The following is a 54,677-nucleotide window of genomic DNA, read 5'->3' on the forward strand; positions in this document are numbered from 1 at the left end:
GCGGAGCCGCTCCATCTCCTTGCCGATCTCCCAGAGGCGGCATGGCCACACGGGAGCGACCGTGGTTGGGAGGCGGCAGCCTCGGCAGTGTCCAGTGGCGTCCGGACTGTGCTCGGCAAGGATGTGGCGCACCGCCGATGACGTGAACGTGGCTGCGAGGACCTCGGCGATGCTGTGGATCTGGTCGCTCGGCTCCCTGGCCACAGGAGGCGACCCCATCACACGAGCCGGGGGCCGCACTGGCCTGCCGGCCGCGCCGCGTATCCGCCTGGCCGAGCTGCTCGCGAGCTCCCCCTCGCTGTTCCCCGCAACACCGCTGCTCCTCTCGCCGGTTAACGCTCCGTGCTCACCCGTGCCGCCGATCGCCCCAGGCCGGTTGCGGGCCCTGGAGCGACGAGCCCGGAGCGCTCGTCAGGCGACTCGTGCCGCCCGTTCCCCTGAGGCGTGCCGGGCTTCGCTGCGTGAGGCTCCGGACACACAGAGCAGTGTGCCGGTCACGGGCTGCAAATGCAACCCGCTCCTGCACGTGCACGAATGCACGTGCACCTGCACGGTGCACTCGCAACGTGCGCGCCCACGGTCGATGATCGATCGACTCGCTGCGGGAAGCCGGCGAGCACGGAGCGCAGCGTGGAAGCCCTGATCAGGGGCCCCCGTTCGGATGAAATCCGCAGGCATCTGCCAACTGCAGGTGCCTACGCCATATGCACGTGCAGATGCAGACTGCTACCGTCGCCCGCATCTGCCGCACAGTTGACCCCCGAAAGGTGATCAAGATGGCGAACGATCGCATCGTGGTGCCGGCGCAGCAGCTCGACGGCGCGCGCTGGCACAAGAGCACGTTCAGTGGGCAGCACGCCTGCGTGGAGGTCGCAATGCTGGACGGCGGAGAGGTCGCCGTGCGCCACTCGCGTCAGCCAGCGGGGCCCGCGCTCGTGTTCACTCCCGACGAGTGGTCCGCGTTCCTCGAGGGCGCATGGCACGGCGAGTTCGGCAAGCGCCCTGCTCGCTGAAACCACATCATCCCGCACTGCCGAAGACAGCCGCCCGGCGTGGACTCCACGCCGGGCGTCGGTTTGTCCGGGCGTGGTCAGAGCTCAGCGATGATCTTCGCCAGCATCTGACGTGAGCGATCGGGCGTCTCGGCGTCGACCGTGAGTCGGTCGAGTGCGCGGCTGAAGATCTCGATCTCCTCGACGCCGTCGAGCATGACGGCCCCGCCGAGGTGCTCGATGTACACGACGTCCGGGAGCTCTGGCTCGGCGAACCGGAGAAGCTGGAACGGGCCTTCCGCCGCGTAGCCGCTGAGCTGCGTGGGCACGATCTGGATCGTGATGTGCGGCTGCTTCGACTGCTCGAGCAGGAACTGGAGCTGCTCCTTCAGCACCCGGCGTCCGCCGATCGGCCTGCGCAGCACCGATTCGTCGACGACCGCCCAGTACCTCGGCGGGTTGGGGCCGGTGATGAGCGACTGGCGCTGCATGCGCAGGTGGATCCGCTTCTCCGTGTCGGGCGGCGCGTAGTCGGGGCGGCCACGGGTGAGCACCGCGCGCACGTACGCCTCGGTCTGCAGCAGGCCGGGCACGAACTGCAGCTCGTAGGTGTGGATCCGGCTCGCCGACTCCTCCAGCCCGACGAACTCCTGGAACCAGCTCGGGATGACGTCGGTGAAGCGCCGCCACCAGCCCGGTTCGTTGGCCTTGCGGACCATGTCGAGGAACTGGTCGCGCTCATCGGGGTCGCTGATGCCGTACATGGTGAGCAGGTCGGCGACGTCACGCTCCTTGAACGCGACCCGGCCGAGCTCGAGGCGGGAGACCTTGGAGTCGGAGGCCCTGATCGTGTAGCCGGCGTCCGCGCGCGAGATGCCGGAGTTCTCGCGCAGCCTGCGCAACTGGGTGCCGAGCACGATGCGGCGTGCGGTGACCCCGCGGGCCTCTGCGGGCAGCACGGAACTCGGTTCGGAGCGGCCACCCTCCGCCATCTGCTCCTCCTCGCGGACTTCCGGCCCGTTGTCCTTCGGCCCTCCCAGTTCTCGCTCATGGCAGATCGAGCAGGGCCGGCACTCTGCTGGACGATGACCGTACACGCAGAGAACGGCAAGTGGAGGATCACGTCCGAGGTTCAACCGGATCAGTCCTTGCCCTACACTCGACTGGCCGCCGTAGACTCCCGGGTCCGAGATCGACTACCGAGTGAGGCGAGTGTGCCGAGTACCGAGGAAGAGGTAGTTCCGCACTACATCGACGTGTCGAAGGCCAGTGTCGCGCGGGTCTACGACGCCTTCCTGAATGGCAAGGACAACTACGAGATCGACCGCGAGGTCCTGCGCCGCGTCCAAAAGGTGGCGCCGGAGGCCACGCAGCTCGGATGGGACAACCGGGAGTTCCTGATCCGCGCCAGTCGATTCATTGCCAGCCAGACGGGGGTCAGCCAGTACCTCGACTGCGGTTCCGGTCTCCCCACCGCGGAGAACACCCACCAGGTCGTGCAGCGGATCAATCCCGAGGCCAAGGTCGTGTACGTCGACAACGACCCGGTCGTACTCGCGCACGGTCGAGCGCTGCTCGAGGAGAACGATCAGACTCATCTCATCGGTGCCGACATCTTCGAACCGAGTGATGTGCTGCAGAACGAGGTCGTCCGTAAGCACCTCGATTTCACCGAGCCCATTGCGCTGTACCAGTGCGGAACGCTCCACCATTACAGCGGTGATCGGTACGCCGAGATCATGCAGGAGTACGTCGACGCGCTGCCGTCGGGTTCGTATGTCGCGCTGAGCCACTTCTTCGACCCGGAGACCGACGAGTACAGCCCGCTCGCGCGCAAGATGGAGGAAGTATTCCTCCACAGCCCGATGGGCAGCGGCTGGTTCCGGACCCGAGAGCAGATCATGAGCATGCTGCCCGGGCTCGAACTCGTCGAACCGGGTCTTGTGCTCTGCGCCGAATGGTGGCCGGACGGACCCCGTGTGAAGCCGATGCCGACGGTCTCGTATACGATCGCGGGCGCAGTCGGGCGCAAGCCCTGACGAGAGTCGCTCTCAGGGCCGGGCAACCACCCTTCCGTCCAACGGAAGTGATGTTGCCCGGCCGGTGTGGCACCGCGAGGCTGCTTCCTCCGGTGCACGCTTTCCAGGAGGTCGCCATGAGGTCGGCGCCGACGTTGGTCCTCGTGCACGGTGCGTGGCACGGGCCGTGGGCGTGGCGCCGGATCGTCGAGGAACTGGGCGACCTCGATGTCCGCACGGTCGCGTTGCCGTCGGTCGGCCCCGACCTCTCGGCACTCGGTGACATGCACACCGACGCGGGGGCCGTGCGAGCCGCGGTCGCCGTCGTGGACGGCCCGGTCGTCGTGTGCGCCCACTCCTACGGTGGCGTGCCGGTCACAGAGGCCCTCGCGGGCGTGCCGAACGTCGTCGGCCTCGTCTACCTGTGCGCGTTCCAGCTCGACGTCGGCGAGTCCCTGCTGAGTGCAGTGGGCGGCGGCGCCCCGAGCTGGTGGGACGTCCACCGGGCGGAGGGCTACGTCGACCCCCTGCGCCCGTTCGAGACCTTCTACGCCGACGTGCGCCCGCACACCGCCCGTGGCGCCGTCGCCCGCCTCGGGCACCAGTCGCTGGCCGCGTTCGAGCAGCCGCTCACGCGTGCGGCGTGGCGCACCGTTCCCAGCACCTACGTCGTGTGCGAGCGGGATGCCGCGATCCCCGTCGTCGCGCAGGAGATGATGGCCGAGCGGGCAGGTCGGGTGCTGCGGATGCCCGCCTCCCACTCACCGTTCCTGTCCCGGCCCGCCCAGCTCGCCGGGATCCTCAGGGCGGAGCTGGTCGCGGCGAGCCGCGCGGCGGCCACCACCCTCTGACCTAGTTCGGGACACCAGCATCATCCCGCCTCGACGAAGGCGATCAGCGGGTCGACGCGGACCGGCGTGGCGAGGCTGTTGGCGATGAAGCACTCGCGATGGGCCACCTCGACGAGATGCCGCACCCGTTCCTCGGTCGGGCCCTCGGCGAGCGTGATCCGCGGCCGCAGCACGATCTCGGAGATCCGGACCGGCCGCAGCGCCTCCGGCATCAGCGCGGTGGCGTCGTCGCGGTAGTCGCGGACGTCGAGCCGGGCCCGCGCGGCGACCGCGAGGAACGACAGCAGCTGGCAGGACGCGGCGGCCAGCACCACGAGCTGCTCGGGGTTGAGCCGGGCCGGATCACCGAGGAACGCCGGGTCGGACGAGAGCGCGAGCTCCGGCTCGGCAGGCGGGGCGCTGCCGCGGTGCGCCCGGTCGTAGGCCGGGTAGCCACCCGCGGTGGAGCCGGACCACGAGCACAGGGCCCGGTAGGTGTGGACGGGTTGCTCCGACATGTCAGCGGGCGGGCGCGCCGGCGTCGCGGACGCTCGCGGGATCGCCGGTCCTGCGCGGGGCCAGCGGGCCGCGGGCGCGGCGTCCCAGCCAGCCGCGGCCCTTCTGCAGCACGCCGCTGAGCGAGGTGGGGCCGCGACGGGACTCGATCACGTCACCGATCCGGCCGAGCAGCCAGCCCAGCAGCGGGGCCCCGATCGCGAGGACGAGCCACCATCGCAGCCGCGCGGACAGGAACGCCCACATAGAACCTCCAGAAGTCCCCAGGGGCCGGAGCGTATGCGCCGCACCCCGACGCTGCACGTGCACAAGACGTTGTTCCCCCGTACGACCGGCGAAAACGGGTGCCGGGGCGGGCTACGATCCCTCGATGGCGGGCGACCGTCCTGTCCTGCTCGGGCTGCTGCTCTACCTGCTCGTCGCGGCCACGCCCACCGTTCTGTTCTGGGCGGTGCTGCGGCTGCTCCCCGCTGCCGTCAGCGCATGGGTCGAACGCCGCAGGCGACGGCAGGCTCCGGCGGGGCCCACGCTCGAGTCCGTCGTCGCCAACCTGCGCCGACTGCGCCGCGAGGTGTGCAGCGGGTGTCACCGCACCCAGCTGCGGCGCATGGCGGCGGAGGCCGCATACGATCACACGCTGCTGGAGTGTTGCCGGATCGTCGACGTCGACGCCCCGCTCGCCACGGCGGGCGCAGACGAGCGCCCGTTCGCGCGACTCCTCACCGAGGCGGCACTGGAAAACGCCGGGATCGCCTTGGACCCACCGTGACCGAATCGCAGTAAAGTCTCCTTTACCGAACAGGGAACGTCGCAGGGCAGTTCGTCGTTGAACTGCACGGACGCATGACACGCTTCCGAGGAGGACCCAGGTGCGCACCAGTAGCAACCCGGCGTTCCGCAACCTGCCGACAGGGCAGGGTGGGTACGCCACGTTCGACCGCCAGGGCGGCGCGATGGGCGGCGCCGCCGCCTACGCCGACGCCCAGAGCTCGCAGGTCGAGTACGGGCGCGCCGGAGTCGGCGAGCGCCCGCTCACGATGGACGACGTCGTCACGAAGACGGCGATCACCGGTGCTGTCGCGCTCGCGGCAGGCGTCCTCACCGCGTTCAGCGGCATGTTCTGGCTCGTGCTCCCGGCGTTCATCGTCGGGCTCGTGGTCTCGCTGATCGTCATCTTCAAGCAGAGCAGCAACCCCGGTCTCGTGCTCACGTACTCGGCCGCCATGGGTGTGGCGCTCGGGGGCATCACCGGTGCGCTGGAGATGTCGGGCACCCAGTTCGAGGGCATCGGCTTCCAGGCGGTCGTCGGCACCGCCGGCGTCTTCGTCGGGATGCTGGTCGTCTACAAGACGGGCGCCGTCCGGGTCACGCCGAAGTTCACGAAGTGGCTGATGGGCGCCATGTTCGGCGTCGTCATCCTGATGGTCGTGAACCTCGTCGCCAGCTTCTTCACCACCGGCGGCCTCGGGCTGCGCGACGGATCGCCGCTGGCGTACCTGTTCAGCATCATCTGCATCGGGGTGGCCGCGTTCAGCCTGCTGCTCGACTTCGACATGGCCGACCGCGCCGTCCGCGACGGTGCCCCGGCGAAGTTCGCCTGGTACATCGCCTTCGGCCTGATGACCACCCTGGTCTGGCTGTACATCGAGATCCTGCGGCTGCTGAGCTACCTCCGCCAGGAGTGATCCACGCCTGAACGAGCGGCGCCCGTCCCCCATGGGGGACGGGCGCCGCGTCGTTTCAGGGGTCAGGCCATCTCGGGTACGCGCAGGTGGGCGAGCGCGAGCTCGAACTCGCCGACCTCCATGATCTCGACCCCGGCCTCACGGGCGCCGCGCTCGCGGAGCTCCTCACCCTGGGCGCGGCTGCGGTCCATCGCCTCACGGCTGTCGAAGGTCACCGAGGACACGGCGTACCCCTCGCGGCGGTCCACCATGAGGCTGGCGCTGCAGAAGCCCTCGAACTCCTGGGTGGCGGGTAGGACGCCCATCTTGTAGACGTCGATGCCGCGGTCCACCTGGTCGGGCGCCATCCGCACCCACGTGGCCCGGACACAGGCACCCGGGGCCGATGTGTGGTCGCGGTGCATGACCGCGATCTCCCACTCGTCGACCTGCGGCCGTCCGCCGAGCACTTCCGCCGCGCGCTCGCGCAGCGGCCGGACCCTGTCACCCGTGGCGTCCATCGCCTCCTTCGACTGCCATGCGGTGGTGACGATGCAGCGGCCCGTCATCCGGTCGACGAGCATGGACATTCCGACGCAGCCCTCCATGCCCAGCACGTCAGACATGATCTCGTCGCGGACGAGCGCGATGCCCGACTCGAGCGACTCAGGGTGCGCGCGGATCGTGGTGGAGCGTGCGTACACGACCCACCCCCTTGTGGTCGGGGCAGCGCCCCGGCGGCGCCGCCAGCGCCCCACACCATCCTCTCGACGTACCCCCCGGGCAAGACCGTGGAGCGTCAGCTCAACCGTTCGAGGACCATCGCCATACCCTGGCCGCCGCCGACGCACATCGTCTCGAGGCCGACGGTCTTGTCGTGGGTGCGCAGGCCGTTGAGCAGGGTGGTGGTGATGCGGGCACCGGTCATGCCGAACGGGTGGCCGAGCGCGATGGCGCCCCCGTTGACGTTCAGCTTCTCCTCGTCGATGCCGAGGTCGCGGGCCGAGGGCAGGACCTGCGCCGCGAACGCCTCGTTGATCTCGACGAGGTCGACGTCGTCGATCGTCATGCCGGCGCGCGCGAGTGCCTGCTTCGAGGCCTCGACGGGGCCGAGTCCCATGATCTCCGGGGAGAGCGCGGAGACGCCCGTGGACACGACGCGGGCGAGCGGGGTGATCCCGAGCTCGGCGGCCTTGGTGTCGGACATGATCACGAGGGCGGCGGCGCCGTCGTTGAGCGGGCAGCAGTTGCCCGCTGTGACGAGCCCGTCCGGCCGGAACACCGGCTTGAGCTGGGCAACGGCCTCCAACGTGACGCCGGCGCGCGGCCCGTCGTCCTTCTCGACGACGGTGCCGTCGGGCAGCGTGACCGGGCTGATCTCACGGGCGAAGAACCCGTTCGCGATCGACTTCTCGGCGAGGTTCTGCGACCGGACGCCGAAGCGGTCCATGTCCTCGCGGCTGACCCCCTTCAGACGGGCGAGGTTCTCCGCGGTCTGACCCATCGCGATGTAGATGTCGGGCAGGTGCTCGTCCTCGCGGGGGTCGTTCCACGAGTCGGCGCCGTTCTCGGCGATGTGGCGGGTGCGGTCCTCGGCGTCGGAGAAGACGGGGTTGTGGGTGTCGGGGTGGGAGTCGGAGCTGCCCTTGGCGAGGCGGGAGACCGTCTCGACTCCCGCCGAGATGAACACGTCGCCCTCGCCCGCCCTGATGGCGTGCATGGCCATGCGCGTGGTCTGCAGGCTCGACGAGCAGTAGCGGGTGATCGTGGTGCCGGGCAGGGTGTCGTGGCCGAGCATGACCGCGACGACACGGGCCATGTTGAAGCCCTGCTCGCCCCCGGGAAGGCCACAGCCGAGCATGAGGTCGTCGATGTCGGCCGGGTCGAGCTGGGGGACCTTGGCGAGCGCGGCGCGCACCATCTGCACGGTCAGGTCGTCGGGGCGGATCGTGGTGAGAGATCCCTTGTGTGCGCGGCCGATCGGGGACCGGGCCGCCGCGACGATCACGGCTTCGGGCATCGTCGTTCCTCCTCGCACAGGCTGACTACCGCGGAGCGTACGCGGCGGTAACCGACTACGGGGGTGTGAGAACCGCGTCAGGTTCCTCAGGCGGTGGCGAGGAACCCCAGGCAGCCGACGACACCGATGCCGAGCACGATGAAGGCCAGATGGCCGACGAGCACTCCGCCGAATGCGCGGCCGAGCCCGGCCTCGAACGCCGCGGAGAAGAGAACGGTCAGGTAGCCGGCGCTCACGACCCATGAGATCCCCAGCACGACCGCCACCAGTACTGCGTCGGCACCGATGGCGACCTCGAGGGCCGACCCAGGAATGTTGATCGTGAAAGTCACGAGCGCGACCTTGCTCGCGGCGGGGCCGACCTCGGCGCCGTGACCACCACACACCGCTCGTGCCACGGCGGTCACCAGCAGTTCGACGAGCAGGAAGAGCCCTGTGAACAGCGGGACGCCCACCAGGACCGGAGCCGTGGTGAAGTTCCCCGCGAGGTAGCCGAGGAGGACGTAAACCGCCGTCACACCGCAGGCCGGCCACCAGTAGCTGACGTTCTGGGCGCGTTCGAACGCCTGCCGCGGGCTGGTGAGGGCATTCCCCAGGAACGCCCAGCCGTTCGAATACCCGAGTGGTTGTTCGTCTCGTCTGTCAACCATGTCGCGTGGATGGTTCAACAACGGGGACCCATCAGGTGTCCGGTGATCACCCGACACCCTGCGCGGCGGGTCGAATCCTGACAGCTCCTGGCAGCGTTGTGCGGGATCCTCGGCCCATGACCGCCTGGAAGGACGTCGAGGAGGCCGTGCCCGAGTTCGCCGCGCGGGTGCGCAAGATCTTCGACGCGCACAAGCACAAGACGATCGCCACGCTGCGCGCCGATGGAGCGCCCCGCATCTCGGGCATCGAGGCGGAGTTCGCCGACGGCGAGCTGACGTTCGGCTCGATGACCGGCGCCCGCAAGGGCGCCGACCTGCACCGCGATCCGCGGTTCGCGCTGCACAGCCCGTCGGTGGACCCGCCGGAGGGCGACCCCGCTGGATGGGCGGGGGACGCGAAGATCGCCGGGCGCGCGTTCGCCGCCGGTCCGGTGAGCGGCGACGCCGAGGGTGAGCTGTTCCGCGCCGACATCGACGAGGTCGTCGTCACCGGGCTCAACGCGGAGGCGACGATGCTGGTGATCGAGAGCTGGACGCCCGGCAGGGGTTTGCGGCGCGTCGAGCGGGAGTAGCAAGTGCCCCCCGCCGGAAGTCCGCCGAGTAATTCGGCGGCCCAGGCCCACGCTGGCCGCACCGGCCGACGGGCCGAGTACGTCCAGTACGAGGCCCGCCGTCCGGCGCACCCAGCGAGAACCTGGATCCACCGACTTACCCAACGGACTTCCGGCGGGGGGCACTTGGCGTGTCGATTCCGCGAGTTCCCGTTCGTCGTCATGCTGGTGGCCGCCCGGCCACCGCGCCAGAAACGAGGAGCCGAGAAGTGAAGTACATGCTGCTGATCTACGGTTCGCAGGACGTCCAGCCGCAGACCCCCGAGGCCGTCCAGAAGGTGATGGACGAGTACTGGGCCTACGAGAAGGCCGTGGCCGACGCCGGAGTGCGCCTCGCGAGCGACGCGCTGCAGGGTGTCGAGACCGCCACCACCGTCGCGGTCCGCGACGACGGCGAGCGGGTGGTCACCGACGGTCCGTTCGCCGAGACCCGCGAGATCCTCGGCGGCTACTACTTGCTCGACGTGCCGGATCTCGACGCGGCGATCGACTGGGCGGCCCGCTGCCCGGGCGCGCAGCACGGGAGCCGGATCGAGGTGCGTCCGGTCATGGAGTTCGAGCAGCCGTGAGTGAGGGGGCGGCCGGCTCCGTCGAGGCTGTGTTCCGGGAGGAACGGGGCCGGCTGCTCGCCACGCTCGTCGGCCAGTTCGGCGACCTCGACCTCGCCGAGGAGGTCGCGTCGGAGGCCGTCGCGGCCGCGTTGGAGCGCTGGCCGATCGACGGCGTGCCGGGCCGGCCGGGCGCGTGGCTGCTGACCACTGCGCGGCGCAAGGCCGTGGACCGGCTGCGCCGGGACAAGGCCTACGCGGCGCGGATCGCGGTGCTGCAGGCCGAGGCCGACCGCAACGGGCCTGCCGCGGTGCTCGCCGAGTCCGAGGACGTGCCCGACGAGCGGTTGCGCCTGTTCTTCACCTGCTGCCACCCGGCGCTTCCGCCGGAGGCGCAGGTGGCACTCACGCTGCGCTGCCTCGCGGGGCTCTCGACGCAGGAGGTGGCGCGCGCGTTCCTGGTGCCAGCGGCCACGATGGCGCAGCGGATCGTGCGGGCGAAGCGCAAGATCAAGGGCGCTCGGATCCCGTTCCGGGTGCCGGAGGCGGACGAGCTTCCCGCCCGGCTGCCGGGTGTGCTCCGCGTGGTCTACGCGGTCTTCACCGAGGGCTACGCGGCCAGCGAGGGACCCGAGCTGGTGCGGGGCGACCTCGCCGATGAGGCGATCCGGCTGGCGCGAATCCTGCACCGGTTGCTCCCGAGGGAGCGGGAGGTGGCGGGGCTGCTGGCGCTGATGCTGCTCGTCGACGCCAGGCGGGACGCACGCACCGGTCCGGACGGGCACCTGGTACTGCTCGACGAGCAGGACCGCTCGCGGTGGAACCGTGCGTACATCGAGGAAGGCAGGCACCTCGTGGTGTCGGCGCTGCAGGGCGGCCCGCCCGGCCCGTATGCGCTGCAGGCGGCGATCGCCGCTGTGCACGACGAGGCGGCCGACGTCGCCACCACCGACTGGCCGCAGGTGGTGGCGCTCTACGACGTGCTCGCGGACGTCGCCCCGTCCCCGGTGGTGACGCTGAACCGGGCCGTCGCCGTCGCGATGCGGGACGGGCCCGCGGCCGGGCTGGAGCTCCTCGACGCGCTCGCCGCCGACGAGCGGCTGCGCGGCTACCACCTGCTGCCCGCCGCACGGGCAGACCTCCTGCGGCGGCTCGGCCGGGCCGCCGAAGCGGCCGTCGCGTACGAGGAGGCGCTTGCGCTCGTGGGTAACGCCGCAGAGCGGGCGTACCTGTCCCGCAGGCTCGAGGAGACCCGGGGCGGATGAGGGCGTCAGGCCGTGCGGCGTTCCACCAGCTCGCGCAGCTTGGCGAGGGCCCTGTGCTGGGTGACGCGGACGGCGCCGGACGTCGAGCCGACCGCGGCGGCGGTCTCCACCGCCGTCATACCGAGCGCCACGCGCAGCACCAGGATCTCCCGGTGCTGCGCGGGGAGCTGGTCGAGGAGCGCGCGTAGCTCGGCGACCAGGCCGCCGTGGAGCGCGGCCTGCTCGGGGCCGTGCTCGAAATCAGGCTCGTCCGGGACGACGTCGGTGGGAACGGACCGGTCGCGGCCCGCCGCCCGGTAGGCGTCCACCACCTTGTTGCTGGCGATCCCGTAGACGAACGCCATCACGCGCTTCTCGGGGCGCCACCGCTCCAGAGCCCCGACGACGGCGAACAGGGTGTCCTGGGCGATGTCCTCCGCGGACTGCGAGCCGAGCATGCCGAAGCCGATCCGGGCGCGGCAGTACTGCACCACCATCGGGCGGATCCGGCCGAGCAGGCGCTCGAGCGCCTGCTGGTCGCCACCCGAGGCGAGTGCGGCGAGGTGGTTGAGCTCGGCGTCACGTCGGGCCGACCGGGCAAGGTCGGCCCGATCGGCTTCATCGACACCGATCACCTCGTCCCCGGTGGCTGACACCGGCGCCCCTCCTGCAGCTCGTGGAACGGAACGATCGGGGTGCGCGGCGGGCGGTCCGCGCCGGTCATGTGGTGTCTGGTTCGTCCGATCGACACGCCCTCGACCGGGTTAGGCCCCGACGGCGAACAGTAGTCCGTACGCGGCCTTCTGCGCTGCCGTTCGGCGGCCGGACACGGCGTCCGGTGGGGATCGGGCCCATCGAGCCGCGTCAGGCATCGCCCATGGCCCGCTCAGCGACGCGGCGCGGGGTGCGACGATTGGCCCATGCGTTACGTCGAGCACGTCGCCGACCTGGTCGGGAACACCCCTCTCGTCCGGCTCGGTTCGGTGGCCGAGGGCATCGCCGCACGCGTGCTGGCCAAGGTCGAGTACTTCAACCCGGGCGGCAGCGTGAAGGACCGCATCGCGCTGCGGATGGTCGAGGCGGCCGAGGCGTCCGGCGAGCTGCGGCCAGGCGGCACGATCGTAGAACCGACGTCGGGCAACACCGGCGTGGGGCTGGCGATGATCGCGCAGCGCAAGGGCTACACGTGCGTCTTCGTCTGCCCGGACAAGGTCAGCGAGGACAAGCGCAACGTGCTGCGCGCCTACGGCGCCGACGTCGTGGTGTGCCCGACGGCCGTCGACCCGGACCACCCCGACTCCTACTACAAGGTCTCCGACCGTCTCGTCGGCGAGATCGACGGCGCGTGGAAGCCCAACCAGTACGCGAACGAGCACAACCCCGAGTCGCACTACCTCGGCACCGGGCCGGAGCTGTGGGAGCAGACCGACGGGCGCATCACGCACTTCGTCGCCGGGATCGGTACCGGCGGCACGATCACCGGCACCGGGCGCTACCTCAAGGAGGTGTCGGGCGGCCGGGTGCAGGTGATCGGCGCCGACCCGGAGGGTTCGGTGTACAGCGGCGGCAGCGGGCGCCCGTACCTGGTCGAGGGCGTCGGTGAGGACTTCTGGCCCACGACGTACGACAAGGGGATCTGCGACCAGATCGTCGCCGTATCGGACGCCGACTCGTTCGAGATGACGCGCAGGCTCGCCCGCGAGGAGGCGCTGCTGGTCGGCGGCTCGTGCGGGATGGCCGCCGTCGCCGCGCTGCGCGTCGCCCGCGAGCTGCCCGCCGACGCGGTGGTGGTCGTCCTGTTGCCCGACGGTGGCCGTGGCTACCTGGGCAAGGTCTTCAACGACAAGTGGATGGCGAGCTACGGCTTCCTGCCGCCCACCGAGGGCGCCACCGTCGGCGACGTGCTGCGGCGCAAGGACGGCACGATCCCCGACCTCGTGCACGCCCACCCGAACGAGACGGTGGCCGACGCGGTGCACTACCTGCGGGAGTTCCACGTCTCGCAGATGCCGGTGGTACGGGCCGAGCCGCCGGTGATGGCGGCCGAGGTCGCAGGCGCCGTGGTGGAGCGCCACCTCCTCGACGCGCTGTTCACGGGGCGGGCACAGCTGTCGGACCGTCTCGAGAAGCACATGTCGGCGCCGCTGCCGACGATCGGGGCCGGCGAGCCCCTCGATACCGCGATGAGCGCGTTCGCCGACGCCGACGCCGCACTCGTGCTGATGGACGGCAAGCCCGCGGGTGTCGTCACCCGCTCCGACGTCCTCGCCTTCCTCGGAAGCTGACCCCGCCTCCGGCGGTCGTGAGTGGATACGCGAGCTATAGCGCGCGTATCCACTCACGAGGGGTTCACGGGCCGCCACCCAGACCTGCCTCCCGCGCGCGGACGATCGCCTGGGACCGGTCGGCCACCCGCAGCTTGGCGAGGATGGTCGACAGGTGGTTGCGCACGGTCTTGTCCGAGAGCGACAGCCGCCGGGCCACGGCGAGGTTGTCGAGGCCGCGAGCCACGAGGTCGAGCACCTCGCGCTCCCGCTCGGTCAGCTCGGGGAACGGGGTTGCGGCGGTGCGGGCCCCGGTGACGAACCCCAGCATCCGCTCCGCCACGCCCGACGCGACGAGCACGTCCCCGGCCGCCACCGCCCGCACGGCCCGTTCGACGTCCGCGGGTGAGGCGCTCTTGAGCAGGTAGCCGCGCGCGCCTGCCCGCATCGCGGCGAACACCGAGTCGTCGTCCTCCAGCATCGTCACCACGAGGACGCGCAGCCCGGGGCGTTCGCGCAGCACGGCGTGCGTCGCGTCGATGCCGGACGTGCCGGCGAGGTCCAGATCCATGATCACCACGTCGGCAGGCACCCGGCGGGAGAGCTCGACGGCCTCCGGGGCGTCGGCGGCCTCGCCGACCACGGTGAAGCCAGGGATCGACGACAGCAGCGCGTTCATGCCGAGCCGGAACGTCGGGTGGTCGTCCACGACGAGGATGCGGACGGGATCGTTCACGGCCCATCCTCCTTGCCTACCGGCACCGACACCTCCACCAGCGTTCCCCCTTCGGGCCCTGGCCCGATCCGGGCCGTGCCGCCCAGCTCCGCGGCCCGCTCGCGCACGGCGCGCAGCCCGACCCCTGGCCTGCGCTCAGGAGCGATGCCGACGCCGTCGTCGACCACCTGCAACCGCACCGTTCCATCCGTGCCGTCGAGCCGCACGAGGCACGAGGAGGCGCCGGCGTGGCGGTGCGCGTTCGTGACGGCCTCCGCGGCCACGCTGTAGAGCCCGACCGCAACGGACGCCTCGAGCGCAGCCGAGGCTGAGGCCTCGACCTCCGCCGCCACCGCGAGCTCGGGGGAGTCGAACCGGACGGCGAGGTCCTCGAGGGCGCTGGCCAGGCCGCGTTCCTCCAGCTGCGGAGGCAGGAATGCCCGCGCGAGGCTGCGCACGTTCTGCACCCCGCGCTCGACCTCGCCGGACAGCTCGTCGAGCAGCCTGCCCGCGGTGGCGGCGTCGCCCGTCGCGAGCAGGTTGCGGGCGCCGTGGAGCCCGAGCGACACGCCCGTCAGCACGGGGCCGAGGTGGTCGTGCACCTCGCGGCGCAGCAGCCGGCGTTCCTCGGCTCGCGCGGCCGCCATGCGCGCCCTCGTGGTCTCCAGCTCCGCCGTGAGCAGCGCGAGGCGCACAACCGCTGCCACCACGCCAGCCAGCGGCCGCAGGTCGCGCTCCGTGCGGGCGTCGAGGCGCTCGCCGCGCGAACCCCGGACGGTCAGCTCGCCGACGCGCTCACCCGCGTGCGTCAGCGGCACGGACAGCGGAGGGCCGCCCGGGCTGCCCACCGCGGCGAGCAGGCGGCCGTCGTCGAGCCGGATCTCGGCGCCCGCACAGCGCAGCGCCTCGGTGACCGACTCGAGGATCCGCTGCACCAGCTCCGTGGGAGCCGCGCTACCCAGCCGCAGGCCGATCCGCTCCGCGCCCGCTCCCGGCGCGGCGGATGGCCCCCTGACGAGGAGGTCGACGCGCCGCTGCAACCACGCCCGCGCCGGCACGGCGACGCCGGCGAGCACCGCTGCCGCGAGCACGCCGCCCGTGCCGGTGCCGACCGGCAGCACCGTGGTCGCGACGAACACGATCAGCAGGTACGCGGCGGCCGATCCCGCGGTGAGCAGGGCCCACACCAGGGTGCGGCTGACGGCGAGGTCGATCCCCCACAGCTGCTGGCGCAGCACCACCACGAGGATCGCCGCCGGGAAGAACGCCTGCGCCGCGAGCTGCACCGCAGGCACGATCCCGGGGTCCACCAGCGCCATCGCCATGGGCAGCGGCAGCGCGAGCGGCACGAACGACAGCGTCATCAGCCCGGAGCCCAGCGCGAGCCAGCCAAGGCCGTGGCGCGCCTCCTCCGGGCCGCGCAACCAGCGGCGGGCGGCGTCCGCCGTGGCGAGCGCGCCGAGGAGCACCACGACGCCCATCTGGAGCGGCAGCGATCCCGCCACCGACGCCGCCGCGGCCGGCACGTCGACCAGCGGCGTCCCGTCCGGCACGAGCACCCGGGCCGCGGTGATCAGGACGCACGCGGCGGCGCCCGTCCACGCCGCGACCCGGGCGACGGGTGACGGGCTGCCCTCCCGCACGAGCCACGGCACGACGACGATCAGCCCGACGGTGCCCGGCACCCACGCCACCGAGGTCAGCGACGCCACCGCGTCGGCCCCCGGCAACGGGACGCCCTGCACCGTGGCCCGCGAGTACCCGGCGGCGAAGGCCGCCACGCCGTCGCCGATCGCCGCGAGCGCGACCCACCACGCCACGGCCACCGCCCTGCGGGCGAGCAGCACGCGGGCCACCAGCCCGTACACCACGGCGACCACGACGTCGACCAGGAAGAACAGCGCCTCGCCGCCCTCGTACAGGGCACTCCACGGGAGCGAGAGCACGGCCAGCGCGGCGAGCAGCCATGCGACGACGGCCACCACCACGGCGGCGCCCGGGCTCTTCCTGATCGCCGCCGCTCCGCTCCGGCGTGCTCGCGGGCCGTTCATGGCGCCGTCTGCTCCTCCGGTGCTCGGTTGCTCGTTCCGCGCGCGCCCCCGCAGGACGGCGCCGGCCCGCGCGCTGTTCCGCGTCTACGGCCGCTGCCGGCGGCAGGCCGCTGTCAGGCACCCATCGTGGCAGTCCGTGCTCCACGGCCGGCCAGGTAGGCCACGCCCGCGACGACCAGCCAGATCGAGCCGACATACCCGGCGAGGTACTGCAGCGGTGCCATCGCGAGGCCGCCGACCAGCACCGTGAAGACGATGCTCACGACCCCGAGCCAGCGCGGTGCGGCGCCGTGGCGCAGCGCGCCGAATGCCACCGCCGTGACCGTCAGCGCGAGCCCACCCCACACCCAGGGCAGCGTGTCCATCATGCGGACAAGCGACGCCGTGATGTCCGGGTCGCTCTCGGCCGCGTGGAGCAGCCCGAAGAACACCTCGGTGGCCGGGCCGGACCCCACCAGACACAGCCCGGCGACCAGCAGGGTGCCGGCCCATGCGACGTCAGGTGCCAGGCTGCCCGCAGGGCATTGCGCGGCCAGTGCTCGGCGGAGCCCCGCCCCGAACACCACCACGGCGAATGCGGCGATCACGTACAACGCCAGCACCGCGGCGACCAACCCCGGCCCGAGGCTCGCGTAGGCGTCGACCAGCAGCTCGGCGTCGGCGTATGCGGTCGGGTCCGCCGGGGCGAGTCGCGTGCCCACCTCCATTGCGGCGAAGCCGGCCACCCCGGCCAGCACGCCCGCCGCGGCCCACCCGCGGCCCGGCTGCCGGACGGGCCTGCGGCCGGCCGGGATCGCCTCGATCGGTTCGGTCTGCATGTTCGCTCCTCGCTCGGCCGGGCCCCTCGCCCGGCTGCCGGGAAACCCTCGGCCGCCCGGCGTCCCGGGAACCAGGGAGCGAGGTCCCAGCGGCCCGGGAGGTTCAAGAACCTCCGCCGGTGAGGAGCGCGTCCACCTCGGGGGCGCCCGTCGGTGCCTCATGGCTCGTCGGCGCGCCGGCGGCCAGCAGGAGGGCCACCGTGCCGGCGTAGTCGCCGTCGGCGGCCCGGTTGTTCACCGCGCCCCAGATCGCGCAGTCGAGCGGCGTGGGGCCCTCGTCGTCGAACGCACAATCCTCCAGGTCCGCGCCGCGCTCGACGAGCAGACGCGCCACGTCGGTGCGCCCGTGCATCGCGGCCTGCTCCAGCGGGGTGAATCTGCTCCAGCCGCGGGTGTCCACGTCCATCCCGGCGTCCAGCAGCGCCCGCACGACGTCGAAGCGCCCGAGCAGGGCGAACTGGCCGAGCAGCCAGCCCGACCCGTGGCCCGGGATGCCCGGCAGCGGCGGGTACACGGCCGGGAGTCGCATCGACTCACCGCGCGCCACCGCGAGCACCGCGGCGTCGACGGCGTCCAGCTCCGCGTCGGCGCCCTCCTCGATGAGCAGGTCGTATGCGGCGAGGTGCCCGCAGCGGGCCGCCGCGGCGAGGGGTCGCTGCCCGGTGCGGGGGTGCGGGAGGTTCGCGTCGGCGCCCGCGTCGAGCAGCATCCGCAGGATCGGGACGCCGCGGCCGCGGCCGATCGCCCAGTGGAGGCAGCCGAGGGCGTTCACGTCGACGCCGCGGTCGAGGAACCACGCGAGGCCCACGGCGTCCTCGAAGTCCAGCTTGTGAATCACGAGGCGCTCGAACCCCGGCCGGTGGAGCAGGTCGAGGAGGGCGACGTCGGATTGCTCGCACGCGTGGTAGAACGCGTCCTCGTCGGGGGTGGCGCCGGCCGCGACCAGCTGCCGGGCAAGCGCGAGATCGCGCCGCTCCACCGCCTCGAACAGCGCCGACCGGTGCCACTCGCCGCCGCCCTCTGGGCTTCGGCTGCTCGCGTCCGCCCCGGCGGCGAGCAGCATCTCCGCACACCGGCGCACGTCGGCCGGGGTACCGGTCGATCGCCGCAGGAGCGCGAGCAGCGGGGGGAGCCCGCCGACGGGTGCCGCCGCCGTGTCCGCTGTGAGCAGTGGTGCGAGCGCCTCGGGGTCGGCGAGTGCCAGTGCACGCTCGATTCCCTCCATACCGGCCGCCTCGACGTGCCGGAGGAGCCGGGGCCAGCTGGCGAATCCGTAAGAGCGGGCGAGCTCGCGCTGCGCGCTGTGCAGCGGGATGTCGCGCTCGCGGCGGAGGGCCTTGGCCTGTTTGCGGAGGTGCTCCAGCGACGGGCGCGCGGGAAGAATGGGCATCGGCGAACCTCGTTCCGGGCCCGTGTCCGCGCCTGCGGGCCGAGGTCCGTCCAGGCTTCGTGCAGATCCGGCCGGTGGGATGGTCCCTTCCCCGCGGACAGGGTGCGCCCGGCGACGCGAGATCAGGGTACTGGGTCACGTGCGGGTGCTGCCCGACGTCGCCTCAGATCCACCGGCGTAGCGTTGCGCCATGCGCGGCTTCTCCACCAACGCGATCCACGCCGGCCAGGAGCCGGACCCGACCACCGGGGCGGTGATCCCGCCGATCCACGCCTCGTCCACGTTCGCGCAGGACGGCGTGGGCGGCCTGCGGGCCGGCTACGAGTACTCGCGCAGTGCCAACCCCACCCGCACCGCGCTGCAGGAGTGCCTCGCGGCGCTGGAGGGCGGTCGGCACGCCGTCGCCTTCGGCTCCGGGATGGGCGCCTCCGACGTGCTGCTGCGGGTGCTGCTCAAGCCGGGGGACCACGTCGTCATACCGCACGACGCGTACGGCGGCACGTTCCGGCTGGTCGACAAGGTGCTGGCGCTGTGGGGCGTGGAGTACACGCCCGTTGACCTCGGCGACGTCGATGCGCTGCGCGCGGCTCTGCGACCCACCACGCGAGCCGTGTGGTGCGAGACGCCGACCAACCCGCTGCTGGGGATCGCCGACATCGCCGCGGTCGCCGACGTGGCGCGGACGGCGGGCGCGCGCCTCGTCGTCGACAACACGTTCGCATCCCCGTACCTGCAGCAGCCGCTAGCCCTCGGGGCGGATGTCGTGCTGCACTCCACCACCAAGTACGTCGGTGGACACTCCGACGTCGTGGGTGGCGCCCTCGTCACCAGCGATGACGAGCTCGCCGACGCGCTGCGGTTCACGCAGAACGCGGTCGGCTCCGTGCCGGGCCCGTTCGACGCGTGGCTCACTCTGCGCGGCGTGAAGACCCTCGCGGTGCGGATGGAGCGCCACAGCGACAACGCCGAGCGGATCGCCGAGTTGCTGGCCGCCCACCCCGCCGTCACGCGCGTGTACTACCCCGGCCTCGCCGAGCACCCCGGACACGAGGTGGCGGCCAAGCAGATGCGCCGCTTCGGGGGGATGGTGTCGTTCAGCGTCGCGGGTGGCCGCGAGGCGGCGCTGCGCGTGTGCGCCGCCACCGAGATCTTCACGCTCGCCGAGTCGCTCGGCGGCGTCGAGTCGCTCATCGAGCACCCGGGCGCCATGACGCACGCCTCGGTCGCCGGGTCGGCGCTCGAGGTACCGGACGACCTGGTGCGCCTCTCGGTCGGCATCGAGGACGTCGAGGATCTGGCCGACGACCTGAGGCAGGCGCTGAAAGCCGCCGGTTGAGGACCGACGAGTTCTCCCCGTTCCGCGGGTCTATCTCCGTTGGGGGTATCCGCCCCGACCGGAACGATCACGAGGAGCGCGGTACATGGGTGAGCAACGCACGCCGGCCGAGGTGGCGTCGGCCTTCATCGAGGCGTTCGGCGGCGGCGACATGGCGGCCGTCGCCGATCTCCTGGCCGCCGACGTGACCTTCGAGAGCCCACGTGTCGCCCTCACGGGCGCGGGGTCGGTCCTCGCGGCGATGGGGGAGTTCGCGCAGGTCGTGAACGGTGTGTCGATCGTTGCCGTCGTCGGTGACGCTGAGCGCGCGATGATCATGTACGACATGGCGACCGGGCCGTTCGGCACCCTGCGCGCGGTTGATCACCTCGTGGTGCGGGACGGCCGGATCGTCGCCGACACGCTGGTGTTCGACACTTACGAGGTACGCAAGGCCATGGAGGCCTCGGCCTGAAGAGGTGCCTCAGCCCTTGGCGGGGGCGGCGGGACCGGCGGCGGGCAGCGGAGCCACCGGGGCCGGCTCGGGCACCACGATGTCGCCGGGCGCGATACAGCCGCCTACCAGCTGGTAGCCGCCAGCCACCAGCTCGTAGCGTCCGGGGTCGTCGCAACCCGCGCTCTTGACCGTGACCACCGCGATCGCGGTGAGCACCGCGGCCACGAGCAGCGGAGCGATCGCCCGCAGCCGTGTCATCCCGACCTCCCCCGAAAGCGGTGGCCCGCGCGGCTCACCGCCATCTCACCCCTGAGGTTACCGGGAGGTTCGTCGCGGTGCCTCGACGGTGGTGGGTGCCTCCAAATGCGAGGATTCCCGCATGTCCGCCGCTGACACCCCGATTCCCCCGGTCGGGGTGGCCGACGTCCGTGCGGCACGCGAGCTGCTCGCCGGCGTGGTGTCGGTCACGCCCATGGCCGGTTCGCGTGCGCTGTCGGAGCTGTGCGGCGGGCCGGTGTGGCTCAAATGCGAGAACCTCCAGCGCACCGGCTCGTTCAAGATCCGCGGTGCGTACACCCGGATCGCCCGGCTGAACGCGGAGGAGCGCGCCCGCGGGGTGGTGGCCGCGAGCGCGGGCAACCACGCGCAGGGCGTGGCGCTCGCCGCGCAGATGCTCGGCATCCGGGCCGCCGTCTTCATGCCGGAGCGGGCCGCGATCCCGAAGGTCGGCGCCACCCGCGGCTACGGCGCGGAGGTCCACATGGTCGGCGAGACGATCGACGGCAGCATCGCGGCAGCCACCGACTTCGCCGAGCGCACCGGCGCGGTCTTCGTGCACCCCTTCGACCACACGGACGTGATCGCGGGGCAGGGCACCGTGGGGCTCGAGGTGCTGGAGCAGGTGCCGGACGTCCGCACGGTTCTCGTCTGCACCGGGGGCGGCGGGCTGGTCGGCGGGATCGCGGCGGCCGTCAAGGGGCAGCGGCCGGACGTCACCGTGGTGGGAGTGCAGGCCGAAGGGGCCGCCGCGTGGCCGCCGTCCCTCGCCGCAGGCGAGCCGCGGTCGCTCGCCGGTATGCGCACCGTGGCCGACGGCATCGCGGTGGGCCGGCCGGGCGACGTGACGTTCCCGCAGGTCGCCGCGCTCGTCGACGAGATCGTGACGGTGGGGGAGGACGCGCTGTCCCGTGCCCTGCTGCACTGCCTGGAACGGGCGAAGCTCCTGGTGGAGCCGGCGGGAGCGGCGGCGGTGGCTGCGCTGCTGGAACACCCGGCGCGGTTCGCCACACCTGCCGTGGCCGTGCTCTCCGGCGGGAACGTCGACCCGTTGGTCCTGCTGCACGTGATCGAGCACGGCATGGCGGCCGCGGCCCGCTACCTGTCGCTCCGGGTGCGAGTGGGTGACCGGCCCGGCGCGCTGGCCGAGCTGCTCGCGCTGGTGGGGTCGCTCGGGGCCAACGTGCTCGACGTGTCGCACTCCCGGATCTCCGGCACGCTCCCGCTCGGCGACGTGGAGGTGGCGCTCTCGATGGAGACCCGCGGCCCCGAGCACTGCACCGAGCTCGTGCGGGCCCTACAAGACGCCGGCCACGCCGTGTTCGACGTGGCCGGCGACCGGTGACAGGTTCTTATGCGCGGAACGGCTCGGCGGAGACCAGCGTGACGTCCATGCTGCCGCCGTCGGGCAGCTGGTAGGAGCGGGTGTCGCCGGGGTGGGCGCCGAGCAGCGCGCCACCGAGCGGGCTGTTCGGCGACACGACCTCCAGGTCGGCCCGGCTGCCCTCCTCGCGGGAGCCGAGCAGCACCGTCTCGGTCTCGTCGTCGCCGTCGTAGCGGATCTTCAGCACCATGCCGGGCGCAGCCGTGTCGGAGTCGGTCGGCGCGATCCCGACCTTGGCGGTACGAAGCAGCTCCTGCAGCTGGCGGATGCGGGCCTCCTGCTGGCCCTGCTCCTCGCGTGCCGCGTGGTAGCCGCCGTTCTCCTTGAGGTCGCCCTCCTCGCGGCGGGCGTTGATCTCGGCTGCAATGACCGGGCGGTTCGCGATCAGCTCGTCGAGTTCCTGCTTGAGCCGGTCGTAGGCATCCTGGGTCAGCCAGGTCGCCTGGGTGTCCGTCACGGTCATCACTCCTCCAGCCTGTCAGGGGTCCATATATGACTCACGGACCACTTCGCCCGCGGCCATGACCGCCCGCGAGGGCGGCCCGGTTCGAGGGCGGCAAAGCCCCGAGTAAGGAAAAACACGACCCGCCTGCGGGCCGTGTGATGTCCACCGTAACACGAGGCCTGCCGCTCGTCGCAGCCTTTCGACGAACGGTTGGCGCTCCGCGGAAGTTCCCGCCGCCGACATCAATGCTGGTCAAGCGGCTGCACGTGCACCTGCGCGCACAGTTTTATGGGCCATTCGGTGCCTGAGCGACCGCCCATTGTAGCGATCTCGAGAGGGTCCTCGCCACCTTTGCGACAGCCGGGGTGCTTCCGGCGCAGGTGAGAGCGGTTGAATACGCAGCGTGACGGCTGTGAAGGGAAGGAGCTGGCGCCGGGCAGCGTTGTACGGACCGTCGGACGTGTCTGCAACCATCGACATCCCGATCTCCCGAGCCAGCGGCCCATCAAATCGGGGCCCGAGTTGGAAGGAACGCGGCCGTTCCAATGTCCTCGATCCACCTGAGCAGCGCTGGCCCGCTGCGACTCATGACGGTGCACGCGCACCCCGACGACGAGTCCAGCAAGGGCGCGGCCACCACGGCGCGCTACGTCGCCGAAGGCCACGAGGTCATGGTCGTCACGTGCACGGGAGGTGAGGCCGGCAGCATCCTCAACCCGGCCATGGACCGCCCCGAGGTGCTGGAGAACATGTCCGAGATCCGCCGGGCCGAGATGGCCCGCGCCGCCGAGATCCTCGGCGTCGAGCACAGGTGGCTCGGTTTCGTCGACTCCGGGCTGCCCGAGGGCGACCCCAAGCCGCCGTTGCCCGATGGGTGCTTCGCGACGCAGCCCCTCGACGTCGCCACCGAGCGCCTGGTGCGGGTCGTCCGCGAGTTCCGGCCGCACGTGCTCGTCACCTACGACGAGAACGGCGGGTACCCCCACCCCGACCACATCCGCTGCCACGAGATCTCCGTGTCCGCTTTCGACGCCGCGGGCGACCCCGACCGCTTCCCCGATTCGGGCGCGCCGTGGCAGCCGCTCAAGCTCTACTACTCCCACGGGTTCTCGAAGAAGCGGATGGTGGCCTTCCACGAGGCGCTGCTCGCGCGAGGGATGGAGTCGCCCTACGAGGAGTGGCTCGCGAACTGGTCCGACGACCGGCTCGACCCAGCAGACCGGGTCACCACCCGCGTGCGCTGTGCCGACTGGTTCGAGACCCGCGACAAGGCGTTGCTCGCCCACGAGACGCAGATCGACCCCACGAGCCGGTGGTTCTTCGTGCCACTGGAGATGCAGCGCGAGATCTGGCCCACCGAGGACTATGAGCTCGTCCGCAGCTTCGTCGACTCGCCCACCCCCGAGGACGACCTGTTCGCGGGGATCCGCGAGCCCGTGGCGGTGCGGCCTGCGGTGTGACGGGCGCGTACCGTTTGCCGGATGAGTCCGCTGCTGGCCGAGGCCGTTCCAGCCGGCGTGGCCGAGGTCGCCGTGCCGGTGCAGAATCCCGCGCCGCCGCCCGGAAAGGGTGAGGAGTTCGGCAAGGCGTCGCCCGTCGCGCTCGTCGTGATCCTCTCGCTGGCGCTGGTCACGATCCTGCTGATCCGGAGCATGAGCAAGCGCATCCGGCGCCTGCCCGCCAGCTTCGAGCCCGCCGAGAACGAGCCGAAGGACGAGAAGGAGAAGTCGGGCGGCGAACCGGCGAACGGCGGCACCAGCTGAGAGGCTGACGCGATGCCGAACCGCCTGGCCTCGGCCACCAGCCCGTACCTGCTCCAGCACGCCGGCAACCCCATCGACTGGTGGGAGTGGTCGGACGAGGCGTTCGCCGAGGCGGCGCGCCGAGACGTGCCGGTGCTGCTCTCGGTCGGGTACGCCGCCTGCCACTGGTGCCACGTCATGGCGCACGAGTCGTTCGAGGACCCGGCAACGGCCGAGCAGGTCAACGGCGACTTCATCGCGATCAAGGTGGACCGCGAGGAACGGCCGGACATCGACGCGGTCTACATGGCCGCGACCCAGGCCATGACCGGCCAGGGCGGTTGGCCGATGACGTGCTTCCTCACCCCGGCGGGTGAGCCGTTCCACTGCGGCACCTACTACCCGCCCACCCCGCGCGGCGGGATGCCCGGCTTCCGGCAGCTCCTCGACGCCGTCACCACCGCGTGGCGCGAGGACGGCGCGCGGGTGCGCGGAGCGGCCGGCGAGATCGCCGCCCGGCTCGCCGACAGCGCCGCCACCGTGCTGCCGTCGGCCGGGATCGACCCCGATCTGCTGGAGCGGGCCGCGGTGGCCCTCGAGGCGCAGTTCGACCCGAGGACGGGCGGGTTCGGCGGCGCCCCGAAGTTCCCGCCGTCGATGGCGCTGGAGTTCCTGCTTCGCCGGCACGAGCGCACCGGCGGCGGCGAGGAGGCACCGGCCGCCGTCGCGGTGACGTGCGAGCGGATGGCCCGCGGCGGGATGTACGACCAGCTGGCAGGCGGGTTCGCCCGCTACAGCGTGGACGCGGGCTGGGTGGTCCCGCACTTCGAGAAGATGCTCTACGACAACGCCCTGCTGCTGCGCGCCTACGCGCACCTCGCGCGAGTGTCACCGGATCCGCTCCCGCGGCGCATCGCCGAAGAGACCGTGGCCTTCCTGCTGCGCGACCTGCGCACCGCGGAAGGCGGGTTCGCGTCCGCGCTCGACGCCGACACCGACGGTGTCGAGGGCCTCACCTACGCCTGGACTCCCCAGCAGCTGCGCGACGTCCTCGGCGACGAGGACGGGAACTGGGCGGCCGACCTGCTCACCGTCACCGAGAGCGGGACGTTCGAGCACGGATCGTCCACCCTGCAGCTGCTCGCCGATCCGGACGACCCGGCCCGCTGGGAACGGGTGCGCGCCGCGCTGCTCGGCGCGAGGGCCCAGCGGCCGCAGCCCGCCCGCGACGACAAGGTCGTCACGTCCTGGAACGGCATGGCGATCCTCGCGCTCGCAGAGGCTGGTGCGGCGCTCGGGCATCCCGAGTGGGTGGACGCCGCCGCCGAGACGGCCGACCTGCTGCTGCGGCTGCACGTGGTGGACGGGCGGCTGCGACGCTCGTCGCGGGACGGGGCCGTGGGCGCCGCGGCCGGGGTGCTGGAGGACCACGGCTGCCTCGCCGACGGGCTCCTCGCGTTGCACCAGGCCACCGGCGAGCCGCGCTGGCTGGCAGCCGCCACGGACCTGCTCGACACCGCCCTCGCCCATTTCGCCGATCCGGACCAGCCCGGCTCGTTCTTCGACACCGCCGACGACGCAGAGGCGCTGCTGCACCGCCCGCGCGACGTCACCGACAACGCGACCCCGTGCGGAGCGTCGTCACTCGCGTCCGCGCTGCTGACGGCGTCGGTGCTGGTGGCCGAACCGGACCGGTACCGCACCGCGGCCGAGGCCGCCCTGCGTTCGGCCGGCTTCCTCGCGGAGAAGCACCCGCGTTTCGCCGGCCACTGGCTCACGGCGGCCGAGGCGATGGTGCGGGGCCCGCTGCAGGTCGCCGTGGTCGGAGCGGATGGTGACCCCGGTCGGGACGAGCTGCTCGCGCACGCCCGCCGGCTGGCCGCGGGCGGCACGGTCGTCGTGCCCGGCCGCCCCGACGCACCCGGCGTCCCCCTCCTCGCCGACCGTCCCCTCGTGGACGGCGCGGCGGCCGCCTACGTCTGCCGCGGCTTCGTCTGCGACCGCCCGGCCACCACGGCGGAGGAACTCACCGCGAGCCTCCTCCTGCGCCCCTGACGCTCGCACTCACCGCGACTCGCCCGCACTCACACCGCGACTCGCGCCACCGCCAAAGCGTGTTCGCCGCCTGAGAACACCTCGGCGTCATCACCGTTGCGGTGTAATCTAGTAAGCATCCAGGTGGGAGGCAGTGATGATGAGCGGACGGATGCATCGCGGGTGGCCCGGTGGGCGAGGGCGTGGCCCGGGGCGGGGTGGCTGGCAGCAGGCCGACCTGCCCGGCGCGGAGGACGCGGCGGCATGGCTGCAGGGAAGGCTGCCCGACGGGTGGTTCACCGGCGCGCCGGACGTCACGGTCGACCGGGAGGAGATCCTCATCGTCGGTGAGCTTCCGCCGGTCGAGGGCGACTTCCCAGACACCGAGGCGGGGCGGGCCGATCGGGCGGCGGCCGTGGCCGGCCGGATCTCCCGGTTCCGCGAGACCACGCGGGAGGAGCGCATCGAGATCGCGCGCCAGGCCGAGCACCGCTACCAGCGGAAGGTGGCATGGGGCGCGCGGATCGGCGACACGGAGGAGCTGTTCACGACGGCGTCCGTCCCGGTGATGACGCGCCTGCGCCAGCCGGAGCGGATCGTGCTCGACACGCTCGTCGACTCCGGCGTCGCGCGCTCCCGGTCGGACGCGCTGGCCTGGGCCGTGAAGCTGGTCGGCCAGCACGCCGACGAGTGGTTGAGCGAGCTGCGGGAAGCGATGGCGCGCGTCGACGAGCTGCGGGCCAAGGGCCCGACCAGCGGCGGCGAAGAGGCCTGAGCGATCTAGTGCTAGTCAGCGGATCTTCTGGCCGTACACGCGCTCGACGTGCAGGGCCAGGAGCACCCGCCGGTCGGCCACCATCACCGCGCGGTACTCGTCCCAGTCGGGGTGCTCGCCCGCGGCCGACCGGTAATAGCCGACGAGGGCCTCCACCTCGGGCCCGTGCGGGTCGGTGCCGGGGCCGATCAGCTCGGCCGTGCCGTCGGCGGTGGCCCACGCCCAACCGTCGGTGCTGGTGACCTCGAGCGCGGCGCGCGGATCGCGGCGGAGGTTGGTCGTCTTCGCACGGCCTTCCATGATCGAGACGTAGATGGTCCCCGCGTCCCGGTCGTAGTACGGGGTGACGGGGGACAGCTGCGGGCGGCCGTCGGCACGGAGGGTGGCGAGCACGCCGATCCGGCTCTCCGCGATCAGCGCGTGGGGATCGAAGTCGGTGGTGGTCATGCCCCGGCCAACCTCGCTGTGACGGTCGACATTCCGCCGGTCAGAACAGCATGAGCCAGATCGCCACGTGGTGGCAGATCGCGGCGACCACGGTGGCCGCGTGGAAGAACTCGTGGTAGCCGAACGTGGCCGGCCACGGGTTGGGCCGGCGCGTCGCGTAGAACACCGCACCGACGGTGTAGATCAGGCCGCCGACGAGGATCAGCACCAGCGCCGCCACACCGCCGCCGACGAGGATCGCGGGGATGACGAAAACGGCCACCCAGCCGAGCGCGATGTAGATCGGAACACCGATCCACGCGGGCGCGTTCGGCCATGCCGTCTTCAGCACCACTCCGGCGAGCGCGCCCACCCACACCACGGTGAGCACGGTGCGGGAGGTGGCCGGATCCATGGCGAGGGCGGCCACCGGCGTATAGGTGCCCGCGATGAACAGGAAGATCATCGAATGGTCGAGCCTGCGCATCACGGCCCGGCTGCGCTGCGTGCGCCATGTGCGGCGGTGGTAGAGCGCGCTCACCCCGAACAAGCCGAGTGTGGTGACTGCGTACACCGTTGTGGCGAGCGCGGCGCCCGCTCCGACCAGTGCCGCCGATACGGCGATCATGGTGGCGCCCGCCGCGATCGAGACGGTGAACGACCAGAAGTGCAGCCAGCCACGCATCCGCGGCTTGAGCAGCGCCCCGCCCGGGGGAGGCGAGTCCACGGTTCCGGTGCCCACCCGGCCGAGGTTACGGCAGCACCGGCGGCATCGGGGTGTCCTGTGCGTGAACGCACGGCCAGGCGGCCTGGGTCTGCGAACGCAGAACCGCCCCGGCGTACGCTGTTCGGCCGTGGGCGTCCGCGACCTGCTCTACTCGGTGTACGAGCGCAAGCTGAGCCGAGAGCTGGCCGGTTCGGCCGAGCGACCCCGGCACGTTGCGGTGATGCTCGACGGCAACCGCCGCTGGGCGCGCGAGGCCGGGTTCGTCGACGTCAACGACGGGCACCGGGCGGGCGCCGCGAAGATCGCCGAGTTCCTCGCGTGGTGCGAGGAGGCCGGCGTCGAGGTCGTGACGCTGTGGCTGTTGTCCACCGACAACCTCGAGCGCCCTTCCGAGGAGCTCGAACCTCTCCTGGAGATCATCACCGACGTCGTCGACGAGCTCTCCGGCCCCGCCGCTCGCTGGCGGCTGCGCGTGGTGGGCGCCCTCGAACTGCTGCCGGGCGACATGGCCGACAAGCTTTCGGCCGCTGCGGCGCGGACCCAGGGGCGGCCGGGGCTCGAACTCAACGTCGCGGTCGGGTACGGCGGCCGGCAGGAGATCGCCGACGCCGTGCGCAAGCTGCTGCTGCAGCACGCGGAGTCGGGCACCTCGATCGAGGAGCTCGCCGAGGTGCTGGACGTCGATCACATCGCCGCGAACCTGTACACGTCCGGCCAGCCGGACCCGGACCTGGTCATCCGCACCTCGGGTGAGCAGCGGCTGTCCGGATTCCTGCTGTGGCAGTCGGCACACTCGGAGTTCTGGTTCTGCGAGGCCTACTGGCCCGAGTTCCGCCGCGTCGACTTCCTGCGCGCGCTGCGCGACTACGCGGCCCGGCATCGCCGGTTCGGTTCCTGAGCCGGACGGCGTGGGGCCGGCGCTGTCCAGATCTGCGAGATATTCACGGAACACGAAAACGGCGCCGGACCCGAAGGTCCGACGCCGTTTCGCGAGAGATCCGAAGATCAGTCGTCGATCGAAGCGCTGTCGCCAGACTCGGCGGCGGCGGTGCAGGAGTCGTCGATCGTGTTGTCGCCGTCGGAGTCAGCGTCCGTGTCGGCGTTGCCCAGCAGGCCGAGGCCGAGCGCGCCGGTCAGGTCGGCGAGCACGGAGGTGTCGTTCAGCGGCACCTGGACACCCAGGACGTTCACCGGCACCTGGTTGTCGCAGACGTTGACCGGGACGGCGATGTTGTTGCCGGCCACGTTGATCAGGCCCGAGTTCGAGCCGTCGATGCTGTTGACGTCCTCGACCTTGCTCTTGCCGTGGTGGCCGTGCCCGTTACCGTCGTGGTCGTCCTTGTCGCCAGCGAAGGCGAGCGGGCTCACCGCGAGCAGACCGGCAGCGGCCGCAGCCACGACAATTCCAGCCTTCTTCAGCACAGTTCATCTCCTGTTGAGTGTCCGGAGTCGACCGGAGCCGATCCCATTCAGAGTCAGCGCTTATGACCGGGGAGCCCTCGCTGACTGCGGAAAAAGCTAGCGGGCCACAGCGGCTAAAAACAAACCGCGTACCACTATCGGATGAGTCGAGTACTCTGTGTTTGGTTACGCCCTCTTTCGGGGGTGCCGACCATCGGCCTCGAACCCTGCCTTCGTGTTTGATCGACACGTTCTGTGAGGAGTAATCACCCGGATGCGCGCGTATCCTTTTTGATGGAGACGGAGCGTGTTCGCGCCTCTTGGATCGCCATTTCCGATCCTTGCGTCGCCGCCGTCTGCCCGAGCGCCCCGGGTCCCCCCGCGCGAGCGCCAGGTGCTCCGGGCGGTCTGGCGACACGCGGCCGAACGGGTCAGGCCACCCACTCCTGCCACGACAGGCGGTGTCTGCGGAGCGATGAGCGGTAGTCCGTTCTGTTAATTCTCGGTTCGCTGTCGAAGGACAACACACAGTTGCTGTTGACCGCACCCGGGTGACCGCCGGTAGCGTTCACGGTGGCGGTCCGTACCCGATGCGGATCGCTGGGGAGGCCCTGGTCGTGGTGGCTGTTGCACCAGAGGGGGCCGGCACCCGGCCCTCGTGGGCGTGGCCGGCGGCGAGCTGCACGTCGCCGGAAGCGTCCGAGCCAGGGCCGACCGGCCCACCGGTGATGTGGACGCGGTGCCGTGTCCACCAGGGAGCACTCGTCGGCCGCTCGTCCGGGCCCGGCACCACGGGCCCCGGTGGCGGTCGTTGCGAGCGCTAGCGAGGAGCCTCCGTGACCGACCGTCGTACCGCCCCCGCTTCGCCCACCACCCGCTGCTTCGTGCTCGACACCTCGGTGCTGTTGTCGGACCCATGGTCACTGACCCGGTTCGACGAGCACGAGGTTGTCCTGCCGCTCGTGGTGATCTCCGAACTCGAGGGCAAGCGGCACCACCCGGAACTGGGGTGGTTCGCCCGCACGGCGTTGCGCATGCTCGACGAGCTGCGCATCGAGCACGGCCGCCTGGACGCGCCGGTGCCGATCGGCACCGCAGGCGGGACCCTGCACGTCGAGCTCAACCACAGTGACCCGGAGGTGCTCCCCGCAGGTTTCCGCACCGACTCCAACGACAGCCGGATCCTGGCCTGCGCCCTGAACCTGGCCGCCGAGCGCAAGCGGGCCGGCCTCGGCGAGGTGGTGCTCGTCACCAAGGACGTGCCACTGCGGGTGAAGGCCGCCGCCGTCGGGCTACAGGCCGACGAGTACCACGCCCTCGACGTGGTGCCATCGGGCTGGACGGGGATGGCCGACCTCGAGGTCGCGTCCGAGGACGTCGACGCGCTCTTCCGCGACGGCGTGATCGACCACGACGCGGCCCGCGAGATGCCGGCCAACACTGGACTGCGGCTCATCGGCGGTGCGTCGGCGGCCCTCGGGCGGATCACCGCGGACAAGCGGGTGCGGCTCGTGCGGGGTGATCGGGAGGCGTTCGGGCTGCACGGGCGTTCCGCCGAGCAACGGGTGGCGCTCGACCTGCTCCTCGACCCCGAGGTGGGCATCATCTCGCTGGGCGGCCGGGCCGGCACCGGCAAGTCGGCGCTGGCGCTGTGCGCGGGCCTCGAAGCGGTGATGGAGCGCCAGCAGCACCGCAAGGTCGTCGTGTTCCGGCCGCTGTACGCCGTCGGCGGGCAGGATCTCGGGTACCTGCCCGGCAACGAGAGCGAGAAGATGGCGCCGTGGGCGCAGGCCGTCTTCGACACCCTCGGCGCGCTGGTCAGCCAGAACGTGCTCGAGGAGGTCATCGCCCGCGGCATGCTCGAGGTGCTCCCGCTCACCCACATCCGCGGGCGCTCCCTGCACGACGCGTTCGTGATCGTCGACGAGGCGCAGTCGTTGGAGCGCAACGTGCTCCTCACCGTGCTCTCGCGGCTCGGCACCGCGTCCCGCGTGGTGCTGACGCACGACGTGGCCCAGCGCGACAACCTGCGCGTCGGCCGCCACGACGGCATCGCGGCGGTGATCGAGGCGCTGAAGGGTCACCCGCTCTTCGCCCACGTCACGCTCACCCGCAGCGAGCGCAGCCCGATCGCGGCGCTGGTGACGGAGATGCTGGAGGGGCCGGCGGCCTAGTGTCGCGGACCCGGGACTGCAGCATGGCCACCTTCACGCGACCACGGTGCGTGTTGGTGGCCGTGCTGCAACCGGAGCCAGGAGTCGCCACTGGTCGAGCGGGATCGTCCCGACCGTGGCAGGGAGGGCCTGGAGGCACACGTGGTCGGCGCCCGCGGCGAAGTGGGCGGCCAGCCGCTTGGAGACCTCCTCCTCGCCCACGGCCACGAGTGCGTCCACGAGCCGGTCGCTGCCGCCGTTCGCGAAGTCGGCGTCGGTGAAACCGAGTCGCCGCCAGCTCTCCCGGTAGGGGTCGGAGGGGATGTAGGCGGCCACGTGGGCGCGAGCGCGTTCCCGCGCCTCTGCGGCCGGCAGGCCGACGACCACGGCCTGCTCGACGGCCAGCGTGCGGTCCGGCCCGAGCAGCGTCCGCGCCTTCGCCGTGTGCTCGGCTGTCACGAGATAGGTCAGTGAGCCTGCGGAGCGCTCGCGGGCCAGCTCGAGCGCTTTCGGTCCCAGCGCGGCCAGAACGCGGGGGACGGGCGCGGCGGCGAAGCCGGACACACCGGCCAGCTCCAGGACCGGGTCGGGCGCGTCGAGCTGGTCGAGGTAGCGGCGCATCTGCGCGAGCGGCCGTTTGTAGCGCAGGCCCAGTACACCCTCGACGCCCCTGGCGTGCGACGTGCCGAGGCCGAGCACGAACCGGCCTGGATGGCTCTCGAGCAGAGTCCGCGTCATCCCCTGGACGGTGCGCGAGTGCCGGGCCCAGATCACCGCGATGCCGGTGCCGACGACGAGCTCGCGGGTCGCGCCCAGCAGGGCGGCCGCGTCGAGGAACGGGTCGCGGGCGAGGGCGTCACTGAGCCAGAGGGTCCCGTAGCCGAGCTCCTCGATCTCGACGGCCGCCTCCTTGGCGGCCGCGACGGGTTGCAGGTCGAGCCCGCCGATCCAGATCCCGACGCGACCGAGCTCCGGCAGATGGATGCCCAACGAGGTTCCCCCTAGAATCGGAGTGGTACTCCGATAATACGGAGCGCTACTCCGTTTTGTCGAGGAGGGTGTGTGGAGCAGCCGGCACGAGCCGACGCGCGCAGGAACCGGGCCCGCCTGGTCGAGGCGGCACGCGAGCTGTTCGGTGAGGCGGGGATCGAGGCGGCCGGGATGAACGACGTCGCCCGCCGCGCAGGCGTGGGGCCCGGCACGCTGTGGCGGCACTTCCCGAACAAGGAGGCGCTCGTCGCGGAGGTCGTGGGCGAGAGCCTCGACGCGCTGGCCGCGCTGGCCGACGAGCTGCGCGGCGCCGCGCCGCCAGACGCCCTTCGCACGTGGGCGGCGGCGCTGCTCGGGCACATAGCCCGCTACCGGGGCCTCGCCACGAGCCTCGCCACCGCCTCCGGCGACCCGCTCGCCGGGCGGTGCACCGCCACCGAGCTGGCGTTCGAGAAGCTGGTGGAGCACGTGCGTGCGCAGGAACGGCTCCGCGCGGGCGTCACCGCAACGGACGTCATGCGGCTCACCACGGCCGTCGCGTGGGCGGCCGAGGCCGCGGGCGAGCCGGACTCGGCCGAGCACATGCTCGACCTCGTCTTCGGCGGAATCAGGAACTCATAAGCCGTGGGGAGTGCCCTCGGCGAAGCCCGCAGTCGTCTGGACACCCACCACCGCGCGGTCGTGCAGCTCGTCGAGGGTCCGCGCACCTGCGTAGGTGCAGGCCGAGCGGACGCCGGCGCACATCTCGTCGAGGACGTCCTCCACGCCGGGACGGATCGGGTCGAGCAGCTGCCGCGAGCTGGAGATGCCCTCCTCGAACAGGGCCTTCCGGGCGCGGTCGAACGTGCTCTCGTCCCGGGTGCGGGCGCTCACGGCGCGCTTCGAGGCCATCCCGAACGACTCCTTGTACGGCCGCCCGCTCTCGTCGCGCAGCAGGTCGCCGGGTGACTCGTAGGTGCCTGCCAGCCAGGAGCCGATCATCACCGCGGACGCGCCTGCCGCTAGGGCGAGCGCGACGTCGCGCGGGTGGCGCACGCCGCCGTCCGCCCAGATCCGCACGCCGAGTTCGCGGCCGGCCGCCGAGCACTCCAGCACGGCGGAGAACTGGGGGCGCCCGACGCCGGTCATCATCCGCGTGGTGCACATCGCGCCGGGGCCAACGCCGACCTTGACGATGTCGGCGCCTGCCGCCGCGAGATCCCGCACGCCCTCAGCGGTGACGACGTTGCCCGCCGCCACCGGCACGGCCGAGCCCGCGTCGGAGACGACCTTCCGGACCGCGCGCAGCGCGTCGAGCATCTTGTCCTGGTGGCCGTGCGCGGTGTCGACCACGAGGACGTCGACGCTCGCGTCGAGCAGGGCCTTCGCCTTGACCCCCACGTCGCCGTTGATCCCCACCGCGGCCGCGGTGCGCAGCCGGCCTGCGCCGTCGAGCGTCGGGCGGTAGAGCTCCGCCCGCAGTGCGCCGAACGCGGTGAGCAGGCCGGCGAGGCGGCCGTCCGAGTCCAGCCCGAGCACCACCCGGCGGGAGCCCAGCGCCTCGAACACGTCACGCGGGGGCGTGTCGAGCGGGAGCGCGAGCGGGTCGGGGTCGAGCACGTCGCGGAGCCGGGTGAAGCGGTCGACGCCGGTGCACGCCGCCTCGTCGACGGTGCCGACCGGGCGGCCGCCCTCGTCCACCACGACGACCGCGCCATGGGCCCGCTTGGGAAGCAGGTTGAGGGCGTCGGCGACGGCGTCCCCGGGCGTGAGCACCAGCGGCGTGTCCCACACCGGGTGCCGTGACTTGATCCAGGCGACGATCTCGGCCACGGCCTCGGGCGCAACGTCCTGCGGGAGCACGGTGAGCCCGCCGCGGCGGGCCAGCGTCTCGGCCATCCGGCGCCCGGCGACCGACGTCATGTTCGCGGCGACCACCGGGACCGTGGCCCCGCTGCCGTCGGCGGTGGTGAGGTCGACGTCGAACCGGGAGGCCACCGACGACCGGCCCGGGACGAGGAAGACATCGTCGTAGGTGAGGTCGTGGTTGGGCTCTTGCCTGTCGAGGAAGCGCACGAGACGACGAGTCTACGCGCGTGCCGCCCGGTCCGTGACCTCGTCCGGTGATCGGGGGAGCGGCCGGACCTCCCGCACCCACTCGGCGCGCATGAACGGCAGGCAAACCTGCACCAGCTTGTCCGCGATGGGCGTCGGCACGTCCCACCGCGGGACCGGGTCCACGCCGTCGGCCAGGTTGTAGAGGTAGTCGTTCCACACCCCGTAGTCGCTGGCGAGGACCAGTTCGGCGGGCGCGCTGAACTCGAGCGTGACGTACCCCTCCCAGGGCGGGTCGCCGACGAGCATGTGGGCGTCCTCCACGGCGACGCCGCACGATCCGCCCCACGTCCACACGGGCGGCCTCCCCTGCGTGGACAGGCCCGCCCGCTCCATCGCGGCGACCATCGCGCCGTACGCCTCCGGGATCGACAGCCCGGACGGCACGTACTCCCACGCGCCGACGAGCTGCCCGGTGGCGTGCAGCTCGGCCACCCGCGCGGCCGGCTGGAACGACCACAGCAGCACCTCGCCCACGGGCAGTACTCTCCGGATACGCGGCGCCCCGCTGCAACGCGATTCAGAGGCCGCGCGAACAGGCGGCTACCCGCAGGTCGAGTAGCGCTGGGGCGCCTGCCCTACTCGACCACCGGGTGTCTGGCGCACGGGCTCTACTCGCGCAGCAAGGCTCGTACCGCGTCGATCGTGTCGGCCTCCGCAGGCGTCTTGTCCGGCCGGTAACGCAGCACCCGGGCGAACCGGAGCGCGACGCCGCCCGGGTAGCGCGGGCTGCGCTGCACGCCGTCGAGCTCGATCTCGACCACCAGTTCGGGCCGGAGCAGCACTTCGTGCCTGTGCCCACCCGCCCCGCCGGCTTCCGTCCCCCGAGGCTCGTCGCGGGCGAGGCCCGGGAAGGTGGCGGTCTGCCATGCGAGCAGCTCGTCGGTCATGCCCTTGAACGTCTTGCCCACCATGATCGGCTCGCCGCCGTCGGGATCGCGGGCTCCGAGGTGGATGTTGGAGAGCGAGCCGGTGCGCCGTCCGTAGCCCCACTCGGCGCCCAGCACGACCAGGTCGAGGGTGTGCACCGGCTTGACCTTCTGCCACGCCCTGCCACGCCGGCCCGCGGCGTACGGCGCGGTGAGGGACTTGACCATGACGCCCTCGTGTCCGGCTTCGAGGGCGCGTTCGAGCAGCTCGGCGGCCTCCTCGGGAGAGGGGCGCACCGCCCCCGGCATCCGGTGGCCCGCCGCGGCCCGCTCCAGCGCGTCGAGCCGGTCGTGCAGCGGCTCGTCGAGCAGGTCGGTGCCGTCGAGGTGCAGGCAGTCGAAGAAGAACGGCTGCAGCAGCAGCTCGCCCGCGGCCGCGCCGAAGCGGCTCATCGTCTCCTGGAAGGGCCGAGGCCTGCCGTCGTCGCGCAGGGCGAGCGTCTCGCCGTCGAGCACCACGGACCGACAGGGCAGGGAGCGGACCAGCTCGACGAGCTCGGGGACGCTCGAGGTGATCTCCCGAAGGGTGCGCGTCCAGACCCGCACCTCGTCGCCGTCGCGGTGGACCTGGATGCGGGCGCCGTCGAGCTTGAACTCGACGCTCGCCTCGGGCGCGAGCTCGGCCAGCGCGGTGTCGAGCGCATCGGCAGGGGACGCCAGCATGGGCCGGACCGGCCTGCCGACCCGCAGCGAGACCGCTTCGAGCCCGGCGACCCCTTCCGTGAGCGCGAGCCGGGCCGTGGCCGGAAGCTGCCCGGAGAGCATGAAGGCGCGCCGCACGACCGCGGCCGGGACCTCCGCCGCCGCGGCGATCGCCTCCAGCATCACGCCTTCGAGGGCGCCCTGGCGCAGTTCGCCGGTGAGCAGCCTGCGCAGGAAGGCCTGCTCGTCGGCGGTGGCTGCGCCGAACAGCTCGCCGAGCAGCGCGGCGCGGCGGGCCGTTGAACCCGCGCCCGTGGTGGCCGCCAGCTCGTCGAGGGTCTGCTCGACCGCGAGGACCTCCAGCGTGGGCCGCTCCGCAGGGCGGGCGTCGATTCCGGCGAGCGTGCGCCAGCCGGTGCCGAGCCGGTTCTGCCGCGGCTCGCCCGCCAGCCACGCGGTGGCGGGCTCGACCTCTGCCCCCTCGGCGCGGCGCAGCAGGGCGGCCAGCGCGGCCGTCTTCGCCGTGCGGGCGCGGGTGGCCCCAACTGCGGCGGAGGTGGCGACGACGTCGGCGAGGAGCACGCATCCATCCTGGCAGCAGCCACCGACAGGTCACGAGAGCGCGGATCAGGCGACCGCCCGCGGGTCGGCCGTAGCGCCCTCGGCGAATGCGGCGGCGAACCCGGCATCCCCCAGGGCGGCGCGGATGCGGGCGGAGATGCGCTCGACGTCGCCTCGCTCGGCGGGCGGCAGCGGCGCCCCGGTGCTCCTGCGGGTGGCGTCGGCCGTGCCGAGCAGGCGGGCCGCCCTGCGGTGCTCGCCGAGCAGCGCCATTGCCCCGGCCATCCCCTCGAGCGTCAACGCGATGGCGCGGGGCCCGCCGAGGGCGAGCGCCTCCCGGTACCCGGTGCGGTGCAGCCTCAGAGCGCGCTCGCCGTCCCCGCGCAGTTCGGCGACGAACCCGAGCTCGGCCAGCGGCGTCAGGGCGGCGAACCCCGTGGCATCGCCGTTCTCGTCGACCCATCGCGACAGGAGGCGTTCGGTCCGGTCGAGGTCGCCGCGCCGGCGTGCGGTGAGCGCGAGGCCGAACTCCGCGTAGCTCGCCAGCCCCGGGTTCGCCTGCTCGGTGGCGATCCGCAGCGCCCGCTCGTGGTAGGCGTCTGCGGCGTCGAGGTCGCCGGTGAGGAGCGCGATGCGCCCCAGCCCCGACAGCTGCCCGGAGATCTCCGGCCAGATGGCGAGGTCCTCCGCGATCCGCAGCGCGGCCGCATGCTGCCGGGCAGCCTCGGGGTAGTCGCCAGTGACCTCGGCGACGGTCGCGAGGGTGCCCATCGCCTGGAGCCGCCCCCACCGGTCGCCGATCTCCTCGAACAGCACGTCCGCGTGTCGTGCGTCGCGTCGGGCCGCGGACAGCTCGTCGCGGACCAGCCGGTACGACGCACGGGTGGCCAGCACCGCCGCGACGCCCCACCGGTCCGCGGCCGCACGGAACGTGCGCAGCACCGCGTCAAGGCGCTCCACTGAAGTGTCGGTGCCGCCGGTCTCCCATTGCGCGAACGCCATGAACCAGCGGAAGCGGGCCTTCACCAGCGCCTGCTGTGAGGTGTCCGCGTCGTCCGGGTCGAGGTCGGCGAGGTCGACGTCCAGGGGAGGGGCAGCGGTCCGCGCCCACGCGACGAGCCCGGCCCGCCACAGCCGCACCGCGGCCAGCGGCCCTGCGGTGTGTGGTGGAGCGGCGGCGAGCACCGCCGTCGCGGCCCGGATCCCCTCGTCCGGCCGCCCGCGCAGGAACCAGTACCAGGCCAGCGCGTCGACGAGCCGAAGCGCCGCCGAGCTGTCACCGGAGGCGAGGGCGTGGTCGAGCGCCGCACGCATGTTCGCGCTCTCTGCGTCGAGCCGTTCCAGCCAGTAGCGCTGCTCCCGTCCCCGCAAGTGCGGGGCCGCGTGCTCGGCGAGCGCGAGGTGGTTGCGGAGGTGGCGGGTCCGGACAGCGTCGGTCTCACCCGCATCGGCCAGCCGCTCGGCCGCGTACGCCGCCACGGAGTCGAGCAGCCGGAACCGGGTGCCGTCGCGGACGACCAGCGAGCGGTCCACGAGCTGGGCCATGGTGTCGAGGACGGATGTGCCCGCGTCGCCGCAGATGTGCTCGGCCGCGTCCAGCGTGCACCCGCCCGCGAACACGGACAGCCGCCGCAGCACCGCCCGTTCGGCGTCGGTGAGCAGCTCCCAGCTCCAGTCCAGGGTGGCGCGTAGCGTCTGCTGGCGTACCGGAGATCCACGGCGCCCACCGGCGAGCAGGGCGAATCGGTCGCCGAGCCGTTCGAGGAGGGTGGGCAGGCCGAGGGAGCGCACGCGTGCCGCGGCGAGCTCGATCGCGAGCGGGATCCCGTCCAGCCTGCGGCAGACCTCGGTCGCGGTCGCCATCGTGTCGGCGTCGCGGACGAAGCGCGGGTCGGCCGCCGCGGCCCGGGCGGCGAACAGCGCGACGGCAGGTGAGTCCGGGTACTCCGCCGGGAGCGGTTCGACGAGGTGCAGTGCCTCGCCGGGCAGCTCGAGCGGTTCCCGGCTGGTGGCGAGCACCCGCAGGTCCGCAGCGGCGGCGAGTAGACGTGCGACGACGTGCGCCACGGCGCCCACGACGTGCTCGCAGTTGTCCAGCACCAGCAGCCCCTGCCTGCTGCGCACCGCGTCCACGAGCCGGTGGAGCGCATCCGTCCCCGCCCCTGTCGGTAGGCGCTTGCCACGGCCTGCGTCGACACGCGCCCCGTACCCGTCGGCGACGGCCTCCGCGACGAGCGCCAGCGCGGCGGGCCCAGCGTCGCGCCCGGTGGCGGGGAGCCCGTCCAGCGCGACGAAGCGGGCGCCGTCGGCGAGCCGCGGGTCGAGCCGGTGCGCCACCGCGAGCGCGAGGCGGGTCTTCCCGACCCCGCCGATGCCGGCGAGGGTGACCAGCCGCTCTGTGCGCAGGAGCGCCGAGATCCGCTCGACGTCGTCGTCGCGGCCGACGAGGGGGCCCAGCGGCGCGGGGAGGGCGGGTCGGCTGCCGCGGTCCGCCGCCGCCCGGCGCAGACGGGGGTCGTGGGTGAGCACGGCGCGCTGGAGCGCGACGAGCACGGGGCCGGGGTCGGTGCCCAGCTCGTCCCGGAGCCGGGTCCGCAGCTCGTGGTAGGCGTCGAGGGCGTCGTTCGGGCGGCCCGCGAGGTACAGCGCGTGGATGTGCGCCGCCCGCAGCCGCTCCCGCAGCGGGTGCCGGGCGACGAGCTCCTCCAGCTCGCCCACGAGCAGCGCGTGCTCCCCGATGTCGAGCAACGCCTCCGCCCGGTCCTCGATGGCGACGAGCCGCAGCTCCTCGAGCCGGGCGGCGGCGGGGTGGGCGAAGAGCGCGTCGGCGACGTCGGCGTAGGCCGGTCCCCGCCAGAGCGCCAGAGCGTCGTCGAGCCGGGCGGCGCGGGCGCGGGGGTCCGCCTCTGCCCTCGCCCGTTCGAGCGCCTCGGTGAACCGGTCGGCGTCGACGGCATCGGCGGGGACGTCGAGCCGGTAGCCGGGGGGCTGGGAGGCGATGAGCTCGCGCGCCCCCGGCTCGGCGTCGTCGAGCACGCGGCGCAGCTGCGACACCCTCGCCTGGAGGGCGCCCTTCGGGTCGGCGGGCTGCCGCTCGCCCCACAGGTCCTCGATCAGCCGGTCGGCCGCCACCGTCTCGCCGCGGTGCACCAGCAGGTGCGCGAGCAGCGTGCGGACCTTCAGCTCCGGCACCCGCACGAGGTCGCCGTGCTCCGTGCGCACCTCGACCGCGCCGAGCACCCCGAACCGCACATCGGCGACCGTACCGGCCGAAGCGGACCCGAAGCGGACCCGAAGGAGCGGCGCCCACCGTGGTGGCGAACCGAAGGGAGAAGAGATGACCGAGGAACCGCTGCGCCTCACAGTGATCATCGGAAGTACCCGGGACGGCCGGTTCGCCCCCGTGGTGGCGGACTGGTTCGCCGGGCAGGCGCGTATGCGCGCGTACGCCGACGTCGACGTCATCGACCTGGCCGAGGCGTGGCTGCCCGACGTGCTCCCGGCCGACGACGCCACGGAGCTGCCGCAGCCCGTGCGAGACCTGCAGCCGTGGCTCGCTCGGGCCGACGCATTCGTCGTCGTCACGCCCGAGTACAACCACAGCTTCCCGGCGGCGCTGAAGAACGCGATCGACTGGTTCTTCGACGAGTGGCAGGCGAAGCCGGTCGGATACGTCTCCTACGGGGGCGTGAGCGGCGGGCTGCGCGCCGTGGAGCAGCTGAAGCTGGTGTTCAACGAACTGCACGCCACGTCAGTGCGCACCGGCGTCTGCTTCGTCGGCGGCTCGGACTGCTTCGACGCGGACGGCGGACCCCGTGAACCCGAGCGCTGCGAGCGGGCGGCGAAGGCGATGCTGGACGAGATCGCGTGGTGGGCGGACGCGCTGCGCCGTCAGCGGGCCCGCAGGCCCTACCGGGCGGGAGGCGCTGAGTGACCGCGACGGCGAGCTCCGAACGGGCCGGTTTCCGGGAGTGGTGCGGGCTGGCCGTGCTCGCCCTGCCGCTGCTCGTGCTGGCGATGGACGTGAGCGTGCTGTACCTCGCTTCCGTGGAGATCTCGGCCGACCTGCGTCCGAGCGCCACCCAGCAGCTGTGGATCCTCGACGTCTACGGGTTCTTCATCGGCGGCTTCCTGCTGACGATGGGGACGGTCGGCGACCGGATCGGGCGGCGAAGGCTGCTGCTGATCGGCGGAGCGGCCTTCGCCGTCGCCTCGATGATCGCGGCCTACGCACCCACCGCCGAGGCGCTCATCGCGGCCCGTGCCCTACTCGGCATCGCGGGCGCGACGCTGATGCCGTCGACGCTCGGGCTGATCAGCACGATGTTCCGCGATCCAGCGCAGCGCTCGTTCGCGATCGCCGTGTGGTTCACGACGTTCTCGGCGGGTGTGGCCGTCGGTCCGATGATCGGTGGCGCGTTGCTCCAGCACTTCTGGTGGGGCGCGGCGTTCCTCTTGGCCGTGCCTGCGATGGCGGCGCTGCTCGTGCTCGGCCCGGTGCTGCTGCCCGAGCAGCGCGGCACCGGGGGCGGGCGTCGCGTCGACCTGGTGAGCGTCGCTCTCTCGCTCGCCGCGATGCTCCCGCTGGTCTACGGGATCAAGGAGGTCGTCGCGCACGGTGTGGCCGTCGCCCCGCTCGCGGCGACCGCCGCAGGCCTCGGGTTCGGCGTCGGGTTCGTCCACAGGCAGCGCCGGCTGGCCGACCCGATGCTGGACGTCACGCTGTTCAGCCGGCGGGCGTTCGTCGGGGCGATCTCGGTGATGGTGCTCGGGATACTCGCCGTCAACGCCCTGCTGTTCCTGCTGCCGCAGTACCTGCAGCTCGTCCGTGGGATCCCGGTGCTGGAGGCCGGGCTGTGGATGGTCCCCGTCGCGCTGCTGCCCGTGCTCGGCTCGTTGTTGACCCCGCGCGCGGCAGGCCGTTTCGGCCGGTCCGCCGTGCTCGCCACCGCCGCTGCCGGCGGCGCGCTCGCCTGCCTCGCCCTGACGGGCGTGGACGCGGGCTCTGCCATGCCCGTGGTCGTCGGGCTCGTCGCGGTCGCGGCGCTGGGCTCCACCCCGCTCGGGGTGCTGGGTACGGAACTCGTCGTGGGCTCTGTGCCCCCGGGGCGGGCGGGGTCCGCCGCAGCGGTGTCGGAGACGGCGGGCGAGCTCGCCGTCGCGCTCAGCGTGGCCGTGGCCGGCACGGTCCTCGCGGCCGTCTACCGGGTCCACGTGGACGGCGCGCTACCTGCTGGCCTCGCTCCAGACGCCGTCGGCACGGTCCGGGAGGGCCTCGCACCGGCGACCGCGGTGGCGGGGGAGCTGCCCGCACCCGTGGGTGTGCAGGTGCTGGACGTCGCTCGCGCGGGCTTCACCGAGGGCTTCACGGCCGTCGGGTTCGTCGCGGCGGGCATGTTGGCCTGCGTCGTCGCGGTGGCCTTGGCCGTGCTGCGAGAGCGTTGATCGGCGCGCGAGGATGGTGGGGTGCGCGCGTGGGTGGTGGAGCGGCCCGGGCCGGTCGCGGAGGGGCCGCTGCGGGCCGTGACCCTGCCGGATCCCGATCCGGGGCCGGGGGAGGTGCGCGTCCGCGTGACGGCGTGCGGGGTGTGCCGTACCGACCTGCACCTCGCCGAGGGTGACCTGGCGCCGCGGCGGCCGCGGACCGTGCCGGGCCACGAGGTCGTCGGCGTGGTCGAGGAGGCCGGGCCAGGCGCCGACCGGTTCGCGCCGGGCGAGCGGATCGGGATCGCATGGCTGCGCGGAACCTGCGGGCGGTGCCGCTGGTGCCGGACCGGCCGGGAGAACCTCTGCCCATCGGCCGTCTTCACCGGATGGGACGCCGACGGCGGGTACGCCGAGCACGCGGTCGTGCCCGAGGCGTTCGCCTACCGGCTGCCCGCCGCGCTCGACGACGTGACCGTCGCGCCGCTGCTGTGCGCCGGGATCGTCGGCTACCGGGCGCTGGTGCGGGCCGAACTGCCGCCGGGCGGGCGGCTGGGGATCTACGGGTTCGGGGCCTCGGCGCACGTCGTCGCTCAGGTGGCGATCGGGCAGGGCGCGACGGTCCACGTGATCACCCGCTCGCGAGCGGCCCAGGCCCTTGCGCTGGAGCTGGGCGCCGCATCGGCCGGGCCGGGAGCGCCTCCCGAGCCGCTGGACTCGGCGATCCTCTTCGCCCCGGTGGGTGACCTCGTGCCGGTCGTGATGCGCGCCCTCGACCAGGGCGGCACGCTCGCCGTGGCAGGCATCCACCTCACGGACATCCCGCGCCTCGTTTACGCGGACGAGCTGTTCCGGGAGAAGCAGGTCCGCAGCGTCACCGCGAACACCCGCGCGGACGGCGAGGAGTTCCTCCGGCTGGCCGCGGCGCTGCGGGTGCGGCCCACGGTGTCGCCGCGGCCGCTCGCCGAGGCGGACCGCGCGCTCGCGGACCTCGCGGGCGACCGGATCACCGGCGCCGCCGTCCTCGTCCCGTGAGCGCCGATGAGTCGGGCGCGATCCGATGGTCATAGCTGTCATGGAACGTGTCTGGCAGGTGTTGGACGGGCAGGTGGCGTCCGGGCGCATCCCGGGGTACGCGGCAGCGATCCGGATCCGGGGCGAGGCGCACGTCCGGGCGGGTGGCCGGGCGTCGCTCGGGGCGGACGCCGCGCCGGCGGGCGAGGACACGCTGTTCCGCATCGCGTCGATCACGAAGCCGATCGCGGGCGCCCTCACCCTGAGCCTCGTGCAGGACGGGCTGCTCGCCCTCGACGACCCGATCGCGCGGTGGCTGCCGGAGGCGGCGGACCCCGCGTCCTCGTCGCACCGGACGCCCCGCTCGACCGCACAGTGCCGGCGCTGCGGCCGATCACCGTCCGCCACCTGCTGACGATGACCTCGGGCTGGGGCGTCGTGCTGGAGCAGACCCCGCTGCAGGGCGCCATGTTCGAACGGAACGTGTTCCCGGGGCCGATCCCGGTGCGGATGTCGGGAGACGAGTACCTGGCCCGGCTCACCGACCTCCCGCTCGCCTTCCAGCCGGGGGAGGGCTGGCTCTACGACAGCGGCACCGACATCCTGGCCGTCCTGCTGGCGAGGGCGTGCGGGAAGCCCGTCGCGCAACTGCTCGCGGAGCGCGTCACCGGGCCGCTCGGGATGGCGTCGACGGCCTTCTGGACCGAGGAGACCGGCCGCCTCGCCACCGCCTACCGGCCCACCTCCGGCGGCCTCGAGGTGCTGGACCCGCCCGACGGCGCCTTCGCGAGCCCGCCCCTGTTCGAGCGGCTGAGCGGAGGCCTGCTGTCCACCGCGCCCGACGTGCTGCGCTTCTTCTGCGCGATGGCGGACGGCGGCGCGCCGGTCGCGACCGCCGGCTCGGTGGCCCTGATGACGACGGACGCGCTCACCGGCGAGCAGCGCAGGCAGGCGCAGCTCATCGTCGGGCTCGGCCGTTCGTGGGGCCTGGCGACGGCGCTGGACGTCGCGGTGGAGAAGCCATGGATGGCACCAGGGCGTTGGGGCTGGGAGGGCGGGACCGGCACCACAGCCGTGGTCGACCCGGCCCGCGACACGGTCGCCGTCCTGCTGACCCAGCGCGCGATGGGCGGCCCGGACGACGGCTTCGACGAGTTCTGGACCGCGGTCGCCCAGGTGTGAGGTCAGGCGGCGGAGGTCGCGGCCGTCGCTTCCTGCAGCAGGTCCGTGACCCGGACGATGCCGGTGCAGGCCCCGGCGTCGTCGAGCAAGACGATGTCGTCGTAGCTGCGCTCGCGGTCGCCCGACAGGCAGAACTGCAGCGCGGTGCGGACGTCGGTGCGGGCCGGAAGGGTGCGCGGAGGCTCGGCGAGCGCCCGCGCCGGGCGGTTGGCGTAGAGCGCGCGCCCGAACGGGCCCGAGATCGCGAGCATGAAGCGGTTGCGGTCGAGGAACCCGGTCGGGCGGCCGGAGGAGTCGAGCAGGACCACGCTGCCGGCCTGCGGGTGGTCGGCGAGCGCCTGCCGCACGCTCTCGGCCGGCACGTCGTCCCACAGGGTGATCGCGGCCTGGCCGAGTCCGGCGACCGGCGCGGGCGGGGCCTCCGTCCGCTGAGCGGGGACGACCGGGCGCCTGCGCGGCATCAGGTCGGCCGGCAGGAGGATGCCCTCCGTGGACGGGCGCCTACGCGGCTCCGCGAGCAGCGACCCCTGAGCCCACGTGATCCCGAGGTCGCGCACCGCGGCGAGCTGCTCGGGTGTGCTCACGCCCGCGGCGGCGACCCGTACGCCGACCGCGCGGCACACCTCGACCACAGCGTGTGCCACCGTGCGGGCGAGCGGCTGGTAGGGCAGGCGGGCCACCAGGTCGCGGTCGAGCTTGACCAGGTCGGGGGCGAGATCGGCGACCAGCTCGAGGCCGAAGCCGCGGGCGGGACTGTCCAGGCCGATGCCGAAGCCCGCGGCTCGTAGCTCGGCCACCCCTTCGGCGAGCGCGTCCGGAGGCGCGGCGGACAGCGCCGGGTTGATCTCCAGCAGGATCGGCGGTGCGGGGTGGTTCCCGTCCCGGGCGAGGAGCGTGCCGCGCAGCTGCCCGATCCGGCGCCGCGCGGTGACCACGGTGTCGGCGAGCACATCGACGTGCAGCGGCACCGTGGCGTCGTACTCCGCGCCGTGCAGCACGGACGCGATGGCGATCCCGGAGTCGAACTCGGCGAGCTGGCGGGTGCCCCACACGGCGTTGCGCGCCACGTACTCGACCTGGTCCCGCGCCTGGCAGCGCAGCACCTCCAGCCCCACCGGCCGGCCGTTGGCGAGGTTCAGCAGCGGCTCGAACGCGAAACGGCCGTGGTCGCTCATCGTGCACTCCTTCCGCTCCTGCTCGGCGATGCAATCACGAACGGGCGCATGCGGTGATGAACGATGAGTGAAACCTCACGGCTGGTAGTCGATCTCTCGCCTGTTCGGAGCAGTCGGGGCAGTCCTGCCATCGCTCAGCTCGGGGGCCAGGAGGGCAGGCCGGCGTCGACCTTGGGGTTCCCGCCATGATCATCTGTTGGGTGCATCGCCGGCCGTATCCGGCCGCGAACGCGCCAGTCCGGTGATCATGCCCGCGTTGGGGTGGGGGCCTCCGGGCGTGATCGTCGGTTGGGTGCGGGCCGGGCCGTATCTGGCCGTGGATGCACCGGGCCGGCGATCAGCCTGCCGGGCTACGTGGCGTCCCCGTCGCCGCCCTGCTGATCAGCGTTTGCCGCCCCGGGCCATCGCCAGCACGTCGAGGGCGGCGTCGAGCTGTTCCATCGTGAGCTTGCCGTCGTCGACGTGCCCGCGCTCGATCACGACCTCGCGGATCGTCTTGCGCTCCTTCAGCGACTGCTTCGCGATCGAGGCCGCCTCCTCGTAGCCGATGTAGCGGTTGAGCGGCGTAACGATCGACGGGGAGGACTCGGCGAGCTCGCGGGTGCGTTCCACGTCGGCCTCGACGCCGTCGACGACCTTGTCGGCGAGCACCCGCGCGGCGGCGGCGAGGAGCCGGGCCGACTCGAGCAGGTTGCGCGCCATCACGGGCATCATCACGTTCAGCTCGAGGTTGCCCTGCGACCCCGAGAACGCGACGGTGGCGTCGTTGCCGATGACCTGGGCGGCCACCATCATCGCGGCCTCGCAGATCACCGGGTTGACCTTGCCCGGCATGATCGAGCTGCCCGGCTGCAGGTCGGGCAGGCGCAGCTCGGCGAGGCCCGTGCGCGGGCCGGAGCCGAGCCAGCGGATGTCGTTGGCCACCTTGAACAGCGAGACGGCAACCGTCCGCAGCGCGCCGGACGCCTCGACCAGCCCGTCGCGGGCGCCCTGCGCCTCGATGTGGTCCTCGGCCTCGGTGAGCTCCTGCAGGCCGGTGGCGGCGCGCAGCTCCTCGACGACCCGCCACGCGAACTCCGCGGGAGCGTTCAACCCGGTGCCCACGGCGGTGCCGCCGATCGGGAGCTGGGCCACCCGGGGCAGGACGTCGCGGACCCGGGCGGCGCCGTACTCCATCTGCGTCGCCCAGCCGCCCGCCTCCTGCCCGAGCGTGATCGGCACGGCATCCATGAGGTGAGTGCGCCCGGCCTTGACGACGTCGGCCCAGTCCTCGGAGCGGCGGCGCAGCGCGGCCGCGAGGTGCTCCAACGCGGGGACGACGTCGTTCAGCAGCGCCTCGGTGGCGGCGACGTGGATCGTGGTCGGGAAGACGTCGTTGGACGACTGCGACGCATTGACGTGGTCGTTCGGGTGCACGTCGACGCCGGCCCTCGCGGCGATCGAGGCGATCACCTCGTTCGTGTTCATGTTGGAGCTGGTGCCGGAGCCGGTCTGGAAGACGTCCACGGGGAAGTGCTCGTCGTGCATGCCCGCCGCGACCTCGTCCGCGGCGGCGGCGATCGCGTCGGCGAGTTCCGACGGGAGCACGCCGATCTGCTTGTTCACCCGCGCGGCCGCGCCCTTGACGAGGCCGAGCGCCCGGATCTGGGCGCGTTCCAGCCCGCGCCCCGAGATCGGGAAGTTCTCGACAGCGCGCTGGGTCTGCGCGCGCCAGAGTGCGTCGACGGGCACCTTGACCTCGCCCATCGTGTCGTGCTCGATCCGGAACCCGTCGTCGGTGGACATGCGCCCAGTCTCGTCCCACCGGACACCGGAGTGCATCAGGAGGTGGCGGTGACCACGCACCCTCCCGGGGTACGCAGTTCTACGTATCCCGCCGCGGCTCCCGAGGGGCCACGATCGGCGCGTGCTGTTCTCCCGCTTCCGCCCCCGCGAGCGGCCGAGTCCGGGGGCCGGGAGCGGGGCCACGCCGCTCGCGAAGGAAAGCGCCGACCGGAAGGCGGCGCCGTGCTGCGGCCGCACCGCCCCGCGGTGCTGGTGCCCCCTGACGGTGCGACCCGCCGGTCCGGGCAGGTGAGGGCGAGGTTCAGGGCAGCGGCGGCGGGCTGTGCTCGAAGGCCGCGATCTGCTCCGGGGAGAAGTCGAAGTTCACCGACGAGTACTCGCGCAGCTTCGTGAGCCGGTGGTAGCCCTCGATCATCCGCACGGTGCCGGACTTCGAGCGCATGACGATCGACTGCGTGGTGCAGCCGCCCGCCCAGTAGCGCACGCCCTGCAGCAGATCGCCGTCGGTGACCCCGGTGGCGCAGAAGAAGACGTTGTCGCCGCGGACGAGTTCGTCGGTGGTGAGCACCCGGTCGAGGTCGTGCCCTGCGCCGACGGCCTTCTCCCGCTCCTCGTCGTCGCGCGGCCACAGCCGGCCCTGGATGGCCCCGCCCATGCACTTGAGCGCGGCTGCGCTGATGATGCCCTCCGGGGTGCCGCCGACGCCGTAGAGCAGGTCGATGCCGGTGTTGGGGCGGGCCGCGGAGATCGAGCCGCCCACGTCGCCGTCGGCGATGAACTGGATGCGCGCCCCGGTGGCGCGGATCTCCTTCACGAGGGATTCGTGGCGCGGCCGGTCCAGCACGCAGACGGTGACGTCGCTGACCTCGAGGTGCTTGGCGCGGGCCACCCTGCGGATGTTCTCACTGACGGGCGCGGTGATGTCGATGACGTCGGCCGCCTCTGGGCCGACGGCGAGCTTCTCCATGTAGAACACGGCCGACGGGTCGAACATCGCGCCGCGCTCGGCCACCGCGAGGACGGCGACGGAACCGGGCATGCCCTTGGCCATCAGCGTGGTGCCGTCGATCGGGTCGACGGCCACGTCGCAGTCGGGGCCGGTGCCGTCGCCGACGCGCTCGCCGTTGTACAGCATGGGCGCCTCGTCCTTCTCGCCCTCGCCGATCACGACGACGCCGCGCATGGACACGGTGCCGATCAGCTGGCGCATGGCGTCGACCGCCGCGCCGTCACCGCCGTTCTTGTCTCCGCGTCCCACCCAGCGGCCCGCCGCCATGGCCGCCGCCTCGGTGACGCGGACGAGCTCCATCGCGAGGTTCCGGTCCGGTGCCTCGCGTCGGCGTTCGCGTGGGGTCGCCACGCCCTCGGATGTCGTCATCTCGCCCTCCTTCTCCCGCGACGACGACGGCGCGCGCCACGTGGAGTTCGATCCTCGCAGATGCGGCCACTGTGCGAGACCATGTCGATCCGCAGTGAGACCATCGGCACGACGAGTCCAACCACCTGTGATGCACGATGGAGCCGTGACCGAACCCGGCCCGCCGGCGAAGCCGCCGCGTTCCGCCCTGACCATGCGCGACATGATCGGTGCCCTCGTCGTGCTCGCGCTGGTGGTGCTCGTCGCGGGCGGGCTCTCGCGCTCGTGCACGTTCGCGCCCACGGGCCCGACGATCGACTCGTCCCGCCTCCCCGTCGTCGACGTTCCCGCCGAGCTGACGCGGCTCGCGTCGGACTCGACGTTCCCGCTGCGCGTCCCGGTGGTGCCGGAAGGTTGGAGGGCCAACGCCGTCGACCGCAGCTCGCTGCCCGAGGGCGGTCGCATCGTGAGCGCCGGCTTCCTCACCCCCGACGGGCGGTACCTGCGCCTGCAGCAGGGCGACGCCACCGAGGAAGCGATGCTGCGCGCCGAGGCGGGCGGGGAAATGGCGCCAGGGCACGGCACGGTCGACGTCGACGGGCAGCAATGGGTGGCTTACACGGGGCAGCGCGGTGAATCGATCTGGATCACCGATGTCGGCGGCGTGCGGATGCTCGTGACCGGCAGCGGGAACGAGGCCGATTTTCGGGCGCTCGCCGGGGCCGCGGTGCGCGGCGAGGTCATCACGCGCTGAGCTCGCACGCTGCAGCGATAGCTGCGCCGAGCACGGGGGCGAACTTGAACAGGTTCTCGCCGTGCACCGCGACCACGCGGCCCGCGTGCTGGACGTGGAATCCGTCGCCGAGGCCGGGGGTCGGCGTGCAGTAGATCGTCTCGATGATCCGCGGTTCCACGGCGAGGTGCTCGCGCGCGTACTCCAGAACCGCGTCCCGCGAGGCCGCGGTGGCGGCGTCCCGTCCGACCTCCCACGCCGTGACGGCCGGGTCGAGATGGCCGCCGACGGCCCACCGGCCGGGGCCGCTCGCGTGCTGGTAGGTGCTTAGTGTCCCCCGCCGGGAGTCCGCTGCGTAGATCGGCGGATCCAGGTTCCTGCTGGGTGCGCCGGCGAGTCGTCCCTCGTATTGGACATACTCGGGCGGCTCGTCGGTGCGGCCAGCGGGAAGCTGGGCCGTCGAGGTATGTGGCGGACTCCCGGCGGGGGGCACTAATCCGGCCTCGGGGAGGTCGATCCAGCTCCGCCATGCGACCGCGGGCTCGACCGGGAACGTGAACCGGGCGTGGTGCTCGAGCTCTCCAGGCACGGCGATGCCCACCCGCGCGGCCAGGGCAGGCGTCCCGGCCCCTGCCGCCAGTAGGACGGCGTCGAACCGGGCGGGGCCGCTCCGGGTCCACACGTGCCCGTCGGCCTCGACGGCCTCGACGGGTTCGTGGCGCAGAACGTGCTTGGTGAGCCCGGTGAGGTACTCGCGGACAGCGTCGACGTCGACGACGCCGCCGGACGGGTCGAGCAGCGCATCCGCCGGAACCCGGTGCGTGGGCAGCATGAGCCGGTCCGGGGCCGTCGGCCTCTCGACCGGCGCGCCGGCAGCCTCCATGGCAGTCGCCCACTCCTGGACGTCGGCGCCGCTGATCACGCACCCCGACGGGACGATCATGGGGCGGCCTGCCCGCTCGGCCCACCGGTCGAACCCGGCGCGCGCGTCGGCCGCCCGCGCGACGAGGTCGGGCTCGCGGTGGGCGAGGCGGAAGATCCGGGACGACCCGGCGGACCGTTCGGCCATCGGCTCGTCCGCCCGTTCGTAGCAGACCACCTCCGCGCCGCGCTCCAGAAGGGCGGCGGACGCCGACAGACCCACCACACCGGCACCGACCACCGCGACCCGCATCCGTGCCACCCCTCAGAGGTACTCGGCGTCGGCGCGGTCCGTTCGCGCCGGTGTCTGGAACGGTACGAACTGGAAATGGATGCCGCCTGCGCTCGCGCTGTGCGCGTCGTTCTTGTCGGAGCCCACCTTCTCGATGGTGATCACGCCCGCGGCATCGATCGTGTCGAGCTGGGCGAGCAGCCGGGCGAGTGCGACGGACGCACCTTCCGGCGGGACGGCGGTCTGGGCAAGGGTGCGGTGCAACGCGGTGACGGTCCAGCCCTCGCGGTACCCGCTGCCGACAGAGGTGGCGAGCACGATGTCGAGCAACCAGTGCGAGGCGGTGTCCCGGAGGCCCGCGGTCGAGTGCGCCTCGATCCCGATGACGTGGTCGGCGCGCACCAACCCGTCGGAGTGGGTCTGCACCCACACGTTGATCAAGCTCACCAAAGTCACCTCACTCGCTCCGGACCTCTGCGTCATCGACGAGTCTTGCCGATCGCGGCCACGGTGTCCCTGGTCTGCGCCCGTCGGTTCAGGGCAGTACGCCGCGCAGACCGTCGAGCAGGCAGCGCAGGCCGAGCTCGAACAGGGCGTCGAGGTCGAGGTCGAAGTCGATGGAGGCGATCCGCTTGAAGTGCGGAAAGTTCTCGCCCGCCGCGAGGGCCGTGAGGGTGTCTGCGTTCGTGTCCATCCACTCGTCCGCCGTCAGGCCGCTCTCGGCCTCGGCCTGCGCCTCCGACTCGAGGTTCACCGCCATGCCGCGCACGTGGTTGAACAGCATGATGTGCACCGTGAAGGCGGCGGCCGTGTCCAGCCCGCGGCCGTCGAGCGCCTCGAGCACCCACTCGGTGTAGGCGAGCGCGCTCGGCACGAGCTGGGGGCGGGTCAGCGACATCGCGGGCGCGAGCCACGGGTGGCGGCGGAAGGCCGCCCACTCGACGCGCGCGGCGGTCTCCAGCGCGGTGCGCCAGTCCGCAGGGGGCCGCCCGGGCAGGGGCTCCTCTCCGAACGCTCGATCGATCATGAGCGTGACCAGCTCGTCCTTGCCGGCCACGTGCTGGTAGAGCGTCATCGTGGGGATTCCGAGCTCGGCGGCGATCCGGCGCATCGACAGTGTGGGGAGCCCTTCGGCGTCCGCCACCGCGATTGCGGCGCGGACGACCTCGTCGCGGGCCGGGCTCCGCGTGGTGCGGCGGCGGCCGGGGCGCTCGGTGGGCCGGGCCGCGACGACCGTGCCGACGCCGCGCACCGATCGCAGCACGCCTTCGTCCTGCAGGAGGGACAGCGCCCTGGTGGCTGTGGCCATCGCGACGCCCCACTGGCGGGTGAGCTCGCGAGTGGACGGGACGCGATCGCCGGGCCCGAACTCGCCCGCCGCGATGCGCGCGCGGAGGTCGCCGGCGATACGGGCGGACGTGGTCTCGGTCACGTGGCGGCCTCCATAGGGCGGGTGCACTAGAGCGGCTGCGCCTGCTCCGGTGCTCGTTCACAAGCTAGTGCACTAGTGCTCTTCGGCTGAATCAGCAGGTCAGCGGCGATAGCGACGTTGTGCTGCGGTGCATGTACACCGTACGGTCACTCATGTCAGCGAATCGAGGGGAGCCGTACGGTGCACGAAAAGGATGTCCTGATCTCCGGTGGTGGGATCGCAGGCCCCGCCCTCGCCCACTGGCTGGTCCGCACCGGCTACCGGCCCACGATCGTCGAGCGCGCGCCCGCGCCGCGTCCCGGCGGCCAGACGGTCGACCTGCGGGGCGCCGGCCGCACGGTGGTCGAGCGGATGGGTCTGCTGCCCGCCGTCCGCGCGGTCACGGTCGAGGAGCGCGGTGTCGCCTACGTCGACACGGCAGGCCGGTGGCTCGGGCAGATGTCCGCCGAGGCGTTCGGCGGGGAGGGCGTCATCGCCGAGATCGAGGTGATGCGCGGCGATCTCGCCCATGTCCTCCTCGATGCCGCCCGGCACGACGTCGAGTACCTGTACGACGACGCGATCACCGCGATCGAGCAGGACGAGGGCGGTGTCACGGTGCGGTTCGAGCGCTCGGCCGAGCGTCGGTTCGGGCTCGTGGTCGGCGCCGACGGGCTGCACTCCGGGGTCAGGGCGCTCGCCTTCGGGCCGGAGGAGCGGTTCGTGCGGCCGCTCGGGTGCGTCACGGCGTTCTTCACGGTGCCCGACCGGTACGAGCTCGACGGGTGGATGCGGATGTACAACGCGCCGGGCACCATGCTCGCGCTGCGCCCGGACCGCGTGCCGGGCACGGTCAAAGCCCTGATGGGCTTCCGCACGCCGCCCGCGGGCGTCCATCGGCGCGACCCGGCCGCCCAGCGCGCGCTGCTCACCCGCACGTTCGCCGGCACCGGATGGGTGGCCGACCAGGTGCTCGCCGACCTGCGGGACAGCACCGACCTGGTCGTCGAGGAGATCGGCCAGACGCGCATGGAGTCGTGGTCGTCGGGGCGGGTGGTCCTGCTCGGCGACGCGGCCTGGTGCCCGTCGCCGCTGTCCGGCCTCGGTACCAGCACCGCGCTCGTCGGGGCGTACGTGCTCGCCGGCGAACTCGCGCGCGCCGCGGGCGACCACCGGGCCGCCTTCGCCGCGTACGAGCACGTGATGCGGCCCTACATCGTCCAGGCGCAGGAACTCCCGCCCGGCGGCGTGAACGGCTTCGTGCCCTCCTCGCGGCTCTCGATCGCCTTGCGCGTGTGGGCGGTCCGGATGATGAACCACTGGCCGCTGCGGAACCTCATGGCGGCCCAGTTCGGCAAGTCGGACGCGATCGAGCTGCCCGAGTACGAGATGCCGATTCCGACGAACGGCGCGTTCGTCGGATAGGTTCCGACCCCACGCATGTCTGAGGGCTGCGCGCGCCGCGAAGCAAGCGGGGAGCCCTCAGTGACACGGCAGCGCCGTTCGTCGGAACGGAACGGCCTGGAACGGAACGGCCTCAGTCGGAGGCCTCTGCCTCGTCCAGCACCTTCTGCACGCGTTCCCTGGCGCCGGCCAGCTGCTCCTCGCAGCGGCGAGCCAGCGCTTCGCCGCGCTCCCACAGCGCCACGGACTCGTCGAGGCCGAGGCCGCCTGCCTCCAGGGCGCGCACCACCTCGGCGAGCTCGTCGCGGGCTTGCTCGTAGCCCAGCCCGTCGACGGCAGGGCGTTCCGTCATGGAGTACTCGCCTTCTTCCTCGTACGTGCGCCGTTCCGTTTCGCGGCGGGTTCGCCGACGGTGGCGGCCACGGCTCCGTCGGCCACGCGGATCCGCAGCCGATCGCCCGCCCCGACCTCGCCGACCGAGCGCAGCACGGGCAGCGGGCCTGCGCCGTCGTCGGTGACCCGCTGGACGACCGCGTAGCCCCTGGCGAGGGTGGCGGCAGGGCCGAGTGTGGCCAGCCGGGCGCGTACGTGGTCGAGGTCGTGGGCGCGCCGATCCAGCCCGCGCTCGACGCACGCGCGCGCGGCGTCGCGGAGCCGCTCGACCTCTACGGCGCGGGCGTCGATGACGCGCAGCGGCTCGGCGAGCACCGGGCGGCCGCGCAAAGCGGAGAGCAGCCGCTCCTCGCGGTCCACCCAGCCCGCAAGTGCCCGGCGGGCCCGGTCGCGCAGGCCGGCGATCCGGGCGGTCTCCTCGGCGATGTCGGGCACGAGCCTGCGGCCGGCCTCGGTGGGGGTGGAGCAGCGGACATCGGCGACGTGGTCGACCAGCGGAGTGTCCGGCTCGTGCCCGATCGCCGAGACCACAGGGGTGCGGCAGTCGGCGACGGCGCGGCAGAGCGTCTCGTCGGAGAAAGGCAACAGGTCCTCGACGCTCCCGCCGCCGCGGGCCAGCACGATGACGTCCACGTCCGGGTCGCGATCCAGCACGCCGAGCGCGTCGACGATCTGCGGCACGGCCAGCGCGCCCTGCACCGCGACCGACTCGATCCGGAACCGGACCGCGGGCCAGCGGGCCTGCGCGTTCGTCACGACGTCGTGCTCCGCGGCCGACGCGCGGCCCGTGACCAGCCCGATGCAGCGTGGCAGGAACGGCGGGCGCCGCTTTCGGGCCGCGTCGAACAGGCCTTCGGCGGCCAGCAGCCTGCGCAACCGCTCGATGCGGGCGAGCAGCTCCCCGATCCCGACGGCGCGGATGTCGTCGACGCGCAGCGACAGCGTGCCGCGGCCGAGGAAGAAC

At 72.7% G+C, this 54,677-nt stretch carries 55 protein-coding genes (1 of these 55 cut by a window edge); 26 read left to right on the plus strand and 29 right to left on the minus strand.

Features of this window, described 5'->3' with window-relative positions; translation table 11 throughout:
* The first annotated feature begins 776 nt into the window (after window positions 1-776).
* Window positions 777-1,013: a DUF397 domain-containing protein gene (locus tag K1T35_RS04800; protein WP_220258975.1), complete on the plus strand. Its 237-nt coding sequence runs from the start codon at window positions 777-779 to the stop codon at window positions 1,011-1,013.
* 77 nt (window positions 1,014-1,090) lie between these two features.
* Here K1T35_RS04800 and K1T35_RS04805 read toward each other — a convergent pair whose 3' ends face one another.
* Window positions 1,091-1,984 (minus strand): helix-turn-helix transcriptional regulator, encoded by an 894-nt coding sequence (locus K1T35_RS04805; RefSeq protein WP_220258976.1) that lies wholly within the window; start codon window positions 1,982-1,984, stop codon window positions 1,091-1,093.
* A 222-nt stretch (window positions 1,985-2,206) separates the two neighbouring features.
* Here K1T35_RS04805 and K1T35_RS04810 point away from each other — a divergent pair, with 222 nt between their 5' ends.
* On the plus strand, window positions 2,207-3,031 hold the full coding sequence (locus K1T35_RS04810) for an SAM-dependent methyltransferase (protein WP_255621586.1): 825 nt from the start codon (window positions 2,207-2,209) through the stop codon (window positions 3,029-3,031).
* 116 nt (window positions 3,032-3,147) lie between these two features.
* A complete protein-coding gene (locus K1T35_RS04815; RefSeq protein ID WP_220258978.1) occupies window positions 3,148-3,861 on the plus strand; it encodes an alpha/beta hydrolase in 714 nt (237 codons plus the stop codon).
* 20 nt (window positions 3,862-3,881) lie between these two features.
* Here the strand turns inward: K1T35_RS04815 and K1T35_RS04820 are convergent, their stop codons facing one another.
* A complete protein-coding gene (locus K1T35_RS04820) occupies window positions 3,882-4,358 on the minus strand; it encodes an OsmC family protein (RefSeq protein ID WP_220258979.1) in 477 nt (158 codons plus the stop codon).
* 1 nt (window position 4,359) lies between these two features.
* Complete coding sequence (locus K1T35_RS04825) at window positions 4,360-4,602, minus strand: hypothetical protein (RefSeq protein WP_220258980.1); 243 nt, start codon at window positions 4,600-4,602, stop codon at window positions 4,360-4,362.
* Between the two features lie 124 nt (window positions 4,603-4,726).
* Here K1T35_RS04825 and K1T35_RS04830 point away from each other — a divergent pair, with 124 nt between their 5' ends.
* Window positions 4,727-5,125 (plus strand): hypothetical protein, encoded by a 399-nt coding sequence (locus tag K1T35_RS04830; RefSeq protein ID WP_220258981.1) that lies wholly within the window; start codon window positions 4,727-4,729, stop codon window positions 5,123-5,125.
* A 100-nt stretch (window positions 5,126-5,225) separates the two neighbouring features.
* Window positions 5,226-6,041: a Bax inhibitor-1/YccA family protein gene (locus K1T35_RS04835; protein ID WP_220258982.1), complete on the plus strand. Its 816-nt coding sequence runs from the start codon at window positions 5,226-5,228 to the stop codon at window positions 6,039-6,041.
* A 62-nt stretch (window positions 6,042-6,103) separates the two neighbouring features.
* On the opposite strand, the gene K1T35_RS04840 is transcribed toward K1T35_RS04835, so the two are convergent.
* From K1T35_RS04840 to K1T35_RS04850, 3 genes are all read right to left on the minus strand, one after another.
* Window positions 6,104-6,724 (minus strand): antibiotic biosynthesis monooxygenase, encoded by a 621-nt coding sequence (locus tag K1T35_RS04840; protein ID WP_220258983.1) that lies wholly within the window; start codon window positions 6,722-6,724, stop codon window positions 6,104-6,106.
* Between the two features lie 95 nt (window positions 6,725-6,819).
* Complete coding sequence (locus tag K1T35_RS04845; protein ID WP_220258984.1) at window positions 6,820-8,040, minus strand: acetyl-CoA C-acetyltransferase; 1,221 nt, start codon at window positions 8,038-8,040, stop codon at window positions 6,820-6,822.
* An 86-nt stretch (window positions 8,041-8,126) separates the two neighbouring features.
* The gene (locus K1T35_RS04850; RefSeq protein WP_220258985.1) at window positions 8,127-8,690 is read right to left on the minus strand and encodes a hypothetical protein; all 564 of its coding nucleotides are present in this window, start codon (window positions 8,688-8,690) and stop codon (window positions 8,127-8,129) included.
* A 116-nt stretch (window positions 8,691-8,806) separates the two neighbouring features.
* On the opposite strand from K1T35_RS04850, the gene K1T35_RS04855 reads away from it, so the two are divergent.
* From K1T35_RS04855 to K1T35_RS04865, 3 genes are all read left to right on the plus strand, one after another.
* Window positions 8,807-9,262 carry a pyridoxamine 5'-phosphate oxidase family protein gene (locus K1T35_RS04855; protein WP_220258986.1) on the plus strand — a complete coding sequence of 152 codons (456 nt, stop codon included), beginning with the start codon at window positions 8,807-8,809 and terminating at the stop codon, window positions 9,260-9,262.
* A gap of 248 nt (window positions 9,263-9,510) precedes the next feature.
* On the plus strand, window positions 9,511-9,870 hold the full coding sequence (locus K1T35_RS04860; protein WP_255621588.1) for a YciI family protein: 360 nt from the start codon (window positions 9,511-9,513) through the stop codon (window positions 9,868-9,870).
* Entirely contained in the window at window positions 9,867-11,114 is a 1,248-nt protein-coding gene (locus K1T35_RS04865) for an RNA polymerase sigma factor (RefSeq protein ID WP_255621589.1), read from the plus strand. Before K1T35_RS04860 ends, K1T35_RS04865 begins: the two co-directional genes overlap by 4 nt.
* A gap of 5 nt (window positions 11,115-11,119) precedes the next feature.
* Here the strand turns inward: K1T35_RS04865 and shbA are convergent, their stop codons facing one another.
* Window positions 11,120-11,725, minus strand: coding sequence for an RNA polymerase sigma factor ShbA (gene shbA, locus K1T35_RS04870; protein WP_220262391.1), 606 nt, complete (start codon window positions 11,723-11,725; stop codon window positions 11,120-11,122).
* Between the two features lie 288 nt (window positions 11,726-12,013).
* On the opposite strand from shbA, the gene K1T35_RS04875 reads away from it, so the two are divergent.
* The gene (locus K1T35_RS04875) at window positions 12,014-13,378 is read left to right on the plus strand and encodes a cystathionine beta-synthase (protein WP_220258987.1); all 1,365 of its coding nucleotides are present in this window, start codon (window positions 12,014-12,016) and stop codon (window positions 13,376-13,378) included.
* Window positions 13,379-13,442: 64 nt separating this feature from the next.
* Here the strand turns inward: K1T35_RS04875 and K1T35_RS04880 are convergent, their stop codons facing one another.
* The 4 genes from K1T35_RS04880 to K1T35_RS04895 form a co-directional block, all read right to left on the minus strand.
* On the minus strand, window positions 13,443-14,093 hold the full coding sequence (locus tag K1T35_RS04880; protein WP_220258988.1) for a response regulator transcription factor: 651 nt from the start codon (window positions 14,091-14,093) through the stop codon (window positions 13,443-13,445).
* A complete protein-coding gene (locus tag K1T35_RS04885) occupies window positions 14,090-16,123 on the minus strand; it encodes a sensor histidine kinase (protein ID WP_220258989.1) in 2,034 nt (677 codons plus the stop codon). The genes K1T35_RS04880 and K1T35_RS04885 overlap by 4 nt, the downstream gene beginning before the upstream one ends.
* Before the next feature lie 113 nt (window positions 16,124-16,236).
* Entirely contained in the window at window positions 16,237-16,941 is a 705-nt protein-coding gene (locus K1T35_RS04890) for a hypothetical protein (RefSeq protein ID WP_220258990.1), read from the minus strand.
* A gap of 103 nt (window positions 16,942-17,044) precedes the next feature.
* The gene (locus K1T35_RS04895) at window positions 17,045-18,331 is read right to left on the minus strand and encodes an ankyrin repeat domain-containing protein (RefSeq protein ID WP_255621590.1); all 1,287 of its coding nucleotides are present in this window, start codon (window positions 18,329-18,331) and stop codon (window positions 17,045-17,047) included.
* A gap of 190 nt (window positions 18,332-18,521) precedes the next feature.
* Between K1T35_RS04895 and K1T35_RS04900 the strand changes: the two genes are divergently transcribed.
* Window positions 18,522-19,667, plus strand: coding sequence for a cystathionine gamma-synthase (locus K1T35_RS04900; RefSeq protein ID WP_220258991.1), 1,146 nt, complete (start codon window positions 18,522-18,524; stop codon window positions 19,665-19,667).
* Between the two features lie 85 nt (window positions 19,668-19,752).
* A complete protein-coding gene (locus tag K1T35_RS04905) occupies window positions 19,753-20,121 on the plus strand; it encodes a nuclear transport factor 2 family protein (protein ID WP_220258992.1) in 369 nt (122 codons plus the stop codon).
* Window positions 20,122-20,130: 9 nt separating this feature from the next.
* On the opposite strand, the gene K1T35_RS04910 is transcribed toward K1T35_RS04905, so the two are convergent.
* Window positions 20,131-20,361 carry a hypothetical protein gene (locus K1T35_RS04910; protein WP_220258993.1) on the minus strand — a complete coding sequence of 77 codons (231 nt, stop codon included), beginning with the start codon at window positions 20,359-20,361 and terminating at the stop codon, window positions 20,131-20,133.
* Window positions 20,362-20,482: 121 nt separating this feature from the next.
* Between K1T35_RS04910 and ilvA the strand changes: the two genes are divergently transcribed.
* On the plus strand, window positions 20,483-21,724 hold the full coding sequence (gene ilvA, locus K1T35_RS04915; protein WP_220258994.1) for a threonine ammonia-lyase: 1,242 nt from the start codon (window positions 20,483-20,485) through the stop codon (window positions 21,722-21,724).
* A 7-nt stretch (window positions 21,725-21,731) separates the two neighbouring features.
* Here ilvA and greA read toward each other — a convergent pair whose 3' ends face one another.
* Window positions 21,732-22,226, minus strand: coding sequence for a transcription elongation factor GreA (gene greA, locus K1T35_RS04920; protein ID WP_220258995.1), 495 nt, complete (start codon window positions 22,224-22,226; stop codon window positions 21,732-21,734).
* A gap of 569 nt (window positions 22,227-22,795) precedes the next feature.
* Here greA and mca point away from each other — a divergent pair.
* From mca to K1T35_RS04940, 4 genes are all read left to right on the plus strand, one after another.
* On the plus strand, window positions 22,796-23,668 hold the full coding sequence (mca, locus tag K1T35_RS04925) for a mycothiol conjugate amidase Mca (protein ID WP_255621591.1): 873 nt from the start codon (window positions 22,796-22,798) through the stop codon (window positions 23,666-23,668).
* Window positions 23,669-23,689: 21 nt separating this feature from the next.
* Complete coding sequence (locus K1T35_RS04930; protein WP_220258997.1) at window positions 23,690-23,971, plus strand: hypothetical protein; 282 nt, start codon at window positions 23,690-23,692, stop codon at window positions 23,969-23,971.
* 12 nt (window positions 23,972-23,983) lie between these two features.
* The gene (locus K1T35_RS04935; RefSeq protein WP_220258998.1) at window positions 23,984-26,005 is read left to right on the plus strand and encodes a thioredoxin domain-containing protein; all 2,022 of its coding nucleotides are present in this window, start codon (window positions 23,984-23,986) and stop codon (window positions 26,003-26,005) included.
* Window positions 26,006-26,156: 151 nt separating this feature from the next.
* Window positions 26,157-26,759, plus strand: a complete 603-nt coding sequence (locus K1T35_RS04940) for a hypothetical protein (RefSeq protein WP_220258999.1) — start codon at window positions 26,157-26,159, stop codon at window positions 26,757-26,759.
* 15 nt (window positions 26,760-26,774) lie between these two features.
* Here K1T35_RS04940 and K1T35_RS04945 read toward each other — a convergent pair whose 3' ends face one another.
* Window positions 26,775-27,206, minus strand: a complete 432-nt coding sequence (locus tag K1T35_RS04945) for a PPOX class F420-dependent oxidoreductase (RefSeq protein WP_220259000.1) — start codon at window positions 27,204-27,206, stop codon at window positions 26,775-26,777.
* Window positions 27,207-27,246: 40 nt separating this feature from the next.
* Window positions 27,247-27,870, minus strand: a complete 624-nt coding sequence (locus tag K1T35_RS04950) for a hemolysin III family protein (protein WP_220262393.1) — start codon at window positions 27,868-27,870, stop codon at window positions 27,247-27,249.
* Window positions 27,871-28,039: 169 nt separating this feature from the next.
* Here K1T35_RS04950 and K1T35_RS04955 point away from each other — a divergent pair, with 169 nt between their 5' ends.
* Window positions 28,040-28,810, plus strand: a complete 771-nt coding sequence (locus K1T35_RS04955; protein WP_220259001.1) for an isoprenyl transferase — start codon at window positions 28,040-28,042, stop codon at window positions 28,808-28,810.
* A 107-nt stretch (window positions 28,811-28,917) separates the two neighbouring features.
* Here K1T35_RS04955 and K1T35_RS04960 read toward each other — a convergent pair whose 3' ends face one another.
* Complete coding sequence (locus K1T35_RS04960; protein ID WP_220259002.1) at window positions 28,918-29,334, minus strand: hypothetical protein; 417 nt, start codon at window positions 29,332-29,334, stop codon at window positions 28,918-28,920.
* An 815-nt stretch (window positions 29,335-30,149) separates the two neighbouring features.
* Between K1T35_RS04960 and K1T35_RS04965 the strand changes: the two genes are divergently transcribed.
* Window positions 30,150-31,487 (plus strand): PhoH family protein, encoded by a 1,338-nt coding sequence (locus tag K1T35_RS04965; RefSeq protein WP_255621592.1) that lies wholly within the window; start codon window positions 30,150-30,152, stop codon window positions 31,485-31,487.
* A 33-nt stretch (window positions 31,488-31,520) separates the two neighbouring features.
* Here K1T35_RS04965 and K1T35_RS04970 read toward each other — a convergent pair whose 3' ends face one another.
* Entirely contained in the window at window positions 31,521-32,456 is a 936-nt protein-coding gene (locus tag K1T35_RS04970; protein ID WP_370645308.1) for a TIGR03620 family F420-dependent LLM class oxidoreductase, read from the minus strand.
* Window positions 32,457-32,528: 72 nt separating this feature from the next.
* Between K1T35_RS04970 and K1T35_RS04975 the strand changes: the two genes are divergently transcribed.
* Window positions 32,529-33,077 carry a TetR/AcrR family transcriptional regulator gene (locus K1T35_RS04975; RefSeq protein ID WP_220259003.1) on the plus strand — a complete coding sequence of 183 codons (549 nt, stop codon included), beginning with the start codon at window positions 32,529-32,531 and terminating at the stop codon, window positions 33,075-33,077.
* Here the strand turns inward: K1T35_RS04975 and K1T35_RS04980 are convergent.
* From K1T35_RS04980 to K1T35_RS04995, 4 genes are all read right to left on the minus strand, one after another.
* Window positions 33,072-34,511 carry a GuaB1 family IMP dehydrogenase-related protein gene (locus K1T35_RS04980; protein ID WP_220259004.1) on the minus strand — a complete coding sequence of 480 codons (1,440 nt, stop codon included), beginning with the start codon at window positions 34,509-34,511 and terminating at the stop codon, window positions 33,072-33,074. The two genes, K1T35_RS04975 and K1T35_RS04980, sit on opposite strands and share 6 nt — an antisense overlap.
* 12 nt (window positions 34,512-34,523) lie before the next feature.
* A complete protein-coding gene (locus K1T35_RS04985; protein ID WP_220259005.1) occupies window positions 34,524-35,027 on the minus strand; it encodes a DUF3841 domain-containing protein in 504 nt (167 codons plus the stop codon).
* 134 nt (window positions 35,028-35,161) lie between these two features.
* Window positions 35,162-36,703 (minus strand): ATP-dependent DNA ligase, encoded by a 1,542-nt coding sequence (locus tag K1T35_RS04990; RefSeq protein ID WP_220259006.1) that lies wholly within the window; start codon window positions 36,701-36,703, stop codon window positions 35,162-35,164.
* Window positions 36,704-36,748: 45 nt separating this feature from the next.
* Window positions 36,749-39,934 (minus strand): BTAD domain-containing putative transcriptional regulator, encoded by a 3,186-nt coding sequence (locus tag K1T35_RS04995; RefSeq protein ID WP_220259007.1) that lies wholly within the window; start codon window positions 39,932-39,934, stop codon window positions 36,749-36,751.
* An 85-nt stretch (window positions 39,935-40,019) separates the two neighbouring features.
* Between K1T35_RS04995 and K1T35_RS05000 the strand changes: the two genes are divergently transcribed.
* The 5 genes from K1T35_RS05000 to K1T35_RS05020 are packed head-to-tail and all read left to right on the plus strand — an operon-like array spanning window position 40,020 to window position 44,302.
* Complete coding sequence (locus K1T35_RS05000) at window positions 40,020-40,616, plus strand: NADPH-dependent FMN reductase (protein ID WP_220259008.1); 597 nt, start codon at window positions 40,020-40,022, stop codon at window positions 40,614-40,616.
* Window positions 40,613-42,127, plus strand: coding sequence for an MFS transporter (locus tag K1T35_RS05005; protein ID WP_255621594.1), 1,515 nt, complete (start codon window positions 40,613-40,615; stop codon window positions 42,125-42,127). The genes K1T35_RS05000 and K1T35_RS05005 overlap by 4 nt, the downstream gene beginning before the upstream one ends.
* A 21-nt stretch (window positions 42,128-42,148) precedes the next feature.
* On the plus strand, window positions 42,149-43,141 hold the full coding sequence (locus K1T35_RS05010) for a zinc-dependent alcohol dehydrogenase family protein (protein WP_220259009.1): 993 nt from the start codon (window positions 42,149-42,151) through the stop codon (window positions 43,139-43,141).
* A gap of 40 nt (window positions 43,142-43,181) precedes the next feature.
* Complete coding sequence (locus K1T35_RS05015; RefSeq protein WP_220259010.1) at window positions 43,182-43,535, plus strand: serine hydrolase; 354 nt, start codon at window positions 43,182-43,184, stop codon at window positions 43,533-43,535.
* On the plus strand, window positions 43,496-44,302 hold the full coding sequence (locus K1T35_RS05020; protein ID WP_220259011.1) for a serine hydrolase: 807 nt from the start codon (window positions 43,496-43,498) through the stop codon (window positions 44,300-44,302). Before K1T35_RS05015 ends, K1T35_RS05020 begins: the two co-directional genes overlap by 40 nt.
* Window positions 44,303-44,304: 2 nt before the next feature.
* Here the strand turns inward: K1T35_RS05020 and K1T35_RS05025 are convergent, their stop codons facing one another.
* The 3 genes from K1T35_RS05025 to glpX form a co-directional block, all read right to left on the minus strand.
* On the minus strand, window positions 44,305-45,477 hold the full coding sequence (locus tag K1T35_RS05025) for an EAL domain-containing protein (protein ID WP_220259012.1): 1,173 nt from the start codon (window positions 45,475-45,477) through the stop codon (window positions 44,305-44,307).
* A gap of 381 nt (window positions 45,478-45,858) precedes the next feature.
* The gene (locus K1T35_RS05030) at window positions 45,859-47,262 is read right to left on the minus strand and encodes a class II fumarate hydratase (protein WP_220259013.1); all 1,404 of its coding nucleotides are present in this window, start codon (window positions 47,260-47,262) and stop codon (window positions 45,859-45,861) included.
* A 301-nt stretch (window positions 47,263-47,563) separates the two neighbouring features.
* Complete coding sequence (glpX, locus tag K1T35_RS05035; RefSeq protein WP_220259014.1) at window positions 47,564-48,640, minus strand: class II fructose-bisphosphatase; 1,077 nt, start codon at window positions 48,638-48,640, stop codon at window positions 47,564-47,566.
* 145 nt (window positions 48,641-48,785) lie between these two features.
* Here glpX and K1T35_RS05040 point away from each other — a divergent pair, with 145 nt between their 5' ends.
* Window positions 48,786-49,373: a DUF4245 domain-containing protein gene (locus tag K1T35_RS05040; RefSeq protein ID WP_220259015.1), complete on the plus strand. Its 588-nt coding sequence runs from the start codon at window positions 48,786-48,788 to the stop codon at window positions 49,371-49,373.
* Here K1T35_RS05040 and K1T35_RS05045 read toward each other — a convergent pair.
* The 3 genes from K1T35_RS05045 to K1T35_RS05055 form a co-directional block, all read right to left on the minus strand.
* Window positions 49,363-50,526, minus strand: a complete 1,164-nt coding sequence (locus K1T35_RS05045) for an FAD-dependent oxidoreductase (protein WP_220259016.1) — start codon at window positions 50,524-50,526, stop codon at window positions 49,363-49,365. The two genes, K1T35_RS05040 and K1T35_RS05045, sit on opposite strands and share 11 nt — an antisense overlap.
* Before the next feature lie 12 nt (window positions 50,527-50,538).
* On the minus strand, window positions 50,539-50,952 hold the full coding sequence (locus tag K1T35_RS05050; RefSeq protein WP_220259017.1) for a hypothetical protein: 414 nt from the start codon (window positions 50,950-50,952) through the stop codon (window positions 50,539-50,541).
* Window positions 50,953-51,040: 88 nt separating this feature from the next.
* Complete coding sequence (locus tag K1T35_RS05055; RefSeq protein ID WP_220259018.1) at window positions 51,041-51,937, minus strand: TetR/AcrR family transcriptional regulator C-terminal domain-containing protein; 897 nt, start codon at window positions 51,935-51,937, stop codon at window positions 51,041-51,043.
* Window positions 51,938-52,117: 180 nt separating this feature from the next.
* On the opposite strand from K1T35_RS05055, the gene K1T35_RS05060 reads away from it, so the two are divergent.
* A complete protein-coding gene (locus K1T35_RS05060; RefSeq protein WP_220259019.1) occupies window positions 52,118-53,341 on the plus strand; it encodes an FAD-dependent monooxygenase in 1,224 nt (407 codons plus the stop codon).
* Between the two features lie 112 nt (window positions 53,342-53,453).
* Here the strand turns inward: K1T35_RS05060 and K1T35_RS05065 are convergent, their stop codons facing one another.
* Window positions 53,454-53,672 (minus strand): exodeoxyribonuclease VII small subunit, encoded by a 219-nt coding sequence (locus tag K1T35_RS05065; RefSeq protein WP_220259020.1) that lies wholly within the window; start codon window positions 53,670-53,672, stop codon window positions 53,454-53,456.
* Window positions 53,669-54,677: the 3' portion of an exodeoxyribonuclease VII large subunit gene (gene xseA / locus K1T35_RS05070; protein WP_220259021.1), read on the minus strand. Its footprint extends 269 nt past the window's final position; the window shows 1,009 of its 1,278 coding nt (coding positions 270-1,278); the start codon falls outside the window, past its right edge — the gene reads right to left on this strand; its stop codon occupies window positions 53,669-53,671. Before xseA ends, K1T35_RS05065 begins: the two co-directional genes overlap by 4 nt.

Origin of the sequence: Pseudonocardia sp. DSM 110487 (assembly GCF_019468565.1) — a bacterium.
Classification (GTDB): domain Bacteria; phylum Actinomycetota; class Actinomycetes; order Mycobacteriales; family Pseudonocardiaceae; genus Pseudonocardia.

Excerpts from the sequence above, each read along its gene's own strand:
- K1T35_RS04930 (WP_220258997.1), top strand. The coding sequence starts at position 23,690 with ATGAGTCCGCTGCTGGCCGAGGCCGTTCCAGCCGGCGTGGCCGAGGTC.
- K1T35_RS04805 (WP_220258976.1), bottom strand. The coding sequence starts at position 1,984 with ATGGCGGAGGGTGGCCGCTCCGAACCGAGTTCCGTGCTGCCCGCAGAG.
- K1T35_RS04800 (WP_220258975.1), top strand. The coding sequence starts at position 777 with ATGGCGAACGATCGCATCGTGGTGCCGGCGCAGCAGCTCGACGGCGCG.
- greA (WP_220258995.1), bottom strand. The coding sequence starts at position 22,226 with ATGACCGTGACGGACACCCAGGCGACCTGGCTGACCCAGGATGCCTAC.
- K1T35_RS04815 (WP_220258978.1), top strand. The coding sequence starts at position 3,148 with ATGAGGTCGGCGCCGACGTTGGTCCTCGTGCACGGTGCGTGGCACGGG.
- K1T35_RS04945 (WP_220259000.1), bottom strand. The coding sequence starts at position 27,206 with ATGACCACCACCGACTTCGATCCCCACGCGCTGATCGCGGAGAGCCGG.
- K1T35_RS04825 (WP_220258980.1), bottom strand. The coding sequence starts at position 4,602 with ATGTGGGCGTTCCTGTCCGCGCGGCTGCGATGGTGGCTCGTCCTCGCG.
- K1T35_RS04905 (WP_220258992.1), top strand. The coding sequence starts at position 19,753 with ATGGGTGAGCAACGCACGCCGGCCGAGGTGGCGTCGGCCTTCATCGAG.
- K1T35_RS04850 (WP_220258985.1), bottom strand. The coding sequence starts at position 8,690 with ATGGTTGACAGACGAGACGAACAACCACTCGGGTATTCGAACGGCTGG.
- ilvA (WP_220258994.1), top strand. The coding sequence starts at position 20,483 with ATGTCCGCCGCTGACACCCCGATTCCCCCGGTCGGGGTGGCCGACGTC.
- K1T35_RS05030 (WP_220259013.1), bottom strand. The coding sequence starts at position 47,262 with ATGTCCACCGACGACGGGTTCCGGATCGAGCACGACACGATGGGCGAG.
- K1T35_RS05065 (WP_220259020.1), bottom strand. The coding sequence starts at position 53,672 with ATGACGGAACGCCCTGCCGTCGACGGGCTGGGCTACGAGCAAGCCCGC.
- K1T35_RS04820 (WP_220258979.1), bottom strand. The coding sequence starts at position 4,358 with ATGTCGGAGCAACCCGTCCACACCTACCGGGCCCTGTGCTCGTGGTCC.
- mca (WP_255621591.1), top strand. The coding sequence starts at position 22,796 with ATGACGGTGCACGCGCACCCCGACGACGAGTCCAGCAAGGGCGCGGCC.
- K1T35_RS04885 (WP_220258989.1), bottom strand. The coding sequence starts at position 16,123 with ATGAACGGCCCGCGAGCACGCCGGAGCGGAGCGGCGGCGATCAGGAAG.
- K1T35_RS04845 (WP_220258984.1), bottom strand. The coding sequence starts at position 8,040 with ATGCCCGAAGCCGTGATCGTCGCGGCGGCCCGGTCCCCGATCGGCCGC.
- K1T35_RS04855 (WP_220258986.1), top strand. The coding sequence starts at position 8,807 with ATGACCGCCTGGAAGGACGTCGAGGAGGCCGTGCCCGAGTTCGCCGCG.
- K1T35_RS05045 (WP_220259016.1), bottom strand. The coding sequence starts at position 50,526 with ATGCGGGTCGCGGTGGTCGGTGCCGGTGTGGTGGGTCTGTCGGCGTCC.
- K1T35_RS04910 (WP_220258993.1), bottom strand. The coding sequence starts at position 20,361 with ATGACACGGCTGCGGGCGATCGCTCCGCTGCTCGTGGCCGCGGTGCTC.
- K1T35_RS04830 (WP_220258981.1), top strand. The coding sequence starts at position 4,727 with ATGGCGGGCGACCGTCCTGTCCTGCTCGGGCTGCTGCTCTACCTGCTC.
- K1T35_RS05000 (WP_220259008.1), top strand. The coding sequence starts at position 40,020 with ATGACCGAGGAACCGCTGCGCCTCACAGTGATCATCGGAAGTACCCGG.
- K1T35_RS04940 (WP_220258999.1), top strand. The coding sequence starts at position 26,157 with ATGCATCGCGGGTGGCCCGGTGGGCGAGGGCGTGGCCCGGGGCGGGGT.
- K1T35_RS04935 (WP_220258998.1), top strand. The coding sequence starts at position 23,984 with ATGCCGAACCGCCTGGCCTCGGCCACCAGCCCGTACCTGCTCCAGCAC.
- K1T35_RS04950 (WP_220262393.1), bottom strand. The coding sequence starts at position 27,870 with ATGCGTGGCTGGCTGCACTTCTGGTCGTTCACCGTCTCGATCGCGGCG.
- K1T35_RS05025 (WP_220259012.1), bottom strand. The coding sequence starts at position 45,477 with ATGAGCGACCACGGCCGTTTCGCGTTCGAGCCGCTGCTGAACCTCGCC.
- K1T35_RS04900 (WP_220258991.1), top strand. The coding sequence starts at position 18,522 with ATGCGCGGCTTCTCCACCAACGCGATCCACGCCGGCCAGGAGCCGGAC.
- K1T35_RS05015 (WP_220259010.1), top strand. The coding sequence starts at position 43,182 with ATGGAACGTGTCTGGCAGGTGTTGGACGGGCAGGTGGCGTCCGGGCGC.
- glpX (WP_220259014.1), bottom strand. The coding sequence starts at position 48,640 with ATGACGACATCCGAGGGCGTGGCGACCCCACGCGAACGCCGACGCGAG.
- K1T35_RS04875 (WP_220258987.1), top strand. The coding sequence starts at position 12,014 with ATGCGTTACGTCGAGCACGTCGCCGACCTGGTCGGGAACACCCCTCTC.
- K1T35_RS04895 (WP_255621590.1), bottom strand. The coding sequence starts at position 18,331 with ATGCCCATTCTTCCCGCGCGCCCGTCGCTGGAGCACCTCCGCAAACAG.
- K1T35_RS04890 (WP_220258990.1), bottom strand. The coding sequence starts at position 16,941 with ATGCAGACCGAACCGATCGAGGCGATCCCGGCCGGCCGCAGGCCCGTC.